Source organism: Xanthomonas sp. LF07-6 (assembly GCF_034105445.1).
GTDB classification, from domain to species: Bacteria; Pseudomonadota; Gammaproteobacteria; order Xanthomonadales; family Xanthomonadaceae; genus Xanthomonas_A; species Xanthomonas_A sontii.
On sequence record NZ_JAXGGI010000002.1, the window covers coordinates 626586 to 675642 of the forward strand.

At 69.8% G+C, this 49057-nt stretch carries 41 protein-coding genes and 1 tRNA gene (1 of these 42 running past the window's edge); 15 read left to right on the forward strand and 27 right to left on the reverse strand.

The window, feature by feature from the left end:
- From pqqE to SLW56_RS07220, 3 genes are all read left to right on the forward strand, one after another.
- A protein-coding gene (gene pqqE / locus SLW56_RS07210; protein WP_320694564.1) for a pyrroloquinoline quinone biosynthesis protein PqqE crosses the window boundary here: on the forward strand, positions 1 to 714 show its 3' portion. Its footprint begins 408 nt before the window's first position; only the last 714 of its 1122 coding nucleotides appear in the window; its start codon lies beyond the left edge, outside the window; the stop codon is at positions 712 to 714.
- Positions 715 to 810: 96 nt separating this feature from the next.
- Positions 811 to 1323 (forward strand): hypothetical protein, encoded by a 513-nt coding sequence (locus tag SLW56_RS07215; RefSeq protein ID WP_017912272.1) that lies wholly within the window; start codon positions 811 to 813, stop codon positions 1321 to 1323.
- An 11-nt stretch (positions 1324 to 1334) separates the two neighbouring features.
- Entirely contained in the window at positions 1335 to 3110 is a 1776-nt protein-coding gene (locus SLW56_RS07220; RefSeq protein ID WP_320694565.1) for a chloride channel protein, read from the forward strand.
- Positions 3111 to 3574: 464 nt separating this feature from the next.
- Here the strand turns inward: SLW56_RS07220 and hrpA are convergent, their stop codons facing one another.
- Positions 3575 to 7711 (reverse strand): ATP-dependent RNA helicase HrpA, encoded by a 4137-nt coding sequence (hrpA, locus tag SLW56_RS07225; RefSeq protein ID WP_320694566.1) that lies wholly within the window; start codon positions 7709 to 7711, stop codon positions 3575 to 3577.
- Between the two features lie 93 nt (positions 7712 to 7804).
- Here hrpA and SLW56_RS07230 point away from each other — a divergent pair, with 93 nt between their 5' ends.
- The 4 genes from SLW56_RS07230 (at position 7805) to SLW56_RS07245 (ending at position 12264) form a co-directional block, all read left to right on the forward strand.
- Entirely contained in the window at positions 7805 to 8371 is a 567-nt protein-coding gene (locus SLW56_RS07230) for a Dps family protein (protein ID WP_010344296.1), read from the forward strand.
- 250 nt (positions 8372 to 8621) lie between these two features.
- Positions 8622 to 10430, forward strand: a complete 1809-nt coding sequence (gene recQ / locus SLW56_RS07235) for a DNA helicase RecQ (RefSeq protein ID WP_043091807.1) — start codon at positions 8622 to 8624, stop codon at positions 10428 to 10430.
- A gap of 148 nt (positions 10431 to 10578) precedes the next feature.
- A complete protein-coding gene (locus SLW56_RS07240; protein ID WP_267101979.1) occupies positions 10579 to 11073 on the forward strand; it encodes a hypothetical protein in 495 nt (164 codons plus the stop codon).
- Positions 11074 to 11637: 564 nt separating this feature from the next.
- Positions 11638 to 12264 carry a TetR/AcrR family transcriptional regulator gene (locus tag SLW56_RS07245; RefSeq protein WP_017908754.1) on the forward strand — a complete coding sequence of 209 codons (627 nt, stop codon included), beginning with the start codon at positions 11638 to 11640 and terminating at the stop codon, positions 12262 to 12264.
- Between the two features lie 262 nt (positions 12265 to 12526).
- Here the strand turns inward: SLW56_RS07245 and SLW56_RS07250 are convergent, their stop codons facing one another.
- Positions 12527 to 13435 (reverse strand): LysR family transcriptional regulator ArgP, encoded by a 909-nt coding sequence (locus tag SLW56_RS07250; RefSeq protein WP_320694567.1) that lies wholly within the window; start codon positions 13433 to 13435, stop codon positions 12527 to 12529.
- 107 nt (positions 13436 to 13542) lie between these two features.
- Here SLW56_RS07250 and SLW56_RS07255 point away from each other — a divergent pair, with 107 nt between their 5' ends.
- On the forward strand, positions 13543 to 14160 hold the full coding sequence (locus SLW56_RS07255) for a LysE/ArgO family amino acid transporter (protein WP_295930367.1): 618 nt from the start codon (positions 13543 to 13545) through the stop codon (positions 14158 to 14160).
- 196 nt (positions 14161 to 14356) lie between these two features.
- Here SLW56_RS07255 and SLW56_RS07260 read toward each other — a convergent pair.
- From SLW56_RS07260 to SLW56_RS07330, 15 genes are all read right to left on the reverse strand, one after another.
- Positions 14357 to 14432 (reverse strand) — tRNA-Lys (locus SLW56_RS07260).
- A gap of 64 nt (positions 14433 to 14496) precedes the next feature.
- Complete coding sequence (gene queC / locus SLW56_RS07265) at positions 14497 to 15162, reverse strand: 7-cyano-7-deazaguanine synthase QueC (protein WP_295910351.1); 666 nt, start codon at positions 15160 to 15162, stop codon at positions 14497 to 14499.
- 189 nt (positions 15163 to 15351) lie between these two features.
- Complete coding sequence (gene queE, locus SLW56_RS07270) at positions 15352 to 16029, reverse strand: 7-carboxy-7-deazaguanine synthase QueE (protein WP_043091803.1); 678 nt, start codon at positions 16027 to 16029, stop codon at positions 15352 to 15354.
- Between the two features lie 46 nt (positions 16030 to 16075).
- Positions 16076 to 16903 carry a tol-pal system protein YbgF gene (gene ybgF / locus SLW56_RS07275; protein WP_209245944.1) on the reverse strand — a complete coding sequence of 276 codons (828 nt, stop codon included), beginning with the start codon at positions 16901 to 16903 and terminating at the stop codon, positions 16076 to 16078.
- Positions 16904 to 16909: 6 nt separating this feature from the next.
- Positions 16910 to 17428 carry a peptidoglycan-associated lipoprotein Pal gene (pal, locus tag SLW56_RS07280; protein WP_152244871.1) on the reverse strand — a complete coding sequence of 173 codons (519 nt, stop codon included), beginning with the start codon at positions 17426 to 17428 and terminating at the stop codon, positions 16910 to 16912.
- A 68-nt stretch (positions 17429 to 17496) separates the two neighbouring features.
- On the reverse strand, positions 17497 to 18816 hold the full coding sequence (tolB, locus tag SLW56_RS07285; RefSeq protein ID WP_010344310.1) for a Tol-Pal system beta propeller repeat protein TolB: 1320 nt from the start codon (positions 18814 to 18816) through the stop codon (positions 17497 to 17499).
- Between the two features lie 169 nt (positions 18817 to 18985).
- Positions 18986 to 19987, reverse strand: a complete 1002-nt coding sequence (tolA, locus tag SLW56_RS07290; protein WP_152244869.1) for a cell envelope integrity protein TolA — start codon at positions 19985 to 19987, stop codon at positions 18986 to 18988.
- A complete protein-coding gene (gene tolR, locus SLW56_RS07295) occupies positions 19977 to 20414 on the reverse strand; it encodes a protein TolR (protein ID WP_017907449.1) in 438 nt (145 codons plus the stop codon). Before tolR ends, tolA begins: the two co-directional genes overlap by 11 nt.
- A 37-nt stretch (positions 20415 to 20451) precedes the next feature.
- Positions 20452 to 21228, reverse strand: a complete 777-nt coding sequence (gene tolQ, locus SLW56_RS07300) for a protein TolQ (RefSeq protein WP_017907448.1) — start codon at positions 21226 to 21228, stop codon at positions 20452 to 20454.
- Positions 21225 to 21698 (reverse strand): tol-pal system-associated acyl-CoA thioesterase, encoded by a 474-nt coding sequence (gene ybgC / locus SLW56_RS07305; protein WP_267083685.1) that lies wholly within the window; start codon positions 21696 to 21698, stop codon positions 21225 to 21227. Before ybgC ends, tolQ begins: the two co-directional genes overlap by 4 nt.
- A gap of 39 nt (positions 21699 to 21737) precedes the next feature.
- A complete protein-coding gene (ruvB, locus tag SLW56_RS07310; protein WP_267122147.1) occupies positions 21738 to 22775 on the reverse strand; it encodes a Holliday junction branch migration DNA helicase RuvB in 1038 nt (345 codons plus the stop codon).
- A gap of 196 nt (positions 22776 to 22971) precedes the next feature.
- Positions 22972 to 24813 carry a potassium transporter Kup gene (locus SLW56_RS07315; RefSeq protein ID WP_225851637.1) on the reverse strand — a complete coding sequence of 614 codons (1842 nt, stop codon included), beginning with the start codon at positions 24811 to 24813 and terminating at the stop codon, positions 22972 to 22974.
- A 130-nt stretch (positions 24814 to 24943) separates the two neighbouring features.
- Positions 24944 to 25528 carry a Holliday junction branch migration protein RuvA gene (gene ruvA, locus SLW56_RS07320; RefSeq protein ID WP_010344317.1) on the reverse strand — a complete coding sequence of 195 codons (585 nt, stop codon included), beginning with the start codon at positions 25526 to 25528 and terminating at the stop codon, positions 24944 to 24946.
- 124 nt (positions 25529 to 25652) lie between these two features.
- A complete protein-coding gene (gene ruvC, locus SLW56_RS07325; RefSeq protein WP_081613235.1) occupies positions 25653 to 26165 on the reverse strand; it encodes a crossover junction endodeoxyribonuclease RuvC in 513 nt (170 codons plus the stop codon).
- 166 nt (positions 26166 to 26331) lie between these two features.
- Positions 26332 to 27066: a YebC/PmpR family DNA-binding transcriptional regulator gene (locus tag SLW56_RS07330; protein ID WP_010344319.1), complete on the reverse strand. Its 735-nt coding sequence runs from the start codon at positions 27064 to 27066 to the stop codon at positions 26332 to 26334.
- A 283-nt stretch (positions 27067 to 27349) separates the two neighbouring features.
- Between SLW56_RS07330 and SLW56_RS07335 the strand changes: the two genes are divergently transcribed.
- Positions 27350 to 28246, forward strand: a complete 897-nt coding sequence (locus SLW56_RS07335; protein WP_267117524.1) for a hypothetical protein — start codon at positions 27350 to 27352, stop codon at positions 28244 to 28246.
- Between the two features lie 100 nt (positions 28247 to 28346).
- On the opposite strand, the gene SLW56_RS07340 is transcribed toward SLW56_RS07335, so the two are convergent.
- The 5 genes from SLW56_RS07340 to aspS form a co-directional block, all read right to left on the reverse strand.
- Positions 28347 to 28973, reverse strand: coding sequence for an alpha/beta fold hydrolase (locus tag SLW56_RS07340; RefSeq protein WP_320694568.1), 627 nt, complete (start codon positions 28971 to 28973; stop codon positions 28347 to 28349).
- A gap of 7 nt (positions 28974 to 28980) precedes the next feature.
- Complete coding sequence (locus SLW56_RS07345; protein ID WP_223875595.1) at positions 28981 to 29292, reverse strand: I78 family peptidase inhibitor; 312 nt, start codon at positions 29290 to 29292, stop codon at positions 28981 to 28983.
- 97 nt (positions 29293 to 29389) lie between these two features.
- Entirely contained in the window at positions 29390 to 29908 is a 519-nt protein-coding gene (locus tag SLW56_RS07350) for a GNAT family N-acetyltransferase (protein WP_295920143.1), read from the reverse strand.
- 3 nt (positions 29909 to 29911) lie between these two features.
- A complete protein-coding gene (locus SLW56_RS07355) occupies positions 29912 to 30217 on the reverse strand; it encodes a DNA primase (RefSeq protein ID WP_152236023.1) in 306 nt (101 codons plus the stop codon).
- Positions 30218 to 30253: 36 nt separating this feature from the next.
- A complete protein-coding gene (gene aspS / locus SLW56_RS07360; protein WP_152239591.1) occupies positions 30254 to 32005 on the reverse strand; it encodes an aspartate--tRNA ligase in 1752 nt (583 codons plus the stop codon).
- 157 nt (positions 32006 to 32162) lie between these two features.
- Between aspS and SLW56_RS07365 the strand changes: the two genes are divergently transcribed.
- Entirely contained in the window at positions 32163 to 33116 is a 954-nt protein-coding gene (locus tag SLW56_RS07365; protein WP_148828960.1) for a DUF3011 domain-containing protein, read from the forward strand.
- A gap of 168 nt (positions 33117 to 33284) precedes the next feature.
- Here the strand turns inward: SLW56_RS07365 and SLW56_RS07370 are convergent, their stop codons facing one another.
- Both SLW56_RS07370 and SLW56_RS07375 read right to left on the reverse strand, forming a co-directional pair.
- On the reverse strand, positions 33285 to 33626 hold the full coding sequence (locus SLW56_RS07370; RefSeq protein WP_148828961.1) for a zinc ribbon domain-containing protein: 342 nt from the start codon (positions 33624 to 33626) through the stop codon (positions 33285 to 33287).
- Between the two features lie 74 nt (positions 33627 to 33700).
- A complete protein-coding gene (locus SLW56_RS07375) occupies positions 33701 to 34984 on the reverse strand; it encodes a cation:proton antiporter (protein ID WP_267122143.1) in 1284 nt (427 codons plus the stop codon).
- A gap of 315 nt (positions 34985 to 35299) precedes the next feature.
- Here SLW56_RS07375 and SLW56_RS07380 point away from each other — a divergent pair, with 315 nt between their 5' ends.
- On the forward strand, positions 35300 to 37456 hold the full coding sequence (locus SLW56_RS07380; protein ID WP_320694569.1) for a phospholipase C, phosphocholine-specific: 2157 nt from the start codon (positions 35300 to 35302) through the stop codon (positions 37454 to 37456).
- 130 nt (positions 37457 to 37586) lie between these two features.
- Here SLW56_RS07380 and SLW56_RS07385 read toward each other — a convergent pair whose 3' ends face one another.
- Complete coding sequence (locus SLW56_RS07385) at positions 37587 to 38510, reverse strand: alpha/beta hydrolase (RefSeq protein ID WP_320694592.1); 924 nt, start codon at positions 38508 to 38510, stop codon at positions 37587 to 37589.
- Between the two features lie 316 nt (positions 38511 to 38826).
- Positions 38827 to 39735 carry a class A beta-lactamase gene (bla, locus tag SLW56_RS07390; protein ID WP_320694570.1) on the reverse strand — a complete coding sequence of 303 codons (909 nt, stop codon included), beginning with the start codon at positions 39733 to 39735 and terminating at the stop codon, positions 38827 to 38829.
- A 98-nt stretch (positions 39736 to 39833) separates the two neighbouring features.
- On the opposite strand from bla, the gene ampR reads away from it, so the two are divergent.
- Positions 39834 to 40712: a LysR family transcriptional regulator AmpR gene (ampR, locus tag SLW56_RS07395; RefSeq protein WP_320694571.1), complete on the forward strand. Its 879-nt coding sequence runs from the start codon at positions 39834 to 39836 to the stop codon at positions 40710 to 40712.
- A gap of 206 nt (positions 40713 to 40918) precedes the next feature.
- The gene (locus SLW56_RS07400) at positions 40919 to 41209 is read left to right on the forward strand and encodes a hypothetical protein (RefSeq protein WP_320694572.1); all 291 of its coding nucleotides are present in this window, start codon (positions 40919 to 40921) and stop codon (positions 41207 to 41209) included.
- Between the two features lie 495 nt (positions 41210 to 41704).
- Here the strand turns inward: SLW56_RS07400 and SLW56_RS07405 are convergent, their stop codons facing one another.
- A complete protein-coding gene (locus tag SLW56_RS07405; RefSeq protein ID WP_320694573.1) occupies positions 41705 to 43564 on the reverse strand; it encodes an ABC-F family ATP-binding cassette domain-containing protein in 1860 nt (619 codons plus the stop codon).
- Positions 43565 to 43816: 252 nt separating this feature from the next.
- Between SLW56_RS07405 and SLW56_RS07410 the strand changes: the two genes are divergently transcribed.
- Positions 43817 to 46207 (forward strand): TonB-dependent receptor, encoded by a 2391-nt coding sequence (locus tag SLW56_RS07410; protein ID WP_320694574.1) that lies wholly within the window; start codon positions 43817 to 43819, stop codon positions 46205 to 46207.
- Positions 46208 to 46519: 312 nt separating this feature from the next.
- Positions 46520 to 48910 (forward strand): TonB-dependent receptor, encoded by a 2391-nt coding sequence (locus SLW56_RS07415; RefSeq protein ID WP_320694575.1) that lies wholly within the window; start codon positions 46520 to 46522, stop codon positions 48908 to 48910.
- Positions 48911 to 49057 lie beyond the last annotated feature (147 nt).

Here is a 49057-nt window from a genome sequence, read left to right on the forward strand (position 1 = left end):
CGCGCCTTCGCCGCGGCGGTGCGCGCGCTCGACCTGCCGCTGACGATCAACGCGGTGATCCACCGCCACAACGCCGAACGCGTCCCGGCAATGATCGAACTGGCGCTGGAACTCGGCGCCGAACGCCTGGAAGTGGCGCACACCCAATACTACGGCTGGGGCCTGCGTAATCGTGCCGCACTGATGCCCAGCCGCGCGCAGATCGACGCCACCGTGGCCGCGGTGGAGGCCGCCCGGCTGCGCCTGCAGGACCGCCTGCACATCGACTTCGTCACCCCCGACTACTACGCGCACCGGCCCAAGGCCTGCATGGGCGGCTGGGGCCAGCGCTTCGTCAACATCTCCCCGCGCGGCGACGTGCTGCCCTGCCACGCCGCCGAAACCCTGCCGGACATGCGCTTCGAGAACCTGCGCACGCGCCCGCTGGCGGCGATCTGGGAAGACGGCGAGGCCTTCGTGCGCTTCCGCGGCAGCGCCTGGATGCCCGAGGTATGCCAGGGCTGTCCCAAGCGCGAGATCGACTGGGGCGGCTGCCGCTGCCAGGCGCTGGCGCTGAGCGGCGATGCCGCGACCCTGGACCCGGTGTGCGAACGCGCCCCGGCGCACGCGGCGCTGCAGGCGCTGGCACAGCGCGAAGCCGCCGCGCCGGCGCCGGACTTCGTGTACCGGCGACCGCCGCGCAGGTCGGACGTGCCAGCCGCCGCCGAGGACTGAACCGGGCGCCGACGCGGTCCCGGCGCGCCCGGTATCCCGTGCGCAGTCACCGCTTGCGACTACACTACGGCGCATCCCACTGCCCGGATCCTCGCCATGTCCCTTGCGCGTCTCGCTCCCCTGGTCCTGTGCGCGGCGCTCGCCGTGTCCGCCGCCCCGGCGCTCGCCCAGCGCACCGTCTCCGGCGATCTTCAGACGCAGATGTCGCCGCAGGAGTTCAAGGCGGCCGGTCTGGACAAGCTGTCGCCACAGGAGCTGGCTGCGCTGAACGACTGGCTGCAGGGCAAGGTCGCCAAGGAAACCGCGGTGGCGCTGGAGAAGGCCAAGGAAGAGGGCCGCCGCGAGGTGATCACCAAGAACCGCGGCTTCTTCGACTTCGGCAGCGCCGAGCCGATCGAGAGCACCCTGGTGGGCGAGTTCTCCGGCTTCGCCAAAGGCCGCAAGTACGTGCTGGCCAACGGTCAGGAATGGGAGCAGACCGAGGCGGCGAGCCTGCCCAGCGTGCACCGCACCGCGCCCAAGGTGAAGATCACCCCCGGCATCATGGGCGTGTGGTACATGCAGATCGACAACTACAACACCCGCGCCAAGGTCCGTCGCATCAAATAGGATCGCGCGCCGTGAACCTGCGTCCGCGGCCGGGACTGGCCGACGCCTCGCACAGCCTCGCCGACGCGCTGCGCCGGCGCCTGCGCGCAAGCGATGTCTGGTTCATCGCCCTGGCCCTGCTGGTCGGCGTGATCGCCGGCCTGCTGACCCTGTTGCAGAGCAGCCTGGCACACGGCGCGCAGGCTCTGCTGTACGGCCTGGAGGCCGACGAGCGGCTCAGCGCCATGTCCGAACTGAGCGTGCACCAGTTGCTGGTGCTGCCGCTGGGCGGGCTGCTGGTCGGCCTGCTGGGCATGGCCGCGCGCGCGCGCAAGCGGCAACTGGTCGACGCCGTCGAAGCCAACGCGCTGTACGGCGGGCGCATGTCGATGCGCGACAACCTGATCGTCTCCGTGCAGACCCTGTTCTCCAACGGCGTCGGTGCCTCGGTCGGCCTGGAGGCGGCGTACACGCAGATGGGCGCCGGCAGCGGCTCGCACCTGGGCCGGGTGCTGCGCCTGCGCCGCGCCGACATCCGCACCCTGGTCGGCGCCGGCGCCGGCGCAGCCATCGCCGCCGCCTTCGGCGCGCCGCTGGCCGGCGCGTTCTATGCGTTCGAGATCGTGATCGGCGCCTACTCGCCATCGGCGCTGGCACCGGTGGCGGTGGCCTCGCTGGGCGCGGTGTTCGTGTCGCAGTTGGCCGGGGTGCAGCCGTACCTGCTGCCGGCCTCGGCGGCCTCGGCGCTGGAGGCGCGCGACTACATGCTGTACGCGCTGCTCGGCGTGCTCTGCGCGCTGCTGGCGGTGGCGGTGATGCGCCTGATCGGCGCGATCGAACAGGCGATCAACCGCAGCCCGCTGCCGCGCTGGGCACGCCCGGTCGCCGGCGGCCTGCTGCTGATCCCGCTGGCGTTGATCACCCCGCAGGTGCTGTCCTCCGGACACGGCGCGCTGCACCTGGACCTGACCAGCCCGACCTCGCTGCGCTGGCTGGGCATCCTGCTGCTGCTCAAGTGCCTGGGCTCGGCGATCTCGCTGGGCTTCGGCTTCCGCGGCGGCCTGTTCTTCGCCTCGTTGTTCATGGGGTCGCTGGTCGGCGGGCTGTTCGCCGGCGTGCTGAATCTCGGCAGCGGCATGGCCCTGGTCGACGGCACCGCCGCGTCGCTGGCCGGCATGGCGGCGATGGCCGCCGCGGTGATCGGCGCGCCGATGACGATGGCGATGCTGGTGCTCGAGGGCACCCACGATTTCGTGCTGGCCAGCGCAGTGATGGTGGCGGTGCTGGTCGCCAACACCATCGTCCGCCAGATCTTCGGCTACTCGTTCTCCACCTGGCGCCTGCACCTGCGCGGCGAGACCATCAAGAGCGCGCGCGACGTCGGCTGGGTCAAGCACCTCAGCGCCGGGCGGATGATGCAGAAGGACGTGCATCCGCTGGCCGCCACCACCAGCGTGGCCGAGTTCCGCCGCCGCTTCCCGCTCGGCTCGGGCACCCGCGTGGTGCTGGAAGACGAGAACGGTCACTACGCCGGTCTGGTCACCCTGGCCGCCGCCTACGCCGATGGCGTCAACGCCGACGCAGCCATCGTCGACTACGCCGGCAACCGCGACGTGGCCCTGCCCGCCGACACCGACGTGGTCACCGCCATGCGTCAGTTCGACCTGACCCAGAGCGACGAGTTGGCGGTGGTCGACGACCAGGGCAAGGTCCTGGGCGTGCTCAGCGAAAGCTTCGTGCGCAAGCGCTACGCCGAGGAACTGGACAAGCGCCAGCGCGAGCTGATGGGCGAGCGGGTGGATGATTGAGGGGCGGGGATTGGGGATTCGGGATTCGGGATTCGCAGGATTGCTGCCCCCCTGAGGGGTTGAGGGCCGTGATCGCATGTCGTAGGAGCAGCTGCTGTGGGAGGGGCTTCAGCCCCGACGCATGAACGCCAGAGCAGCGGGAATGCAGGGCACCTCCAATCGCCCTGGAGCGTACGCGCAGGAGCAGCTTCAGCCGCGACGCATGACGCCACGATGGGCGCGGCTGAAGCCGCTCCTGCGACACAACAAGACGCGACTGCGTTGGTGCGTGGCACCAACACCACGCGTCGTTGCAGAGCAGATCGCTTGACCGTCCAAGCGGCGCATCCCCGTTGTGGGAGGGGCTTCAGCCCCGACGCCTGCCACTGAACGCGTCGGGACTGAAGTCCCTCCCACAAGAATGCTGCTCACGCGGGTGGTACGGGAACAGCGGTGGAATCTCACACCGAATCCCCACTCCCCAATCACCGCAGCAGAGCCACCCGCTGCGCCAGCTTCTTGGCCGAGATGCCGGCGCGGGCGCCCAGTTCCTGGGCGAACAGCGACACCCGCAGTTCTTCCAGGTCCCAGCGCAGCGCTTGCCACTCCGGCGTGTCGCCACGTCCGGCCGCAGCCGCGTCGGCCAGTGCGTCGACGAACGGCTTCAGTTCCAGCATCCGCGCCTGGTCGCGCGCCGGATCGCGCTTGGCGCGTTCGGCGCGCAGGATCATCGCGCGCAGGTAGCGCGGGAACTGCGCCAGAGCGGTGGCCGGGGTCTCGCGCAGGAAGCCCGGATGCAGCAAGGCTGCCAGTTGCGCGCGAAGGTCATCGAGGTTGCCGCTGGCCCAGCCCATCAGCGGCGATTCCAGTTGCGGCTTCAGTTCCGCGGCCGCGCCCATGATCGCCTCGGCCAGTTTCAGCCGCTCCATCGCCTCGCCGAACAGCTGCCTGGCGGCGGCGTCGCGGCGCTGGGCAAAACTGTCCGCATCGCGGATCGCCTCCAGCCCCTGCTCCAGCAGCGCGTTCAAGGCCGCTTCCACCAGGTCGCCGCGCAGGCGTTCCTGCGATTCGATCGCCGCGTACAGCAGCCCGGTCTTGGGCGATACCGGCAACTGCTTGCGCGCCTGCTTGACCTTGTCGGCCAGGGCGATCTCCAGCAGCCGACGCACGCCGCGCGGATGCGCCGCCTCGGCCTGCGCACGGTCGGCGAAGATGCGCAGGGCGGCGCTGTCGCCCTCGTCCACCAGTGCCGGATACGCCGGCACGCCGGCTTCGCCCGGCACCTGCAGCGGGATCGGCGTGGCCGGGAACTCGCGCAGCCCGGTCGCGGCCATGGCGCGGCCGGCGCGCGCGGCGAAGGCCTGCCCGGCACGTTCGCCGAAGCGCGCGCGCAGCGCGTCCAGGTCGCGCGATTCGGCCAGCACCTTGCCCGCCTCGTCGCGCAGGCGCAGGTTCATGCGCAGATGCGGCTCCAGCGTGCTCTCGTCGAACTCCAGCGCACTCAGCGGCACGCCGGTGGCGCGCTGCAGGAACCGCGCCAGCTCGCCACGGATGTCGTCGGCGCTGGGCTGCGGGAACGCCTCGTAGAACGCACGCGCGAAGTCCGGCGCCGGCACGTAGTTGCGGCGCAGCGCCTTGGGCAGGCTGCGGATCAGCGCCGCCGCCTTGTCGGTGACGAAGCCCGGCGCCAGCCACGACAGCCGCGTCGGGTCCAGCGCGTTGAGCAGGTGCACGGGCACCTCCAGGGTCACGCCGTCGTCGGCCGCGCCGGGTTCGAACCGGTAATGCAGCGGCAGCCGCGCATCGCCCAGCGGGAAATACGTGGGATAGCGCTCGGCCGCGCTGCCCTCGCCCGGCAGCAGGTCGGCCAGCGACCAGTGCAGCGCGCGCCGTTGCTCCGGCGCCAGCGCCTTCCACCAGGCGTCCAGGCCGGAGGCGGAATGGATCTCGCCGGGAATCCGGTCCAGGTACCAGCGCGCCTGCCAGTCCTCGTCGGCGACGATGCCGGCGCGGCGCAGCTTGGCCTCCTCCTCGTGCGCCTGCGCCAGCACCTTCTGGTTGTCGGCGACGAAGCTGGCGCGGGTGTTGATCTCGCCCGGCACCAGGCCCTGGCGCACGAACAGCTCGTGCGCGCCGGGCGGATCGATGCGGCCGTAGTGCACCGGCTTCTTCGGCGCCAGCACCAGCCCGAACAGGCTGATCTGCTCGGAGGCCAGCACCTGCCCCTGCGCGCGCGACCAGTGCGGATCGAAATGCTTGCGCGCCAGCAGGTGCGGCAGCTCGGCGATCACCCAATCCGGCTCGATCGCGGCATTGGTCAGGCCCCATACCTTCTGCGTGTCCAGCAACGTCGCCGGCAGCACCCACGGCGGCGGCTTGCGGGCAAGCGCCGAGCCGGGGAACAACAGGAAGCGGCGCTGCCGCGGCGCCAGGAAATCGCCCTTCTCGGTGCGGTGGCCGACCTGGGTCGGCAGCCCGGCCAGCAAGGCGCGGTGCAGCGCCTGGTAGGCGGCGGCACGCTCGCGTTCGCTGGCACGCGGCGCCTCCCCTGCCTCGGCGGGCGCCGGTGGCGGGGGCGGAGCCGCAGGTGCGGGCGTGGCCGGCGTACCGGTGCCGCGGCCTTCGCGGGCCAGGCGCGCGGCGCGGTGCAACTGCCCGCGGGTCGCACGCGCCGCGGTCTCGGCATCGCGCGCCGGCGCGGGCGCGGAAGCGCCGGCCAGCAGCGGCCGCAGGGAGGCCTCCGCTGGCTCCTCGGTCCAGCCCAGTTCCGCGCACAGCAGATGCAGCTGGCGGTGCAGTTCGCGCCACTCGCGCATGCGCAGGAAGCCGAGGAAATGCCGGCCGCACCAGTCGCGCAGCTTGGACTGGGTCAGGTCCTCGTGCGCCTGCCGGTAGCCGTCCCACAGGCGCAGGATGCCGACGAATTCCGAGCGCGCATCGGCGAACTTGGCATGCGCGTTGTCGGCGGCCTCGCGCGCCTCCGGCGGGCGCTCGCGCGGATCCTGGATGCCCAGGAACGCCGCGATCACCAGCATCGGCCGCAGGCAGCCGTGCTGCTGCGCCGCCACCAGCATCCGCGCCAGTTTCACGTCCACCGGCAGCCGCGCCATCTTGCGGCCGATTTCGGTGAGCTTGCGCAGGCCATGGCGGTCCGGCTCGCCGACCGCCCCCAGCTCCACCAACTGCTGCCAGCCATCGGCCACCGCACGCTCGTCCGGCGGCTCCAGGAACGGGAAATCCTCGATCCGTCCCAGCCCCAGCTGCAGCATGCGCAGGATCACCCCGGCCAGGCTGGAGCGGCGGATCTCCGGATCGGTGAACTCCGGCCGCGCCGTAAAATCCGCCTCGGCGTACAGCCGGTAGCAGATGCCCTCGGCGATGCGGCCGCAGCGGCCCTTGCGCTGGTTGGCGCTAGCCTGCGAGATCGGTTCGATGTGCAGGCGATCGAGCTTCTGCCGCGGGCTGTAGCGCTTGACCCGCGCATAGCCGGGATCGACCACGTAGCGGATGCGCGGCACCGTCAGCGAGGTCTCGGCGACGTTGGTGGCCAGCACCAGGCGCCGCTTTGGGCCTGGGTTGAACACCCGGTCCTGGTCGGCGTTGGAGAGCCGCGCGTACAGCGGCAGCACCTCGGTCTCGCGGTACTTGCGCCGTTCCAGCGCATGGTGCGCATCGCGGATCTCGCGTTCGCCGGGCAGGAACACCAGCACGTCGCCGCGCGGATCCAGCCGGGTGATTTCGTCGATCGCCGCCACGATCGCCTGGTTGACCGTGCGGTCGCCGGCGTTGTCGCCACTCTCGGCGTCGGCCTCCTCGCCGCCCGCCTCCTCCAGCGGCCTGTAGCGCACCTCCACCGGATAGGTGCGGCCTTCCACGCTGATCACCGGCGCATCGTCGAAATGCGCGGCGAAGCGCGCGGTGTCGATCGTCGCCGAGGTCACGATGACCTTCAGGTCCGGGCGCTTGCGCAGCAACTGCTTCAGGTAGCCGAGCAGGAAATCGATGTTGAGGCTGCGCTCGTGCGCCTCGTCGACGATGATCGTGTCGTAGCCGGACAGCCAGCGGTCGCTGGCGATCTCGGCCAGCAGGATGCCGTCGGTCATGAACTTGATCCGGGTCTGCTCGCCGACGCGGTCGTTGAAGCGCACCTGGAAGCCCACCGTCTCGCCCACCGGCGTGCGCAGCTCCTCGGCCACGCGGCTGGCCACCGCGCGCGCGGCGATGCGCCGCGGCTGGGTGCAGCCGATCATGCCGGCGGCGCCGCGCCCGGCGGCCAGGCACAGCTTCGGCAACTGCGTGGTCTTGCCCGAACCGGTCTCGCCGGCGATCACCACCACCTGGTGCTCGCGGATCAGCGCGACGATGCGCTCGGCCTCGCGCGCGATCGGCAGCTGCGGATCCAGGGTGATCGCCGGCTGCTGCGCCGCGCGCGCGGCGCAACGCGCCTGCGACGCCTGCAGCGCCTGCTCGAACGCCGTCTCCAACGCAGCATTGCCGGGCGCGGCCTGCCAGCGCGACCATAGGCCCAGCAGGCGGCCACGGTCGCGGGTCAGCGCGCCGTCGATCGCGGCGCGGCGTTCGCGCAGGCGTGCCGGCACGGAAGGTTTTTCGATAGCGTTCATCAATCGGATGCCATTGAACGTTGAATCACAGCACATGCTTTAGTCTGTCTATTGTGACGCCATCTCGTCTGTAACCCCCAAAGAGGAACTCCCATGGCCAAGAACAAGACCCCCGGCAAGACCAAGAACGCCGCCAGCAAGGCCGTCGCCGGCCAGCCGCTGGCCGGCCTGGCGCCGTCAGCGCCCAACATCGATATCGGGATCGGCGGCGGCGATCGCAAGAAGATCGCCGACGGCCTGTCGCACTACATGGCCGACGCCTTCACCCTGTACCTGAAGACCCACAACTTCCACTGGAACGTGACCGGGTCGATGTTCAACTCGCTGCACCTGATGTTCGAGACCCAGTACACCGAGCAGTGGGCGGCGCTGGACGACGTCGCCGAGCGCATCCGCGCCCTGGGCTTCAACGCCCCGGGCTCCTACAAGGAATACGCCGCGCTGACCTCGATCCCGGAAGAGGAAGGCCTCAGCGACAGCGCCGACTGGCGCGAAATGGTGCGCCAGCTGGTGGTCGGCAACGAAGCGGTGTGCCGCACCGCGCGCAAGGTGCTCAAGACCGCCGACGACGCCGGCGACGACCCGTCGGTGGACCTGCTGACCCAGCGCCTGCAGACCCACGAGAAGTACGCCTGGATGCTGCGCTCGCTGCTGCAGTAAGGGATTCCGCCCTGCCTGCCTGGCAGGCAGGGCGCGCCGCCCGCGCGCGCCTTCGCGCGGAGCGAGACGTTGGCTGGGTGCACTGTGGGAGGGACTTCAGTCCCGACGCCTTTCGATCTCGGCCCCGGCAGGCTTCGTCTGCCGCGACCGCAAGACAGTCGCCACCTACAGACCAGCGCGCGTTCGCCTGACACGCGCTTGCGCACACCAGGAAGCCAACCGCCCTTGCGCGGCGCGGTATCCTACACAGATGTCTTCCCCCGCCCACGCCTTGCTCAGCCGCGTCTTCGGCTACGACCAGTTCCGCGGCCTGCAACAGGACATCGTCGAACACGTCGCCGCCGGCCACGACGCGCTGGTGCTGATGCCCACCGGCGGCGGCAAGTCGCTGTGCTACCAAATTCCCTCGCTGCTGCGCGACGGCACCGGCATCGTCATCTCGCCGCTGATCGCGCTGATGCAGGACCAGGTCGAGGCGCTGCGTCAGCTCGGCGTGCGCGCCGAATACCTCAATTCCACCCTGGACGGCGAGACCGCGCAGCGTGTCGAGCGCGACCTGCTGGCCGGCGAACTGGACCTGCTGTACGTCGCTCCCGAACGGCTGCTGACCCCGCGTTTCCTGTCGCTGATCGAGCGCAGCCGCATCGCCCTGTTCGCCATCGACGAGGCGCACTGCGTATCGCAATGGGGCCACGACTTCCGCCCCGAATACCGCCAGCTCACCGTGCTGCACGAGCGCTGGCCGCAGACCCCGCGCATCGCCCTCACCGCCACCGCCGACCCGCCGACCCAGCGCGAGATCGCCGAGCGCCTGGACCTGGCCCAGGCGCGCCATTTCGTCAGCTCCTTCGACCGCCCCAACATCCGCTACACGGTGGTGCAGAAGGACAATGCGCGGCGCCAGCTGCTGGACTTCCTGCGCGCGCACCGCGGCAGCGCCGGCATCGTCTACTGCATGTCGCGGCGCAAGGTCGAGGAGACCGCCGACTTCCTCGCCCGCGAGGGCCTGAACGCCCTGCCCTACCATGCCGGCTTGCCGGCCGAGGTGCGCGCCGACAACCAGCGCCGCTTCCTGCGCGAGGACGGCATCGTGATGTGCGCCACCATCGCCTTCGGCATGGGCATCGACAAGCCCGACGTGCGCTTCGTCGCCCACACCGACCTGCCCAAGTCGCTGGAGGGCTACTACCAGGAGACCGGCCGCGCCGGGCGCGACGGCGAGGCCGCCGAGGCCTGGCTGTGCTACGGCCTGGGCGACGTGGTGCTGCTCAAGCAGATGATCGAGCAGGGCGAGGCCGGCGAAGAACGCAAGCGCGTGGAACGGCGCAAGCTCGACCAGTTGCTGGGCTACTGCGAATCGATGCAATGCCGCCGCCAGGTGCTGCTGGCCGGCTTCGGCGAGACCTATCCGCAGCCCTGCGGCAACTGCGACAACTGCCTGCAGCCGGCCGACGCCTGGGACGCCACGGTCGCGGTGCAAAAAGCACTGAGCTGCGTGTACCGCAGCGGCCAGCGCTTCGGCGTCGGCCACCTGATCGACATCCTGCGCGGCAACGAAGGCGAGAAGATCAAGCAGTTCGGCCACGACCAGCTCAGCACCTACGGCATCGGCAAGGACCTGGACGCGCGCGCCTGGCGCGGCGTGTTCCGGCAACTGGTCGCCACCGGCCTGCTGGAAGTGGACAGCGACGCCTACGGCGGCCTGCGCCTCACCGACGCCAGCCGCCAGGTGCTCAAGGGCGAACGCAAGATCATGATGCGCCGCGAACTGCCCAGCCGCGGCCGCGAGCGCGGCGACCGCAGCGGCAGCCCGCGCACCGGCGTGCCGGTGCAGGCGCAGGACCTGCCCCTGTTCAACGCGCTGCGCGACCTCCGCGCCGGCCTGGCCAAGGAACAGAACGTGCCGGCCTTCGTGATCTTCCACGACAGCACCCTGCGCAACATCGCCGAGCAGCGTCCGAGCAGCCTGGACGAACTGGCGCGGGTCGGCGGCATCGGCGGCAGCAAGCTGGCCCGCTACGGCCAGCAACTGCTCGACGTTGTGCACGGGCAGGGCTGAAGCGCGGCACCGGCGCCTGCAGCATCGGCACGTCGCGGCGCGGCCCGCGGCGCCGACAGGCCGGGTTCAACGTGGTATTGATAGCGTCAGCGTCACGGCGGAGCGTCTGACAGGCTCCGCCGGGCCCCTCTCTTCTGGCGGATGCCCGATGAACCGCAGCCTCCTTCTCCTCGCCTGCGCCCTGCTTGCCGGCCCGGCCCTGGCCCAGACCGTCGATGCCACCAGCGACAGCGAGGCGGCCAAGCGCAAGCTCGACCTGAGCGTGCCGCAACAACCGATCACCTACGCCGATCCCGGCACCAAGGCCGATCCGCCGGGCACCTACTACGGCGATACCAGCGGCACCTCGGCCTCGGCGCAGAAGGCGGCGGCAGCGCAGGCGCGCGCCGAGGCCCTGCAGGCGCAGGCCGACCGCTGCAACGGCGACGTGCACGGCAGCGTCGCCACCGGCATCGGCTACTCCACGCATGGCGGCAACAGCAACTACCAGGCCGCCAATCTGAACCTGTGCAAGACCTCCTACACCGATGACGGCAAGCCGCGGCAGATGGGCATCAGCATCAGCGTCGGCCGCGGCGACGGCCCGGTGTTCGGCCGCGGCTATTATCCCGGCGCCTACGGCCCGCCGCCGTTCGGCTGGTAAGCACGGCGACACGAGGGCAGCGCCTAATCCGCTCCCGCCACGCTCGAATCGATGCACGTTGCGTCATCCCCCCACGGGGCGTTCCCGGTAATGCCCGTCGCGGCTGAAGCCGCTCCTACCGCGCACTTCCCGAAGTTGACAGCAGTGCCCGCCGGACTCCCAGGCTGGTCCGCACGCGGCCTGGAACTTTCCGACAGCGCGTGTCCCCCTGTTCACATCCGCAATCGCAGCATCCCGCGGTGCGCCGTGTCGTGTCGGCACCACTGAAACCGCCCGCTCCCACGCCCGCGCTCCAGCGCCCAGTCATGCAGCCATGCCCGCTGCGTCCATTGCGCGCGCGAAGCGCGCATCGACACCCCCACTCGAGAGTGCCGCCCGTCACGGTGGTGGCTACGGGATCGACCGACTTGTCGCCGCACGCGCGACCGCGACGCATCGCGTCTACAATCGCGCTGCCTTTGTCGGCATGCCGTCCGCGGCGGCGTCACGCATCGCGTGCGCGTCGCGGCCGGTCGCCCGGCATACCTCCCCTTCATGTGGCATCGCTTCCCCCGAGCTCACGCCATGTCCAACGTAGTCCGGCTGCACAGCGCCCGCGAACGCGAGCAGCGCCTGCACGATGACGTCCTCGATGCGGCCGAGCGCTGCATCGTCGAGAACGGCCTCGGCGCCACCACCTTCGAACTGATCGCCGGGACTGCCGACGTCTCCTGCAGCGCGGTACGTCGGCAGTTCGACGACAAGCGCAGCTTGGTCCAGGCGCTGATGGAACGCGGTTACGAGCGTGCGATCCGCACCATGTGGCTGCTGCAACCGCCGCCGCACCAGGACGCGACCACGTTCATCGCCGGGGCATTGGAAGACTGGCTGGTGGCCGATGCCAACCAGCGGCGGCGGCGCCTGGATCTGGAGATGGACCTGGCCGCCGCACGCGACCCCGAACTGGCGCAGTACGCGCGTCGGCTCAACGTGTCCCTGGTGCAGAACCTCGGCGACCTGCTGCGGCGCATGCTGCGCGACCACGGCTGGAGCGGCAGCGAAGCCGAATTCCAGGCCCGCGTCTACGCGGTCGCGGCGATGTGCGGCGGCCTGCACATGATGATGACCACCGGCGTGGAGCTCAACCGCATGCATCTGCAGTTGATCCTGAGCGAGAGCCTGGCCGGGATCTTCAGCACGGCGCAGGCCTGACGCCGTCGTCCGCCGCGCCCTTCGCCCTGACGCTCGTCCACCCCATCACCGAAGTGACCGGGACCCTGATGCGCCCTGCGGACACAGACGCCGGCGCTGCGCTCCTGCACGAGGCGGCATGAGGCCGAGCGGCGTCATCTGCGAAACGACGCTGACCTGATCCCCGGCAGCACTCGGCGTCGATGCACTGCTGCCGTCACAAGCAGGAGGTCGCCCTGGACGATGATCGGCGCCGGAGCAAGCGACCCACCGCGAGCGACGCTCAAGCAAGCGGCGCTGACGCGTGCATGCTCTCCGCTGCGGCACGCAGCGCCTGAGCGATGTGCTGCAGCGTCCTGGAACGGACCGCGACATGCTGCCAGTACAGCGGCACGTCGAGCCAGCGCTGCGGGTCGACGACCACGATCTGCCGCTGGCGCAACGCAGGTTCCAGCATCTGCTCCGGCGCCAGACACCAGCCCAGGCCGCGCGCGGCCGCCTCGACGAAGCCGATGGAGGTCGGCAGGTAATGGATCTGCGGGCTCAGCCGCGCGCGGGTGATGCGCCGCACGAAGCGCGCTTGCAGCGCGTCCTTGCGGTTGTAGACGATCATCGGGGCGCGGGCCAGCGCCGCCGCATCCAGGCCGTCGGCAAAATAGCGGGCGAAAAACGCCGGCGAGGCGATCGCACGGTAGCGCATCGCGCCCAGCGACAGCACATTGCAGCCCTGCAACGCCTTGCCGACGGAGGTGACGGCGCCGAGCACCGCGCCGCTGCGCACCAGCTCCAGCGTGTGGTCCTGGTCGTCCACCTGGATGTCGAACAGGTAGCCATGCGCGTCGTGCAGCGCCGCCAGCGCGTCCAGGAACCAGGTCTGCAGCGAGTCGTCATTGACGGCGATGGCGATGCTGCGTGCCACTGCACTGCTCGCAGGCGCGGGCAACAGGTCGGCCACCGCCTCGGCCTCCAGCACCTGCATCGGCCGCACGCTGCGCAGCAGGCGCTCCCCGGCGGGGGTCGGCCGGCATGGAGCCTGGCGCACGATCAGCACCTGGCCAAGCCGGTCTTCCAACGCCTTGATCCGCTGCGAGACGGCCGACGGCGTCAGCGCCAGGCGGCGCGCGGCGGCCTCGAAGCTGCCTTCTTCCAGGACGGCGGCGAAGGCGGACAGCTGGGGGTGGAGCAGATCCATGGCGGTTATGCGGATTAGAGATTCTTCAGAGCGTACAGAAAAACGAGTTTGGCTAATCACACCGACGCGTGCAGCATGCTCGCCCCATGTTCTAGAACCTCATCGCTATGTGGCTGCACGCACTGTTGGCCGGCCTCGTCGCCGGCGCCGGCCTGATCGTCGCCATCGGCGCGCAGAACGCCTTTGTGCTGCGCCAGGGACTGCAGCGTCGGCATGTCGGCCTGGTCGTGGCCGTGTGCGCCGCCAGCGACATCGCGCTGATCGTCCTCGGCGTGTCCGGCATCGGTGCCGTGGTGGACGCCTGGCCGGGCGTGCTGCAGGGATTGCGCTTCGGCGGTGCGGCCTTCCTCGGCGCCTACGCGCTACTTGCGGCACGACGCGCCTGGCGCGGCAGTGGAGGCCTGCTGGCGCACGGCGAGGATCAGCGGAGCTGGCAACGCGTCCTGCTGACCTGCCTGGCCTTCACCTTCCTCAATCCACATGTCTACCTGGACACCATGGTGCTGCTGGGCAGCCTCTCCACGCGCTACCCGGGACAACTGCGCTGGGCCTTCGCACTCGGCGCCTGCCTGGCCAGCGCGACCTGGTTCAGCAGCCTGGGCTACGGCGCGCGGCTGCTGCAACCCGTGTTCCGCAAGCCCGCTGCGTGGCGACTGCTGGATGCGGCAGTCGCGCTGTTCATGCTGGGCTTGTGCCTCGCTTTGCTCTTGCAGCCTTTGGGGTGAGCGATCGGGTACGGTGGCTGCCAACCAGTGCGATTGGCCACGCTTGCAGCTTTCGCGCAATGGTGGAAGTGAATGCAGCAAGCCGACGACCGCGCAATCCCGACAAGGAGGCAGCGCACCTCGCGTTGCATTCAGGAGTGATGTCCGAAGCTGGCGAAAAAACCGCCAAAGGCGACGCGCAACCCGCTGAGCGGAGTGGTGGGCCGTGATGGATTCGAACCATCGACCAAAAGATTAAAAGTCTTCTGCTCTACCGACTGAGCTAACGGCCCAAAACAAGACCCCGGCGTTGCACCGGGGCGCGTAGTCTACCCCAGCACGGGGCGTTTCGCGAAATCAGGCGTAGCGGGTCGGGTCGGCGACGCCGGCGTCGGCGAAGCCGGCCGCGCGCAGGCGGCAGGCATCGCAGTGGCCGCAGGCGCGGCCGGCGTCATCGGCGCGGTAGCAGGACACGGTCAGGCCGAAGTCCACGCCCAGGCGCACGCCTTCGCGCACGATGTCCGCCTTGCTCATGTGCTGCAACGGCGCATGCACGCGCAGCCCGGCACCCTCCACGCCGGCCTTGGTCGCCAGGTTGGCCAGGGCCTGGAACGCGTCGATGAACTCGGGGCGGCAATCGGGATAGCCGGAGTAGTCCACGGCGTTGACCCCACAGAAGATGTCGGCCGCGCCCAGCACCTCGGCCCAGCCCAGCGCCACCGACAGCATGATGGTGTTGCGCGCCGGCACATAGGTGACCGGGATGCCGTCGCCACCGGCGTCCGGCACCTCGATGTCGTCGGTCAGCGCCGAGCCGCCGATGCTGCGCAGGTCGACGTTGACGGTCTTGTGTGCCACCGCGCCCAGCGCCGAGGCGACGCGCGCGGCCGCATCCAGTTCGGAGGTATGGCGCTGGCCGTAGCGCACGCTCAAGGCATGCACCGCGAACCCCTGCGCACGGGCGATGGCGACGACGACGGCGGAGTCCATGCCACCGGAGAGAAGGACGACGGCGTTTTTCATCTGGGTGCCGGGAGTGGGGAGTGGGGAATGGGGAAACGGGAATGAGAAGAGCGTAGCAGTCAGGCTGGACCGGGAAGATCGAAGGTCTTCGAGAAGCGAAAGCGGATCAGGTAGAGCCACGCCTACCGCGCGGCGCTCTCCGATTCCCGTTTCCCCATTCCCGATTCCCAGCTGCGCGCCAGCGTGCAGCTACCGCCCCGGCTCGTCGTTCCACAGCAGCTTGTGCAACTGCATCTGGAACCGCACCGGCAGGCGATCGGCGACGATCCAGTCGGCCAGGTCGCGTGCGGTCAGTTCGCTCTTGCTCGGCGAGAACCAGACGGTGCAGCGCGTGTCCAGTCGGTGTTCGGCGACCACGGCGCGCGCCCATTCGTAGTCGGCGCGGCCGCACAGGACGAACTTGATCTGGTCGCGCGCGGTCAGCAGCGGCAGGTTCTCCCAGCGGTTGCGGTGCGCTTCCTGCGACGCCGGGGTCTTGATGTCGAGCACCCGCGACACCCGCGGGTCGACCTCGGCGATGTCCAGCGCGCCGGAGGTCTCCAGCGACACGTCGTAGCCGGCGTCGCACAGGCGCTGCAGCAGCTGCAGGCAGCGCTTCTGCGCCAGCGGTTCGCCGCCGGTGACGCAGACGTGGCGCACGCCGTGGCGCGCCACTTCTTCGAGAATCGCGTCGATGTCCCACCACTGCCCGCCATGGAAGGCGTAGGCGGTGTCGCAGTAGCTGCAGCGCAGCGGGCAGCCGGTCAGGCGCACGAACACGGTCGGCCAGCCGGCGCTCTCGGCTTCGCCCTGCAGCGACAGGAAGATCTCCGTCAGCTTCAGGCGGGGCAGCGGGCTTTGGACGATATCGCTGGGAACGGCGGCCATGGCGGGAGAAAAGTGCTCCCGCGACGGCGGCGGCAGCGTTAGGGGCTCAGCGCAGTTGCTGGCCGAGACGGATCGACTGCAGGCGGTCCTGCGCGGTCCGCGCGGCATCGGACCCAGGATACTTCGCGCCGACCTGCTGCAGGGTCTGCTCGGCATCCTGGACGCGGCCTTCGCCGTACTGGGACAGGCCCAGCTTGAGCAGCGCGCCCGGCGCCTTGTCGTGGGTCGGATAGCGGCCGATCAGGTCCTGGAACTGGGCCTCGGCCAACTGGAAGTTCTTGGTGGCGTAGTAGCTCTCGCCCAGCCAGTACAGCGCGTTCGGCGCATACACGCCGTTCGGGTAGGCCTGCAGGAAGTTCTGGAACAGGTTCGCCGAGTCGGCGTACTTGCCCGCCTTCAGGGCGTCGAAGGCGACGTTGTAGGCGGCCCGCTCGTCGCCGGCGGCAGCCAGGGTGCCGGCGTCGCCGTGCACCGACGGCGGCGGCTCGGCGACGGCGGATGGCTTGCCTGCGGGCGCGGCCGGCGCGACAGCCGGTGCGGCGCCATTGGCCGGCGGCAACGACGGCGTCGCCCCTGCCCCTGCACCATTCTCGAGCCGGCCCACGCGGCCATCCAGGTCCAGGTACTGGTCCTTGATTTGCTGCTTGAGCTGGTCGTTGCTGTGCTGCAGTTGTTCGATCGTGGCCTCCATCGACTGCATCTGAGTGCGCAGCTGGTTGAGCTGGTTCAGCATGTCGGTGTTGGCCTGGGTATTCATGGCCTGCTGCTCGAGCGCGGAAACGCGATCGGCCAGGCTTGCGCGCTGCGCATGAGCCGGCGCGGCGGCCACGAGGGCCGCCGCGACGATCATCGATGTAAGGACACCGATACGCATCTTTTCTTACTGCGCCGTGTAGACGATCTCGACGCGACGGTTCTGCGACCAGCAGGACTCGTTCGACTCGGTGCAGACCGGACGCTCTTCGCCGTAGCTGACCACGGTCAGCTGCGCAGCCGAGCCACCGTTGGCCTGCAGCGCCGAGGACACGGCGTTGGCACGACGCTCGCCCAGGCCCATGTTGTACTCGCGCGAACCGCGCTCGTCGGTGTTGCCCTGCAGGGTGATGCGCGAGGACGGACGGTCACGCAGGTACTTGGCGTGGCAGGCCATGATCGCCTGGAACTCCGGCTTCACGGTGTCCTTGTCCAGGTCGAAGTAGACCACGCGCTGACGCAGGCAGGAATCGGTGTCCAGGTCGCCCGGGCCGTACAGACCGGAGGTCGACGGGCCGGTCGGGACGGTGGTACCGGTGGTGCCGGTGGTGTCGGTCTGGGGCTGTTCCTTGACCTTCTTGGCGCAGCCGGCCAGAGCTGCAACGGACAACAGCGAAACAAGCAGAACGCGGGTGGTCTTGTTCATGGCGATACCTTGTGGCTCCTGGGCCGATGAGGGGTTCAACAGCGAAATATTAACACCAAACTTACATGTCAACGTGCGGTGCGATACGGCGACCAGGACGGTTCGCGCACGTCGCCATCGGCGAGCACCAGGCGCTGCCGCACGCGGGCATCGGCCGAGACCGCGTACAGCACGCCACGGCCGCCTTCACGCGCCGCATACAGCACCATGCTGGCGTTGGGGGCGAAGCTCGGCGACTCGTCCAGCGAACCGGTCGACAGCGTGCTCCAGCGCGGCGACCCCAGGCTGCGGTCCATCATCGCGATCTTGTAGGTGTTGCCGCTGCCCTGGGCCACGACCAGCTTGTTGCCGTCGAAGGACACGCTCGGGGTCGCGTTGTAGTTGCCCTGGAAGGTGATGCGGGTGGCGCTGCCGCCGGTGGCCGGCACCTGGTAGATCTGCGGGCGGCCGCTGCGGTCGGAGGTGAAGTAGATGCTGTTGCCGTCCGGCGCCCAGGTCGGCTCGGTGTCGATGCCGAAGTGGTTGGTCAGCTGGGTCAGCTGCTTGCTGCCCAGGTCCATCACGTAGATCTCCGGGTTGCCGCTGCGCGACAGCGCCAGCGCCAGCTTCTTGCCGTCCGGCGAGAACGACGGGGCGCCGTTGATGCCGCGGAAGCTGGACACCAGCTGGCGCGCACCGGTGGCGATGTCCTGGATGTAGATCGACGAGTTGCCGCGCTCGAAGCTCACGTAGGCCAGCTTCTTGCCGTCCGGGCTCCAGTTCGGCGACAGCAGCGGCTCGGCCGAGCGGACGATGGTCTGCGGGTTGTAGCCGTCGGAGTCGGCGACCATCAGCGCATAGCGCATCGCCCCGCCCTTGCCGCTGGCGGTGACGTAGGCGATGCGGGTCCAGAACGCGCCGCGCACGCCGGTGATCTTCTCGTAGATGGCGTCGGCCATCTGGTGGGCGACGTCGCGCATGGCGTTGGCGCGGGCGGTCATGGCCAGGCCGAGCATGCGCTCGCCCTTGCCCACGTCGAACAGTTCGTACTCGACGCGATAGGCGCCTTCGCCGGCGTCCATCACCCGGCCGACGACCAGGTAGCTCTGCTTCAGCGCACGCCAGGTGGCGAACTGCACCTCGCTGCCGCGGGTCGGGCGCTCCACGATCTGCGACTCGGGCAGGTTGCGGAACTGGCCGGAGCGATCCAGGTCGGCGCGAACCACCGCGGCGACGTCGGTGCTCGGCGGGGTCGCCGATCCCTGGTACGGCATCGGCACGACGGTGATCGGGGTCGCCGAGGCATTGCCGCCGACGATGTCGATTTCCAGGCCCTTGTCCTGCGCGGACGCGGCGAGAGGCAGCAACAGGGCGGTGAGAACGGCAAGCCAGCGCGGCAGTTTCTTCATGGGTCGCTCAGCAGGATCGGAAAGGCGCAAGAGATAGCAATGCGCGGGTGAACGTATTCGCAATCATGAACCATCGCCATGTGAAGCCGATGGCAGGACGCAGCACATTATCGCCCATCGCATGTCGGGTGGATGGCGGGGGCGCGCAACGCGGCGCCAGCCGCCGGGCTCATTGGTCCTGGGCGGTGAAGTTGAAGGTCAGGTTGCGCGCGAACACGGTCTCGAAGCCACGGTAGGGCAACGGCTGGGCGCGCAGCACCGCGGCTTCGATCGAGCGGCGACCGGCCTCGTCGTAGGGACAGTCGGGGCTGACCTTGGCCTGCATGACCTGGCCACCTGGGATCTGGGTGATCGAGATCTTGCACTTCTGCCCCAGCGGCACCGAGTCCGGGCGCACCCACTGGCTCAGCACCGCCTGCTGGATCGCGGCGGCGTACTTGGCCTGCAGGTCGGTATTGGTGCCGTTCTGGCCCGGCGCCTGCTGCGGCGTGGTGGCCGCGGCCGCCGACGCCTTCTTGGCGTTCAGGTCGGCGATCTGCTGCAGCTTCTGCTGCGCCAGTTGGGCCTCGCGCTCCAGCTTCTCGCGCTGCTTGCGGATGTCGGCGATCTTCTTCTGCCGCTCCTCTTCCTGCTGCGCGGCAAGGCGCTGCTTCTGCTCGGCCTCCTGCTGGCGCTTCTGCTCGGTCAGGTCGATCTGTTCCTGGCGGCGCTTGGCCTCCTGCTCCTGCTTCTCCTTTTCCTGGGAGATCGCGGTGCGGGTGGCGCGGTCCTGGTCGACCTTGTCGGGCACCGGGACGAAGTCCTGCGCCTTCTGCTGCTGCGGGGTCGGCGCCTGCTGCGGCTTGGGCGTGGGCAGCGGCTGCGGCGGCGGCACCGTGTCCTCTTCGGCGACGTCCTTGACCGGTTCGGGCAGCGGCTCGGGCAAGGGCTTGGGCGCGTCCTTCACCGCCTTCTGCGCCGAGCGCACGTCGGCGGCCGAGACCACCAGCGAGGCCTCGACCATGGGCGAACCGGCGGCCGGTTCGACCTGGCGCACCGGCGACCACCACCAGGCCAGGAAGAACAGCAGTGCGATCAGCACGTGCACCAGCAACGCCAGGGCGACCCCGAAGATCAGTCCCTTGTCGTCGCCGCGCTGCTGCGGCGGGCGGGAATCGGCTTCAGCGTGCATTGTTTCCGGGCTGACTCATCAAGCCGACCTTGGGCACCCCGGCCTGCTGCAGCATGACCATGGTGTCCATGACCAGTTGGTAGTTCGAGGTGCCGGGCGCGGCAACGAACACCGGCACGTCCTTGTTCTGGCCGACGAAGGCCTGGATCTTGGCCTTCAGCTCCGGCGCTGCGATCTTCTCCGGCTTGCCGTCCTGCAGGGTCAGCGTGTAACGGCCTTCGGCATCGACGGTGACGATCACCGGATCCTTCTTGCTCTCCACCGAGCGCGCGGTGGAATCGGGCAGGTCCACGTCCACGCTCAGGCTGAGCAAGGGCGCGGTGACCATGAAGATGATCAGCAGCACCAGCATCACGTCGATGTACGGCACGACGTTGATCTCGGACTTGAGCTTGCGGCGCTTGCGGCGGGAAATGGCGGCAGTCATGCGGGAATCCTGGGAGTCGTGGACAGGCGGGCGACGCTCAGTCGCCGCTGGCCTGGCGCTGCAGGATGGAGCTGAACTCTTCGGAGAAGGTCTCGAAGCGCACGGCCAGGCGCTCGACCCGGGTGGTGAAGCGGTTGTAGGCCCACACCGCCGGGATCGCCACGAACAGGCCGATGGCGGTGGCGAACAGCGCCTCGGAGATGCCCGGCGCGACCGCGGCGATGCCCGCCTGCTGGCCGCTGTTGATCATGTCGTGCATGGTCACCATGATGCCGAACACGGTGCCGACCAGGCCCACGTAGGGTGCGGTCGAGCCGATGTTGGCGAGCAGTTCCAGGTTGCGCTCCAGGCGGTCGACCTCGCGCGCGTAGGTGGCGCGCATCGCCCGCTGCGCGCCTTCCAGCTGGATGCGTGCGTCGAGCCGGCGCTTGTCGCGCAGGCGGGTGAATTCGCGGAACCCGGCCTCGAAGATCGCCTCCAGCCCGCCGACCACGCGGTTGCGGTCGGTGGCGCCGGCGTAGAGCTTGCTCAGGTCGGTGCCGGACCAGAAGCGGTTCTCGAAGTCGTCGGCCTCGCGGTTGGCGTCCTTGAACACCTTGCCCTTGCGGAAGATGATGACCCAGCTGATCAGCGAGCCGAGCAGCAGCAGCAGCACGATCACCTTGACCGGCAGGCTGGCCTTGACCATCAGGTCCAGGTAGTTGATGCCGCCATGGGCGGCGGTGCTGGCGACGGCCTGGGTGGCGGTCTGGGTCACGTCCTGCGGCAGCGCCTCCACCACCGTGTCCTGCAGGGCCAGGAGCAATGCGATCATCCGTCGTTCCTCAGTAATTCGGCTTCAGTGATTTCAAGAACTTTCAATGCATCGTGCAGCGCGTCGTCCATGCCGCGCGGGCGGAAGCTGTCGGCGCTGAGCGCGGCCACCCGCACCTGCGCGCGCAACAGCAGCTCCCCGTCGTCGCGGCGGATCGACTGCGCGAACACCAGGCTGGCGCGCTTGCATTGCGACAGCGCGACGCCGACCTGCAGGGAATCGTCCAGGCGTGCCGGGCGCAGGAAGTCGAGTTGCATCGCGCGCACCGCGAACACCAGATCGTGTTGCAGGCGCAGACGCTCCTGACCATACCCCAGCGCCCGCAACCACTCCGTGCGCGCCCGCTCCAGGAAGGCCACATAGCGCGCGTGGTAGACCACGCCACCGGCGTCGGTATCTTCCCAGTAGACGCGTGTCGGCCAACTGAATAGCCGGGAATCGGGAACGGGGAATGGGGAATCGGCAGTCAAGAGCGGCGCTCCTGTCGATAGCTAGGTAACCAGAACATCCTAGAACAGCGCCCCCGATTCCCCACTCCCGATTCCCAATTCCCGGCTCTTGGGCTGCAAGCCCAGGTGCAGATAGGCCTTGTTGGTGGCCATGCGGCCGCGGGCGGTGCGGATCAGGTAGCCCTGCTGGATCAGGTAGGGCTCGATCACGTCTTCCAGGGTCCCGCGCTCCTCGGACAGGGAGGCGGCCAGCGACTCGACGCCGACCGGGCCGCCGTCGAAGTACTCGATGATGGTGCGCAGCATGCGCCGGTCCAGCTCGTCGAAGCCCTCGGCGTCGACCTTGAGCATCTGCGTGGCGGCCTGCGCCACGGCCAGGTCGATCTGCCCGCCGGCGCGGACCTGGGCGAAGTCGCGGACCCGCCGCAGCAGGCGGTTGGCGATGCGCGGGGTGCCGCGCGCGCGGCGCGCGATCTCGGCGCAGCCGTCGGCGTTGCAGGCGATGCCGAGGATGCTGGCGGAGCGGCGCACGATCTGCGCCAGCTCGTCCGGGGTGTAGAAGGCCAGGCGCTGGACGATGCCGAAGCGGTCGCGCAAGGGCGCGGTCAGCAGGCCGGCACGGGTGGTGGCGCCGATCAGGGTGAACGGCGGCAGATCGATCTTGATCGAGCGCGCGGCCGGGCCCTCGCCGATCATGATGTCGATCTGGAAGTCTTCCATCGCCGGGTACAGCACTTCCTCGACCACCGGCGACAGGCGATGGATCTCGTCGATGAACAACACGTCGTGCGGCTGCAGGTTGGTCAGCAGCGCGGCCAGGTCGCCGGCCTTCTCGATCACCGGGCCGGAGGTGACCCGCAGATTGACCCCCAGCTCGTTGGCGATGACGTGGCTGAGCGTGGTCTTGCCCAGGCCCGGCGGCCCGAAGATCAGCACATGGTCCATCGCCTCCCCGCGCGCCTTGGCCGCCTCGATGTAGATCGACAGCTGCTCGCGCACCGGCTGCTGGCCGAGATAGTCGTCCAGCCGCTTGGGGCGGATGCTGGCCTCGGCCGCGTCATCCTCGCGGGTGGCGCTGCTGGCGATGATGCGGTCCATGGAAAGCCGGGATTGGGGAATCGGGAATGGGGAATCGAGCGGACAATAGTAGCGGTTGGCGGCACGGCTGGCGCTTACTTTGATGGTCGCCGCCTGGTTTCAGGCCAGACGCCGCGGCCGTTGCCTTTCCCTGTTCCCCATTCCCGCCTCCCCATTCCCGCCTCCCCATTCCCAAGGCCGCGACACCGTCGCGGCCTCAGATCTCCACCTGCGCGCCCAGTTCCACCAGGCGGTTGCCGGGGATGCGGAAGAAGCCGGTGGCGGGGGCGGCGTTGCGGTGCATGACCGCGAACAGCTTGTCGCGCCAGATCGGCATGCCGCGGTTGGCGCTGGCCACGATGGTCTCGCGGCTGGCGAAATAGGTGGTGTCCATGGGGTCGAAGTAGATCCCGCCCTGGTCGCAGGAGCGCATCAGCGCCAGCGGCACGTCCGGGGTCTCCATGAAGCCGAAGCGCACGTAGACGCGATAGAACTCGTCGCCGATCGCGTCGATCTTCAGCCGCTGCCCGGCCGCCGCGTACGGCACCTGCAGGGTTTCGACGGTCAGGAACACGTTGCGCTCGTGCAGCACCTTGTTGTGCTTGAGGTTGTGCATCAGCGCGTGCGGCACCACCATCGGGTCGGCGGTCAGGAACACCGCGGTGCCGGGCACGCGCACCGGCGGCGCCAGCATCAGCCCGGGCAGGAAGGTGTCGAGCTTGATGCCGTCCTTGCGGATCTCGTCGTGCAGCAGCTTGCGGCCGCGGCGCCAGGTGCGCATCAGGGTGAACAGGATCAGGCCCAGCAGCAGCGGGAACCAGGCGCCGTCCAGGAACTTGATGATGTTGGCGTAGAAGAACGCGCAGTCCACGGCCAGGAACACCAGCGCGAACAGCCACAGCAGCGGCGCCGGCACGCGCGGGTTGGCGCGCGCGTAGATGACCATCAGCACGGTGGTGATCAGCATGGTGCCGGTGACCGAGACGCCGTACGCGGTGGCCAGCGAGGTGGAGTCGCCGAAGCCGATCACCGCCACCACCACCAACGCCAGCAGGCACCAGTTCACCGCCGGCACGTAGATCTGGCCGATCGTGGAGTGCGAGGTGTGGCGGATGTGCATGCGCGGGATGTAGCCCAGCTGCATGGCCTGGCTGGCCACCGAGTAGGCGCCGGTGATCAGCGCCTGCGAGGCGATCACCGTGGCCGCGGTGGCCAGCACGATCATCGGGTACAGCGCCCACTCCGGCACCGCCTCGTAGAACGGGTTGCTGACTGCCGCAGGATCGCGCAGCACCAGCGCGCCCTGCCCCAGGTAGGTCAGGGTCAGCATCGGCAGCACCACGCACTGCCACGAGCGGCGGATCGCCTTGGCGCCGAAATGGCCCATGTCCGCGTACAGCGCCTCGCCGCCGGTCACCGCCAGCACCACCGCACCGAGCACGAACACCGCGTGCCAGTTGTGTTCGGCGAAGAAGCGCACGCCCCACCACGGGTTCAGCGCGTGCAGCACTTCCGGCGCGCGGGTCATGTTGTAGACGCCGATCGCGCCCAGGGCCACGAACCAGACCAGGGTGATCGGCCCGAACGCCTTGCCCACCCGCTCGGTGCCGTAGCGCTGGGCCATGAACAGCATGCCCAGCACCACCAGGGTGATCGGCACCACGAACGGCTCCAGCTTGGGCGCGGCCACCTCCAGGCCTTCCACCGCCGACAGCACCGAGATGGCCGGGGTGATCACGCCGTCGCCGAAGAACAGCGAGGCGCCGAAGATGCCGAGGATGCCGACCACGTACATCGAGCGCGAGCCGCCCGGCAGGGTCCGCTGGGCCAGCGCGGTCAGCGCCATGATGCCGCCCTCGCCATCGTTGTCGGCGCGCATGATCACGGTGACGTACTTGACCGTGACCACCAGCATCAGCGCCCAGAACACCAGCGACAGGATGCCCAGCACGGTGTCGTGGTCCGGGGTCAGCCCGTAGTGCGGCGAGAACGCTTCCTTGAGCGTGTACAGCGGACTGGTGCCGATGTCGCCGAAGACCACGCCGATGGCGGTCAGCATCACCCCAAAGCCCGTCTTGGCGTGCGGATCGTGGCTGCCCGGGCGGGCGGCGGAACTGGAGGAGCTGGACATGGTGGGAAGAGTAGCGCCAGAACGTGAAGAAAGAGCGGGGAGCCGAGCCGACCCGAGGTCAGCGCAGCGCCGCCTGCAGGGCCTTGCGGATCACCGTGGCGACCTCGTCGCCGTCGGCGGCGGCGTCGCGCGCCATCTTCGCCGCCTCGGCCGGCTTGTAGCCGAGCTGTTGCAGGGCCACCGTGGCCTCGGAGACCGCGTCGGTACCCAGTTGCCCGGTCACCGGCGCGCCGCCGCTGAAGTCGGCCGCGCGGTCGCGTAGTTCCACCACCATGCGCTCGGCGGTCTTCTTGCCGATACCGGGGATGCGGGTCAGCGCGGTGACGTCGGCGGCGGTGATCAGCCGCGCGAACTCGTCGACGCTGACCCCGGACAGCACCGCCAGCGCGATCTTCGCGCCGATCCCGCTGACCCGCTGCACATCCCGGAACAGCCGCCGCTCGCCCTCGCGCAGGAAGCCGTACAGCGACACGCTGTCCTCCTTCTGCGCATAGTGGGTGAACAGGATCACGTCGCGGCCGACATCGGGCAGGTCGTAGAAGGTGCTCATCGGCGCCTCCAGCTCATAGCCCACCCCGCCCACGTCGATCACCAGCCACGGCGGCTGCTTGTAGGCCAGGATCCCGCGCAGACGGCCGATCATTGGGCGCCTCCTTGGAGGCGCCGGGATTGGGGATTGGGGATTCGGGATTGGCAACAGCCGCGCGCATGCTCGCCGGCTCCGCTTTGGCGAATCCCCAATCCCGAATCCCGAATCCCAGCTCCACTCATTTTCTGCTCCAAGCCTGCTGCGTGCTGACGCCCAGGCGCTGCGCGGTGGCGCGCACGTGGGCATGGGTGATGGCGACGGCCAGCGCGTCGGCGGCGTCGGCCTGAAGTTTGCCGGTCAGGCTCAGCATGAGACCGACCATGTGTTGCACCTGCTGCTTCTCCGCCGCGCCCTTGCCGACCACGGCGAGCTTGATCTCTTTCGCCGCGTACTCGTGCACCGGCAGTTCGCGCAGCACCGCCGCGCAGATCGCCGCGCCGCGGGCATGGCCGAGCTTCAGTGCCGCGTCGGCGCTCTTGCCCATGAACACGCGTTCGATCGCCACTTCCTGCGGCCGGTACTCCTCGATCAGCGCGTCCAGCCCGTGCAGCAGGCGCTTGAGCCGCAGCGCGAAGTCGCCCTCGCCCAGCAGTACCAGCGGCGCGTGGTGCACGTGCCGGGTACGGCCGGCCGCGTCCACGTCGATGATGCCCACGCCGGTGCGCTGCGAGCCGGGGTCGATGCCGAGGATGCGGGTGGTGCCGGGACCCGGGACCCGGGACCCGGGACTCGTGGAAGCGTCGGTCGCCCGAGCGGCAATGCTCCGTGCGGCCACCGACGCCGGCAATGGTCCCGGCAGCGGCGAAGCGCCCTTTCGGGTCCCGGGTCCCGGGCCCCGGGCCCCGGCGGTCATGGTGTCAGCCTCCGTCACTCAGGGCGGCCTGGTCGACGTTGGAATAGACGTTCTGCACGTCGTCCAGGTCTTCCAGCATGTCCAGCAGCTTGCGCACCTGCACCGCGGTGTCGCCGTCCACGGCGATGTCGTTGTCGGCGCGGAAGGTGATTTCGGCGTGGTCGGCGGCCAGACCGGCCGCGTCCATGGCGTCCTTGACCGCCTGGAACGCCTCCGGCGCGGTCAGCACGTCGATCGCGCCGTCCTCGGGGTAGACCACGATGTCGTCGGCGCCGGCCTCGATCGCCGCCTCGGTGATCTTCTCCTCGTCAGCGCCGGCGGCGAAGCTGAGCACGCCCAGGCGCTTGAACATGAAGGCCACCGAGCCGTCGGTGCCCATGTTGCCGCCGCACTTGCTGAAGGCATGGCGCACGTCGGCCACGGTGCGCACGCGATTGTCGGTCAGGCAGTCCACGATCACCGCCACCCCGCCCGGGGCGTAGCCCTCGTAGCGCACTTCCTCGTACTCCACGCCTTCCAGTTCGCCGGTGGCCTTCTTGATCGCGCGCTCGATCACGTCCTTGGACATGTTCGAGGCCAGCCCCTTGTCCATCGCCACGCGCAGCCGCGGGTTGTTGGACGGATCGCCGCCGCCGGCGCGCGCGGCGACGCCGATCTCGCGGATGATCTTGGTGAAAATCTTGCCGCGCTTCGCATCGGATGCGTTCTTGCGGGCTTCGATCGAGGGGCCTCTACCCATGGGGCGTTCCGGACAGTTGTAAGGACAAGACGCGGATTTTACCTGATGCCGCGCACATCCCGCGGCCCGGCCGCGCCGACGACCGACCGCGCGTGCGACCGGCGCATGCCGCCCGTTCCCCGGCCGGCGCCCACTCCAGCGCGCGTCGGCCCGTGCTGCCGGTCGAACCTTGGCGGACTGTCTACCCATGCGCGCCACATCGCTGCCAGAACTGTCATGCCCCACCTGGAGGCTGAACGCGTAAGCCGCGCCCGCTTTCCATCGCACCGAAAGGAGATCCCTCATGTCCCGCACCACCCCCGCCCCGTTCCTGTCGCTGGCCCTGCGCTGCCTGGGCCTGCTCGCCCTTGCCGCCCCGGGCCTGGCCAGCGCCCAGACCGATGCCTTCCGGGGCCGCTACAACGCCGGCGTCACCACCTATGCGATCAGCGGCCAGGAACCCCGCGCGACGGGCAGGTACCCGGTCTACGTGCATATCGGCGGGACCGGCGAGAACTACCAGAGCAACTGGGCGATGGCCGCGGTGAATGCCGCCGCGGCCAAGGGCTTCGTGGCGGCCTCGGTGGAGTACGACAACGCCAGCTTCGGCAGCTGCGGCGTCATCGGCAACCGCGCCAAGGCCATCTTCGACGCGCAGAACATCAACAGCGCCATCGCCCAGCTCTGCGCCCGCGACAAGGCCGATTGCTCCAAGGGCGTGGTGACCGGCGGGCTCAGCCAGGGCTCGATCATCTCGGTGCTGGCGCACGACTACGATCCCCGGGTCGCCGCCTCGTTCGGCCAGGGCACCGGTACGACCTACACCGCCTACTACAACCTGGCCTCCTGCATCGCCGACGGCAACCACAGCCTGCCGTCCGATCGCCTGCGCATCATCAACGGCGAGCGCGACATGTTCGTCGGCGGCACCGAGAACGTCGCCCGCACCCAGGCGCAACTGGTCACCGGCCTGCGCTGCGACGGGCAGCAGTCGTGCTTCCGCAGCAACGGCAGCGGCTGGTACATCGTCAAGGACCGGGAGGTGCAGGACCTCTACGCCGACCACTGCTTCATGGGCTTCGGCGGCTATCCAGGCACCCAGTGCACGGGCGTGCTGGTCGACGGCAACTACCGCAGCGGCACCGCCGCCTGGGCGCTCAACCCCACGCTGGACTGGCTGAAGACCTTCGTGACGCCGTAAGCGGCGGCATCGCCTGTGCCGGCACCAAAGCGGTCGGGCGGATACCGCGACGCAGCGCCGGCCACCGCCGCCGCCGGACGCTCGATGTCTTGCGACCGGCTCAGGCGGCGAAGCGGCCGTCGCGCAGGAAGGCGGCGGTCTGCCGCGCGGCCTGCGCCGAGAACAGCAGGCCGCTGTGGCTGGCGCGGACCTGGCAGTGATCGCCCAGGCCGGGCACGCGGGTCTCGGCCAGGGCTACGCTGCCGTCGGACTCCGGCCCCAGCGCGACAAAGCGTGCGCCCAGCCCGCGCGCCACGGTGCCGGCGACCATGCCGACCTCGGCCGGCCCGTCCCAGCGCGCCACACCCTGCTGCAACAGCGCCGCGCTGCGGCCCAGCGCCAGTCCGAGCCGCCGTTGCGCCAGGGCGCGCGCGGCGGCACTGCCGGCCAGCGGGCTGCCCAGGCACACCACCCGGGTCACCGGCAGCGAGGGCACCTCCCGCAAGGCCTGCAAGGCGATCAGGCCGCCGAGGCTATGCCCGACCAGCGCCACCGGACCGGTGGCTGCCATACGTTCGATGCGGGCGTGCAGCCGTGGGAGCGCGGCCTCGGCGCCGCCGAACGCGGTCGAATAGCCGAAGCTGGCGACGCGCCAGCCCTCGCGGCGCAGGCGCAGCGCCAGCGGCAGCAGCCACGGCCGCGCGTTCCAGATGCCATGCAGCAACAGCACCTGGGGCGCGGCGGCCATCGGCGACTCAGCCGCAGGTGGTGCGAACGATGTGATTGCTGCCATCCAGGAACACGTTGAGCCGATCCAGGCGCAGGTCGCGGGTCACCGCCTGGCCCGGCGCGATCGGCCGCACCACGCCGGCTCCGCTCTCCTTCCAGACCCGGCTCATGGTCGCCTGGGTGGCCTCCTGGCCCACCGCCCAGGCCACGGCCTCGACGTTGCAGCGGCCATCGCCCTGCACCGTCGGCCCGGCACTGGCCGGCTGCAGCGACGCCGGTGGCGCGCACGCGGCCAGCAGCGGCACGACGGCGGCGATTCCCATCCACGGTCGGAACATGGCGTGCTCTCCTCAAGCTGGACAGGCCAGCACTGTAGCGCGCACTCGTTGCCGCTGTGTCGACGCGGCATGCCCGGACGACGTCCGGCGGCAGGCGTCAGGCCGCGCGCGGCGGCCGGCGCAGGATGAATTCGAGATCGCGCACCTGCCCTACCGGGAATTCGTAGGTGCCGACCTTCTCGAAGCCGTAGCGCGCGTAGAACCGCTGCGCGCCCAGGTTCTCCGACCACACGCCGAGCCACAGCGTGCGCGGGCCGTCGCGCTCCAGCCAGGCCAGGGCGGTGTCGAACAGCCGGGCACCCCAGCCGCCGTTCTGGTGCGCGCGCAGCAGGTACAGCCGCTTCAGTTCGCCATCGCCAGGCGTCACGTCGGGATGCGGCAGGCCGCAAGGGCCAGCGGCAGCGTGTCCCACCACCTCGCCGTCATGCTCGACCAGCCAGATCGCGTAGTCCGGATGCGCCAGCACCACCTGCGCGCGCTCGATCGAATAGGCTTCGTCGAGGAAGGCCTGCAGGTCCTGCGCAGGATACAGATGGCCGAAGGTTTCGCAGAAGGTGGCCGTGGCGATGCGGGTCACCTCCGCGGCATCGTCCGGCGTGGCGCGACGAATCAGCACGGCTCAGCGCGCCGGGTGCGCGGCATCGGCGTCGGCCTCTTCGCCGTCGCCCTCGTCTTCGTCGTCGCCTTCTTCTTCCTCGTCCTCTTCTTCCTCGTCGTCTTCCTCGTACTCGTAATCGTCCTCGCCGAAGTCCTCGCCGTCCCAACGGCCTTCCGGATCCGGCACGAACGCCAGCGGCGCGTTGGCGCCGCTGCCGGCGCGCACCAGCCAGCCGCCGAACACGCGCGCGCGCTGGGTGACGATGGCCTCCACTGCGCCCTCGTTGCCGAGGGTTTCCCACTCCAGATTGAATGCGGTCTCGCTCATGTGTCGGCCTGCGCTAGGGTTGTTGGAAGAAAGAAGTCACTGCGCCTGCGGGCGCACCTGCACGTGCACTTCGGCCAGCTGCGCGTCGGCGATCGGCGACGGCGCGTCGGTCATCAGGTCCTGCGCGCCGGTGGTCTTGGGGAACGGGATCACGTCGCGGATCGACTCGGTGCCGGCCATCAGCGCGGCGATGCGGTCGATGCCGAAGGCGATGCCGCCGTGCGGCGGCGCGCCGTAGTTCAGCGCATCCAGCAGGAAGCCGAACTTGGCGCGCGCTTCCTCGGCACCGATGCCGAGCAGCTCGAACACCGCGCTCTGCATGTCCGGACGGTGGATACGGATCGAACCGCCGCCGATCTCGTTGCCGTTGAGCACCATGTCGTAGCCGCGCGACACCGCGGTCTTGGCATGCGTGCGCAGCTCGGCGATATCGTCCACCGCCGGCGCGGTGAACGGATGATGCAGGGCCACGTAGCGCTGCGCCTCCTCGTCCCACTCGAACATCGGGAAATCGGTGACCCACAGCGGACGCCAGCCGTCGGCGACCAGATTGAAATCCTTGCCGGCCTTCAGGCGCAGCGCGCCCATGAAGTCGGAGACCTTGCCGTAGGCGCCGGCGCCGAAGAACACGATGTCGCCGTTGCCGGCACCGACGTGGGCGAGCAGCGCGGCGAACGCGGCTTCGCCGAAGAACTTCTGGATCGGCGAGCTGATCTCGCCGCTGTCGGCGATCTTGACGTAGGCCAGGCCCTTGGCGCCGTACTTGGCGGCGTGCGCGGCGTACTCGTCGATCTGCTTGCGCGACAGGCTGGCGCCGCCGGGAATGCGCAGCGCAGCGACGCGGCCGTCGGGATCGGCGGACGCGGCGCTGAACACCGCGAAGTCGCTGTCCTTGACCAGCTCGGCGACGTCGGTCAGTTCCAGGGCGATGCGCAGGTCCGGCTTGTCCGAGCCGTAGCGGCGCATGGCCTCGGCCCAGGTCATGCGCGGGAATTCGGCGGCCAGCTCGACGTCGACCACCTCCTTGAAGATGGCACGGACCATCGCCTCGACGAAGTCCTGCACGTCGCGCTCGCGCACGAAGGCGAACTCCATGTCGAGCTGGGTGAACTCGAGCTGGCGGTCGGCACGCAGCGCCTCGTCGCGGAAGCAGCGCGCGATCTGGTAGTAGCGGTCGAAGCCGGCCACCATCAGGATCTGCTTGAACAGCTGCGGCGACTGCGGCAGCGCGTAGAACTCGCCCGGATGCATGCGCGCCGGCACCAGGAAGTCGCGCGCGCCTTCCGGGGTGGCCTTGGTCAGAATCGGCGTCTCGATGTCCTGGAAGCCACGCTCGTCCAGGTAGCGGCGCAGCGCCTGTACCAGCTTGATGCGGGTGCGCTGCATGCGCTGCATCTCCGGGCGGCGCAGATCCAGATACCGGTACTTCAGGCGGGTTTCCTCGCCCGGGTTCTCGTGCGCGTGGAACGGCAGCGGCGCGGCCTTGTTGAGCACGGTGATGGCGGTGGCGATCACCTCGACCTTGCCGCTGCGCAGCTTGTCGTTGACCGCATGCCGCGCGCGCACCACACCCTCGACTTGCAGCACGTCCTCGTAGCCGAGGCTGGCGGCGACCTTGAACACCTCCGCGTTCTCGGGCTCCACCATCACCTGCACGATGCCTTCGTGGTCGCGCAGGTCGATGAAGCACACGCCGCCGAGGTTGCGGGCCACGTCGGTCCAGCCGGCCAGGGTGACGGTTTGGCCGATCAGGGTCTCGTCGACCAGGCCGCAGAAGTGGGTACGCATCGCTAGCTCCAAACAGGGGGCGCCCGGCGCAGAAGGCGCCGGCAAGCCCGGTATTCTGCGGCGGCGCGTCGGCCCGGGCAAATCGCGCATGACTCATCCTGGCTTAAGTTGGCCTGCGGCTATAGTCCGCGCACCATTCACGGGGAGGAGAGAACCCATGTTGAAGCACCTTGGTGGCTGGCTGGTGATCGCCGCGCTGGCCCTGGCCAGCGCCCCGGCCGCGGCCCAGAGCGCCCGCGCCTACGCGCCGCAGGACTTGCGGCAACTGTCGGTCCCCGGCCGGGTCCGGGTGATCGAGCGCGAGTACGCCGACCAGTCGCGCGGCCGGCAGATCCCCGACGACCAGCTCGAGTTCTACCTGGACCAGATCGACCGCGGCTGGGGCTTCGGCAACATCCAGCAGGACATCGCCACCTCGCTGCGCGGCAGCGGCGGCGGCTGGCGGCAGGAACCGGGCTTCGACGGCCGCACCGTCGCCTGCTCCAGCAACGACCGCCGGCGCCAGCAATGCGCCACGCCGTTTCGCGGGCCTGCGCGACTGGTCGGCACCCTGTCCGATTCGCCCTGCATCGAAGGCCGCACCTGGGGCTCGGCGCCCGGCGTGGTGTGGGTGGACCAGGGCTGCCGTGGTCGCTTCGTCGAAGGTCGCGGCAATTGGGGCGGCAACTGGGGCGACGGCGGCGGCAGTGGCGGCGTGGCCGGCACCGTCCGCTGCGAGAGCCAGGACCAGCGCCAGCGCATCTGCCCGACCGGCTGGCGCAACGCCATGCTGGTGCGGCAGCTGTCGGACACCCGCTGCATCGAGGGCCGCACCTGGGGCTCGCGCGATGGCGCGGTGTGGGTCGACGACGGTTGTCGCGGCGAGTTCGCCCAGGGCCGCGGCGGCGGTGGCTGGGGGCCGGGCCGGCCGCCGCTGGACAGCGGCTACACGGTGACCTGCAGCAGCGACGACAAGCGCCTGCGCACCTGCGCCTGGGACCGCCGTCAGGGCCGCCCGGAACTGATCGAACAGCTGTCCGGCACCACCTGCGCGGAAGGCCGCACCTGGGGCTACGAAGGCAATACGGTGTGGGTCAACGGCGGCTGCCGGGCACGCTTCGGGGCGCGCTGAGCCAAGGCAACGGGCCACGCGGCGTGCTGCGTGGCCGGATGCATGGCGTGACAGGTCGACTTCGGGAGCGGCTCTTGCTCTTTTGGATCGACCGCGACCGGGCAAGGCTCGGTCGCGGCTGAAGCCACTCCTACGAGAGGCCGCGGGCTTGGCGCGGCCTGGCGGGACTCAGGTCGCCGCAGGCTTGGCCGCGGCAGGCGCGGCGGCAGGCGTGGCCGCCGCAGCGGGCTTGGCCGGCGCGTCGGACGTCGTCGCGGCGGCCGCGGGCTTGCTGTCCCCGCTGCTGGCCGTACTCCCCGACTCGGCCAGGTTGCGTTTCTTGTCGCCGTCCTTCTTGAAGTCGGTCTCGTACCAGCCGCTGCCGGACAGGCGGAACGCCGGCGCGGTGAGCTGGCGCTTGACCGCAGGGGCGGCGCAGGACGGACAGGTCTCCGGATCGGGATCGGACAGTTTCTGCAGGCGGTCGAAGCTGTGACCGCATGCGGCACATTGGAAAGCGTAGATCGGCATGGCGGCAAAAACGCGAGAGCAACGGAGGCGGCCAGTATGGGGGCCGCACGCTGGCTTTCAAGCGTCCCCGCTCATCACGCCGGCCCGGGCTTGGGCCGCGGCGCCGTTTCCGGCGCGCCGGCAGGCGACGTCGGTGCGTCCGCCAACGGCGCCTCGGCCACCGGCTCGTCCGGCGCCGTCGGTGCCTGCGCCGACGCGGGATCGGTCGGCGCGGCCGGCGCCATCTCCAGCGGGCTGACGTCGAACGGCATGCGCAGCAGCAGCGCCGGCAGCAGCGTGGTCAGGGCCGCGTACAGCAGCAGCGCGCCGAACAGCGCGTCGGCGATGGCGAAGCGGTCGCGCAGGATGCCGGCCAGCACCAGGGTGAAGATCAGCGTCGGCGACAGCGCCAGCGACACCCGCAGGCTGCTGCGCGCGCCTTCGCCGAACAGCACCCGCCGCTGCAGCCACAGAATGCCGATGCGCAGCGGCAACACGCAGGCGGTCAGGGCCAGGCCCAGGCCCAGTGCATGCAGGCTCAGCGCCCCGCTCGGCACCTTGGTGCCGGCGTTGAAGAAGTAGAACGGCACGAAGAACGAGGCGAACAGGCGCACCGCCTGCAGGTTCTCGTCGGAGGCCAGCAGCGGCATGCGCTGGCGCAGCAGCCGCGCCACCAGCCCGGCGATGAACGCACCGACCAGGTAGTACACGCCCAGCGAATAGGTGATGTAGGCGGCAATCAGGCCGACCATCACCAGCAGCGAAAACTCCGACCCCGGCGCCTGCGGCGCCACCCAGCGCCCCAGGGCCACGAACAGCAGCGGCAGGCCGACCAGCATCGCCAGCAGCGCCAGGCTGGACAGGCCCATCTGCCAGGGATCGCCGGCCTGCAGGATCACGAACAGCGCCGCCAGCGCCAGCAGTTCGCCGGCGATGGCCTTGCTGGTGACCCAGAAGCGCTCTTCTTCGTCCAGCCCAAGCCGCCCCAGCGACTCGATGATGAAACCGGTGGAGGGGGTCAGCAGGGCCAGCGCCAGCAATCCGGCCGCCTGCCACGACAGCCCGGCGTAGCGCCAGGCCAGCCAGCCGACGCCGAACAGGGTGCCGCCACGCACCACCAGGTGCAGCAGCAGCGGCCACAAGCCGCGGCGCAGCGCCTTCGGGTCCACTTCCAGGCCGGCGAACAGGAACAGCGAGGAGATGCCGAGCGTCGCCAGCAGGGTCACCACCGGGTCGTGCGCGCGCGGCCCCATCGCCAGCATCGCGATGATGCCGAACAGCAGGCAGGTCAGCGGCGCCGGCATCTTGAAGCGTTGCAGCGCGCGCGGGATCACCAGCAGGGCGAAGATCAGCAGCAGGTAGATCAGTTCGTGGCTCATCGGGCAGGAGATTCCGGTGGGACCCGCCGGCGGCGGCAGCGGCGATGATGCCGGGTCGGCCGTGTGGTACGCCATCACGGAGCGCTGGCGTGCCAATCGCTCGCGCCGCGATCGCACAGACCGCGTGCGATCCCAGCCCCCCCCCGCACTGCACAGGCCATGTCGCAGCAAACGCGACACGCCGCTGAAGACAGCCAACAGCGCCAGCAGTGCGGCGTCGCACCGCCCTCATGGTCGACCTGTCACCTACGCCGTGGCAGTCTCGCGGCGGCGACCGATCCCGGCCGCCGCCGCTTTGCGTTCCCCGGGACCACCATGACCGACCTGACCCGCCGCCGGCTGCTCCGCGCCGGCCTCACCGCCAGCGCCGCCGCGCTGCTGCCGCCGAGCATCGCCCGCGCCGCCGCGATCGCCCCGGACGTGCGCAGCGGCACCCTCGACGACCTGCAGCACGTGGTGATCCTGATGCAGGAGAACCGCGCCTTCGACCATTACTTCGGCAGCCTTCCCGGCGTGCGCGGCTTCGGCGACCGTTTCCCGATCCCCGCACCGCCGCTGCCCGACACCGCACCGCGCACGGTCTGGCTGCAGCCCAGTACCGACGGCAGCCGCCAGCTCGCGCCGTTCCCGCTGCGCACCGCACGCGACTTCGCCACCATGCGCGTGCAGGGCACCCCGCATACCTGGCCGAACGCGCAGCAGGCCTGGGACCACGGCCGCATGGGCCAGTGGCCGGCAGCCAAACGCGACCACGCGCTGGCCCACTACGAACGCGACGACCTGCCGTTCCAGTTCGCCCTCGCCGACGCCTTCACCATCTGCGACGCCTACCACTGCGCGATCCAGGCCGGCACCAATCCCAACCGCGTGTTCCTGTGGACCGGGCAGAACGATCCGCATGCGCGCGCCGGCGGCCCGGCGATCGCCAACTCGCACGACAACTTCCCGGAACTGGGCGGCGATCCGGACGACTACCGCTGGCCCAGCTACGTCGAGGCGCTGCAGCAGGCCGGCGTGTCGTGGCAGATCTACCAGGACATGGCCGACAACTTCACCGACAACCCGCTGGCCGGCTTCGCGCCGTTCCGCGCGGCCTGGCGCGGCGCGCCCGGGCACGATCCGCAACTGCGCGCACGCGGCGTCTCCAGCCGCAGCCTGGCGCAGTTGCGCGAGGACGTGCTGGCCGCGCGGCTACCGTCGGTGAGCTTCATCATCGCCGACGCCGCCGGCAGCGAGCATCCCGATCCGTCCAGCCCGGCGCAGGGCGCGGCCTACACCGCGCGCGTGCTCGATGCGCTGACCGCCGATCCCAAGGTGTGGGCACGCACCGCGCTGCTGCTGATGTTCGATGAGAACGACGGCTTCTTCGATCACGTGCCGCCACCGGCCCCACCCTCGCCCGACCCGTCCGCGGCCGGCGGCTGGGCCGGCGCCTCCAGTGTCGCCACCGACGGCGAATACCACCTGCATCCTGCGCCGGGCGACGCCAAGGCCGATCCGCCGGAGCTGCGCGGGCGTCCCTACGGCCTCGGCCCGCGCGTACCGCTGTACGTGATCTCGCCGTGGAGCCGCGGCGGCTGGGTCGATTCGCAGGTCTACGACCACACCTCGGTGCTGCGCCTGCTGGAGCGCCGCTTTGGTGTCGCCGCCGCCGGCCTGACCCCGTGGCGCCGCGCGGTCTGCGGCGACCTGCTGAACGCCTTCGACTTCCGCCAGGCCGACACCCGTCCGTTCGTCGCCGACCTGCCGGACGTGCGCGAGGCGGCCGCGCGCGCCGCGGCGTTGCACGACCACGCAGTGCCACCGCTGCCGGCGCAGTTGCAGGCACCGCGACAGGCGTTTGGCGTGCGCCGTTCGCGCGCCCTGCCGTATCGGCCGACGGTGCAGTTGCAGTACGTGCTCGAGCGCGGCGAAGTGCAGTTGCGCATGGCCAACACCGGCGCAGCGGCGGTGCTGCACGTCTACGACCGCTACCTCCTGGAGTCGATCCCGCGCCGCTACACGGTGGGCGCCGGCGCAACCCTGGACGGCACCTGGACCACCTACGACGGCAGCTACGACCTGTGGCTACTCGGCCCCAACGGCTTCCACCGCCACTACCGCGGCGACCTCAGCGCCCCGCTGCTGCAGGCCGAGATCGTCCAGGAGCCGACCGACGCGCAGGCACTGTGCCTGGTCCTGCACAATCCGGGTGCCGCGCCACTCGAGGTGTCCCTGGAACCGGCCGCCTACGCCCAGGCACAACCGCGCCAACGGGTGACGCTGGCGCCCGGCGCCGAGCAGCGCATTCGCTGGAATGCCAAGCCGAGCGGCGGCTGGTACGACCTGTGGCTGATCCAGGACAACGCGCGCCAGCGTCTGGCCGGCCGCGTGGAAACCGGCAAGCCCGGCATCAGCGATCCGGCCATGGGCGGGGCGGCGCGGCTGTATCAGGAGAGCCCGCCCAACTATCAAGGCCCCGGACCCGTCTGAGGCGGGCGGGATTGGGGATTCGGGATTGGGGATTCGTGACAACGTCCGGGATTTGGGATTGGGGATTGGGGATTGGGGATTCGTGAAAGCGCAATCCGCGCACTAACACGCTCTTGCCAATCCCGAATCCCTAATCCCGGCTCTCAAGCACCCCGATCGTCCGCAGCCAGGTCTCCACCAGCTGCGGCCACTGCGCGATCGGCAGGTTCTTCGCGCGCAGGCCGAAGGCGTGGCCGCCCTGGGCGTAGATATGCATTTCCGTCGGCACGTCGGCGTGGTTGAGTGCGACGTAGTACGACAGCACCTGCGAGACGCCGTCCACGTGGTCGTCCTGGGCCTGCAACAGGAAGGTCGGCGGGGTGTCGGCGACGACGCGGATGTCCGAACGCAACGCCAGATCGGTGGGATTGCGGGTGTCGTCGTCCTCGTCCTCATGCACCCACAGATGGCCGGGATACACGGCGATGGCGAAATCCGGGCGGCAGCTCACGCGATCGGCGGCATCCACCAGCGGATAGGTGCGCTGGGCGAAATGCGTACTGGTCGCGGCGACCAGGTGGCCGCCGGCAGAAAAGCCCATCACCCCGATCTTGTGCGGGTCCACGCCCCAGGTGGCGGCCTGCTGGCGCACCAGGCCCAGCGTGCGCTGCGCGTCCTGCAGCGCGGTCTGCACCTTGGGGTAGTAACGCCGGTCGTTGACCCAGGTCGGCCCGGAGTTCGGCACGCGGTATTTCAACAGCACGCAGGTGATGCCGCGCGAGACCAGCCAGTCGCAGATCTCCGTGCCCTCCAGGTCCATCGCCAGCATCTGGTAGCCGCCGCCGGGAAATACCACCACCGCGGCGCCGGTGTTGTGGCCCTGCGCTGGGTACACGGTCATGGTCGGCCGGCTGACGTTGTCGATCCTGGCCCCGGGCCCAGCCGTTTCCGGCTTCGGATGCGGCAGCGCATCCGGCACCACGCCAGGCCAGATCGGCACCTGCACGTGGCCCGGTGCGGGTTCCCAGACCCGCGCCTGCGCGGCGTGGGCAGACAGACCGAGGGCAATGGCCAACGAACAGCACACGAATCGACGCATGGGACGCTCCGAACAGGGTTGGGAATGAAAGGGACCGCACGATCAGTGAGCACGGCCGCGGTGGCCGTGGCCGTTGGTACAACGCGGGCGATCGCGCGCGGCATCGACACGTGGCGTCGCCGATGATCGCGAGCAGCGTCTCGTACGCATGGCTGCGGCTCCCGCTCGTGGGATCAGCCGCGACGGACCTTCGCGATAAAACCTGTCGCGGCCGAAGCCGCGCCTACGGGAGATCGACCTGCATCCGGCGCGATTGCGGCGAACGCAGTCGATGCAACGCGCGCAACGCCGCCTAACCGGTACGCCGCGTCTGCGCAGGCAGCGAAGCCACGACCGCCTGCGCCACCGCTTTCAGCGTCGCATCGCGCGCGGCGCTGTCGACCGTGGCGCCGTTGAGATAGGCGGTGAGCAGCAGCGGCGTGGCCCGCCCCGGCGCCCAGACGATGGCGATGTCGTTGCGGGTATCGGTGCCGTTGCTGCCGGTCTTGTCGCCGATCTGCCAGCCCGCCGGCAGGCCGGCGCGCAGGCAGTCGTTGCCGGTACGGTTGTCGCGCATCCAAGCAATCAGGCGCTGCCGCGACACCGGCTGCAGCACCTCGCCGAGCAACAAGGCGCGCATCGTGGCCGCCATCGCCGCCGGCGTGGTGGTGTCGCGCGGATCGCCGGCGACGAACTCGTTCATGCCCGGCTCGTTGCGGTCCAGTTGGGTGGACGCATCGCCCAGCGCACGCAGGAAGCGGGTCACCCCGGGCGGGTCGCCGACCAGCGGCAGCAGCAGGTTGGCCGCGGTGTTGTCGCTGTAGATCATCGCCGCGCGGCACAGCTCGGCCACGCTGAGCGTGCCGCCGACATGACGCTCGGACACCGGCGCATTCGCCAGCAGATCCGCCTTGCGCACGGGCAAGCGCCGCTCCAGGGCCAGCTCGCCGCGGTCGACCCGCTGCAGCACCGCCCCCGCCAATACAAATTTGAAGGTACTGCACAGCGGGAAGCGCTCGTCCTGGCGCTGTCCGCCGAGCGTCGCGCCGCCGCCGTCGAGCAGGCTCACGCCGAGCCGGCCACCACTGCGCCGCTCGATCTCGGCCAGCCGCTGCTGTAGCGTCGGCGCCGGATTTTTCGCGGTTTTTGCCTGCGCACCAGCCACGACCAGCAGGCTCGCGCCCACTCCCACGCCCTGCAGGAACCGTCGTCTCGTCAGCATCGTCCACCTCCGTCGGGAGCCAGGATGATGGCCGCATTGACCCACCCCCACCAGCGAGGTTATTCAATCGCACCCATGAGCCGAATTGATACCTGGCGATGATTCGTCCGCATCTGCCGCTGAACGCCCTGCGTGCCTTCGAGGCCGCGGCGCGGCACCAGAATTTGACCCGTGCCGCCGCCGAGCTGTGCGTGACCCAGGCCGCGCTCAGCCATCAGATCAAACAGTTGGAGGCGCGCCTGGGCGTGGTGCTGTTCCAGCGCCTGCCGCGCGGCGTGGCCCTGACCGACGAAGGCCTGCGCCTGCATCCGGTGCTGACCGAGGCCTTCGACCGCATCGCCGGGACGCTGCAGCGCTTCGCCGGCGGTCGCTATCGCGAGACGCTGAGCGTGGGCGTGGTCGGCACCTTCGCGGCGGGCTGGCTGCTGCCGCGGCTGGACGCCTTCCACGCCGCACACCCGGACATCGAACTGCGCGTGTACACCCACAACAACCGCGTCGACCTGGCCGGCGAAGGCCTGGACCTGGCGATCCGCTTCGGCGATGGCGACTGGCAGGGCCAGCACGCCACGCCGATCCTGGACGCGCCGTTCGCGCCGGTGTGTGCGCCGGCGCTGGCGCCGCTGCTGCGCACGCCTGCGGACCTCGCCAGGACCACCCTGCTGCGCTCCTACCGGCTGGACGAATGGCCGCGCTGGCTGCAGGCCGCCGGCGCGCCCGAGGTGCTGGCCGGCGGTCCGATCTGCGATGCCTCGCTGACCCTGGCCAGCATCGCCGCGGCCGGCCACGGTGTGGCCTTGCTGCCGCTGCGGTTGTTCGCCCAGGACCTGGATGCCGGGCGGCTGGTCTGTCCGTTCACCACCCGCATCGACCTGGGCCGCTACTGGCTGACCCGGCTGCGCTCGCGCGTGGAAAGCGACGCCGCCCGGCGCTTGCGCGAGTGGTTGCTGGCCGAGCAGGCCGCACTGACCGGCTGAGAGACACCGCTGCCGCCGCATTGGGCGCCGGGAGGACTTGGGCACACGCCGGCACGCACCTTGCTTCGCCTACCAGCAAGGCCTGACAGTAATGTGAAGAATTTGTGCACTGCCGCTTGGCGGCCGGGCAGGCCCGAAATATGATCCTGGTCGCAGTCGCACTGTGCGCCGGGGATGGCGCTGACCGTTTCGGGGGAAACATGCTGATGAACCGTGCTGTCCTGACCGCCCGTCCGGGCCTGGTCTCGCGTGACGTCGTGCTGGCCGGCGTGCTGGCCTGTCTGTGTGTGCTGCATCTGGCCTATTTCCTGCGCGGCGGCGCCAGCGAATGGCATTGGGCGCTCAGCGCCGCTGGCCTGGCGCTGATGGCGCTCAAGGCCGGCTTGCGGCCGACGCCGACCGCCCGCCCCTCGCTGAAGAGCCTGCGCTCGCGCACGCCGCTGGACTGGGCGGCGATCGCCGGCGGCCTGCTGGTCGTGGCCAGCGCTGCCGCCTGAGCGGCACGGGCCGGCGCCGCGCGCGTCGGCGGATGCGATCGTCCTCATCCTGCACGGCATGTCCGGCGCGCGCGATTGCGCCGGGCACGGCCTGCCACTGTCGCCAGCAGCGTCCTCGTGGGGCAGGCGCGCGCGCAGCCCTGGGCGCTGGCGCAGGCGATGCAGGTGGGACTTGCCGTTGGCTGAGGCGATGCGGCGTCGGGGCTGAAGCCTCTCCCACACCGGGTACGCCGGCTCACGTTCCGGCCTCGCCTGGAGCGGCGTGAAGAAGCGATTGAAGCCCCTCTCCCACCGGGAGAGGGGTTGGGGTGAGGGTACGCCGGCACGCACGGCCGGCCACTCCGACTCCCCCGGCACCCGGACCCTCATCCGCCCCTTTGGGGCACCTTCCCCCGAAAAGGGGGCCATGGTCCCGCAGGGAGAAGGAACCGTCAGCTCGACGTGGATCGTCCGTGCTCGCCGGCACACACCGGCAATGGCGAGATCCACCGCGGCTCAGGCGCCGTCGATCAACTCCATCCATGCCTGCTCGGCCTGCGCCAGGTCGCGCGCGGTGGCCTCGCGGTCGCGGCCCAGCACCGCCATCTTCTCCGCATCGGCGTAGTGCTTGGGATCGGCGAGCTGGCGGTCGAGCTCGGCCAGGGTCGCTTCCAGTTCGCCCACGCGCTTCTCGGCGGCGGCCAGCTTGTGCGGGTTCGGCGGCTTCTTCGCCGGCAGCGGCTTGACCGGCGGCGGCGGGGTCGGCGCGGCCTCGGCCAGTTTCTGCTTGGTGCCCTGCGCGGCCGGGCGGGTGCGCAGCCAGGCGGCATAGGCGTCGAGGTCGCCGTCGAACGGCTCGACCACGCCGTCGGCCACGCGCCAGAAGGTGTCGCAGACCAGGCCGATCAGGTGGCGGTCGTGCGAGACCATCACGATCGCGCCCTCGAAATCGCTCAGCGCCTCGGCCAGCGCCTCGCGCATCTCCAGGTCGAGGTGGTTGGTCGGTTCGTCGAGCAGCAGCACATTGGGCTGTTGCCAGGCGATCAGCGCCAGCGCCAGGCGCGCGCGCTCGCCACCGGAGAACCCGTCGACCGGCTCGAACGCACGGTCGCCGGGGAAATTCCACTTGCCGAGGAAATCGCGGAACGCCTGGTTGCTGGCGTCCTTGTCGATCTCGCGCATGTGGTCCATCGGCGACTGGCCTTCGTGCAGCGACTCCACCGTGTGCTGGGCGAAGTAGCCGATACGCAGGTCCGGATGCGCCATGCGCTCGCCGGCGATCGGCGGCAGCTCGCCGACCAGGGTCTTGACCAGGGTGGTCTTGCCGGCGCCGTTGGGGCCGAGCAGGCCGATGCGCTGACCGGCCTCCAGGCCGAAGCCGACGTTGTGCAGGATCACCGCGTCGGCGCCGTAACCGGCCTCGGCGTGATTGAGGCGGATCAGCGAGAACGGCAGCTTGGCCGGCGGCGCCAGTTCGATGCGGAACTCACGTTCGGCGCGCACCGCCTCGGTGCCGGCCAGCTTCTCCAGGCGCTTCATCCGGCTCTGCGCCTGCGCCGCCTTGGAGGCCTTGGCCTTGAAGCGGTCGATGAAGCTCTGCAGGTGGGCGCGCTCGGCCTGTTCCTTCTCGTGCGCGATCTGCTGCTGGCGCAACTGCTCGGCGCGCTGGCGCTCGAAATCGGTGTAGCCGCCGGTGTACAGCTTGGCGCCGCCGTTGTGCAGATGCAGGGTGTGGGTGGCGACGTTGTCGAGGAACTCGCGGTCGTGCGAGATCAGCAGCAGCGTGCCCGGGTATTTCAGCAGCCACTGCTCCAGCCAGTACACCGCGTCCAGGTCGAGGTGGTTGGTCGGTTCGTCGAGCAACAGCAGGTCGCTGGGCATCATCAGCGCGCGCGCCAGGTTCAGGCGCACGCGCCAGCCGCCTGAGAACGAGGACACCGCGCGGTGGTGGGTCTCGGCCGGGAAGCCGAGGCCGTGCAGCAGCTTGCCGGCGCGCGCATCGGCGTCGTAGGCGCCCATCTCGGCCATCTTGGTGTGGGCGGCGGCGACCGCCTCCCAGTCCTCGCGCGCGGTCGCCTCGGCCTCTTCGGCCAGCACCGCGGCCACCGCGGTGTCGCCGCCGAGCACGAAGCTCAGCGCCGGGTCCGGCAGCGACGGGGTTTCCTGGGCCACGCTGGCGATACGCACCTTGCCGGGCAGGTCGACGTCGCCCTTGTCGGCCTCCAGTTCGCCCTTCACCGCCGCGAACAGGCTGGACTTGCCGGCCCCGTTGCGGCCGACCACGCCCACCCGGTAACCGGCATGCAGGGTGAGGTCGACATTGGACAGCAACAGCCGCTCGCCGCGGCGCAAGGCGAAATTACGTAGGGAAATCAAGGCAGGGCACTCGGCTAGCGAGGCGGAAGTGTAGCCGCTTCGCCAGCCCCGGCCCACCCGGGACGGCAATGCGGCACGGTCCGGGGCGGCGCGCGGGCCGCCGCGAAAACCCGACCCAGGTCCGTTTTTGTATACGCGCCCATGTGAAAAACGGATTTCAATCCGATGGCACACGCTGCACCGCAGCATCCACCCCGCCCCACCGGAAATCGCCAGACCCGCGCCAATCCCCCAGCCAGGAGTCTCCGCCCGATGACGCAACGCCGCCTCCCCCTCGTCCGTGCCGTCCTGCTCGTGCTCGCCTCCGGCAACAGCCTCGCCCAGTCCCAGCAGGCGCCGACGACGCTGGACAACATCATCGTCACCGGCACCCGCATCGCCGACCGCACGGTGGCCGAATCGCAATCGCCGATCGACATCATCGCGCCCGAGGCGCTGCAGGCCACCGGCGCCAGCGACCTCGCCAGCGCGCTCGGCAAGCTGCTGCCGTCGCTGAACTTCCCGCGCCCGGCGATCAACGACGGCAACGACGCGTTGCGCCCGGCGACCCTGCGCGGCCTGTCGCCGGATGCGGTGCTGGTGCTGCTGGACGGCAAGCGCTACCACACCACCTCGCTGGTCAACTACAACCCGTCGGTCGGGCGCGGCTCGGCGCCGGCCGACCTCAATTCGATTCCGATGTCGGCGATCGCGCGCATCGAAGTGCTGCGCGACGGCGCCTCCGCGCAATACGGTTCCGACGCCATCGCCGGCGTCATCAACATCGTGCTCAAGCACGGTGCCAAGGCCGGCAGCAACAGCGTCGCGGTCAGCGGCGGCATCATGGACAAGGGCGACGGCGCGCAGAACGGCATCGACGGCTCCTACGGCCTGGCCTTCGGCGGCGCGCCGGACGGCGAGGCGCCGGGCTGGGTGCGGGTGTCGTGGAACTACCTCAACGCGATGAACACCAACCGCGCCGAGAACACCGACAAGGCCACCACCCTGGCCGGGGCCGCCAACCCCAGCGGCGTTCCCTACGAGCGCTACGGCGATCCGGCGCTGAAGACCTATCAGGGGCTGGTCAACTTCGGCTACGTGCTCACCCCGCACGTCGACCTGTACGGCTACGCCAACGTCAGCCGCCGCGAGGTGCTGTCCAACGGCTACTACCGCGCCTGGGACAACAGCGACCGCAACGTGCCGGCGGTCTACCCCAACGGCTACCTGCCGCAGATCTACAACCCGTCCAACGACCGCGCCGCGGTGCTCGGCCTCAAGGGCAGCACCGACAGCGGCTGGACCTGGGACGTCTCCGCCGACTACGGCAAGAACGACGTCACCTTCGACCTGCGCAACACCATCAACACCAACCTGTACTGGAGCACCGGCGCCTCGCCGACGCGCTTCAACGCCGGCGGCTTCCGCAACGAGCAGAACGCGCTCAACGCCGACTTCAGCAAGTCCCTGGACTGGGGCCTGGCCTATCCGGTCAACCTCGCTTTCGGCGCCGAGTACCGGCAGGACAAGTACGCCGTGCTGGCCGGCTCGCCCACCTCGATCTACTTCGACCCGAACGCCATCAACCCGGACACCGGCGCACCGTATCCGGGCGGTTCGCAAGTGTTCCCCGGCCTGTCGCCGACCGTGGCGGGGCAGTTCCAGCGCCACAGCAAGGCGGTGTACGCCGACCTGGAAGCGGACCTGAGCGAGCGCCTGTCCGGCGGCGTGGCCGCACGCTACGAGGACTACAGCGATGCCGGCACCACCCGCTCGGGCAAGCTGTCGGCGCGCTACCAGCTCAACGACGCCTTCGCCATGCGCGGCACGATCTCCAATGGCTTCCGCGCGCCCTCGCTGGCGCAACAGAACTACGCCTCGGTGGTGACCCTGCCGGTGGACGGCGTGCTCAGCCAGATCGGCACCTACCGCACCTCCGATCCGGTGGCCATCGCGCTCGGCGCCAAGCCGCTGTCGCCGGAGAAATCCACCAACTACAGCGTCGGCGCGGTCTGGCAGCCCGGCGGCGGCTTCAATTCCACCCTGGACCTGTACCAGATCCGCATCTGGGACCAGATCCTGTACTCGGACCAGATCTCGCTGGCCGTGCCGATCGGCCAGGTCAGCGCCGCGCAGTTCTTCGTCAACGGCGCCACCACCCGCACCCGCGGCGTGGACTGGGTGAGCAACTACCTGCTCGACCTCGACCGCGCCGGCACGCTCAACCTCAGTTTCAGCGCCAACTACAACAAGATCGAGATCCTGGAGATCTCCGATCCGAACTTCGGCCGCGCCAGCCAGGGCCTGCTGACCGATGCCACGCCGCGCACCAAGTACGTGCTCAGCGGCGACTGGAGCCTGGCCGGTTGGACCCTGCATGGCGACGCCACCCGCTACGGCGCCATCACCCGCCGCGGCGACGAGGCCGACGGCAGCCAGGACCAGGGCTTCGCCGCGCGCTGGCTGCTCAACCTGTCCACCAGCTACGCCTGGCACGACCTGACCTTCACCGTCGGCGCCGACAACGTCACCAACCAGTACCCGACCCGGACCGCGCTGAACAACATCTACGACGACCGCCCCAACGGCCTGCAGTACTCGCCGCTGTCGCCGTTCGGCTTCAACGGGCGCTACTGGTACGGGCGAGTGAGCTACCGCTTCTGAGCGACCCTGGCGGGCGTCGCCGCGATGGGCGACGACGTCCGCCACGCGCGATTCGCGCGGCCGACAGGCCTATGCCGCAGCTGTCCCGGTGGGCGCGGACGCTACCGGGACGTTGTGCGTGCCTCCCCATTGCGGACGGCGGCGCGCGGCGTTCTGCCGCCCTTAGAACGCAATGGAATAAGAACATGCGCTTGCATCCTGCGACGCAGCACGCATGTTAAAAAATAATTAGACATCCCTGAGGACGCGGCCTGCCGGCCCTGCCGGTCGCCGCATGCCCCGCCTGCCGTTTCGGCACCTGCTGGAGTTTTTATGAACCGTCCGTTGTCGCTGCTGGCGAGCGCCGTGCTCGCCGCCCTCGCCGCCCCCTCCTTCGCCCAGACCGCGTCCGACGCGCCGAGCACGCCCAGCACATTGGATACAGTCATCGTCACCGGCACCCGCGTCAGCGACCGCACCGTCGCCGAGTCGCAATCGCCGATCGACATCATCACCCCGGAGGCACTGCAGGCCACCGGCACCTCGGAACTGGCGACCGCGCTGTCGCGCGCCCTGCCCTCGCTGAACTTCCCGCGCCCGGCGCTGACCGACGGCACCAGCGGCATCCGCCCGGCGCAGTTGCGCGGGCTCTCGCCCGACCAAGTGCTGGTGCTGGTCAACGGCAAGCGCCGCCACACCTCGGCGATGATCAACGTCAACGGCACCATCGGCCGCGGCGCCTCGGCGGTGGATCTCAACGCGATCCCGATCGCCGCGATCGAGCGGGTGGAAGTGCTGCGCGACGGCGCCTCGGCGCAGTACGGCTCCGACGCCATCGCCGGCGTGGTCAACATCGTGCTCAAGGGCACCGGCGAAGGCGGCAGCCTGGCCGTGGAGCACGGCAAGTACTCGGCCGGCGACGGCGCCAAGTCGCAGCTCTCCGGCGATACCGGGGTCGGCTTCGGCGACGGCCGCGGCAGCCTGCACGTGGCCGGGCAGATCAGCCAGCAGGACGCCACCAACCGCGCCGGCCCCTACCAGGGCACCGCGCCGAACACCGGCAACTATCCCGGCATCGGCCAGACCACCTTCGTCTACGGCGACCCCAAGGTCGACGCCACCGCGATCTCGGCCAACGGCGAGTTCCGCTTCAGCGACAACCTCACCGGCTACGCGACCGCGATCGCCAGTAACCGCGACATCACCTCGTTCGCGTTCTACCGCTCGCGCAACCACAACGGCCAGACCGCGCTGCTGGCGCAGGTCTATCCCGACGGCTACGTGCCGCAGATCGAGCAGTACTCCAAGGACCGCTCGCTGGTCGCCGGCCTGAAGGGCAGCACCGCCGGCGGCTTCGCCTGGGACGTCAGCTACAACTACGGCTACAACAAGGTCGACTTCCACACCGCCAACAGCATCAACTACAGCCTCGGCGCGGACAGCCCGAGTCGCTTCTACGACGGCGCGCTGGAGTACACCCAGAACGCGGTCAACGCCGACTTCACCCAGCCGCTGGAATGGGGCCTGGCCTATCCGGTGACGCTGTCCTTCGGCGCCGAGTACCGCCAGGAGAAGTGGAACCAGTCGCCCGGCGAGCCGGCCTCGTACACCGGCACCACCGGCGGCGCGCAGGGCTTCGCCGGCTTCGCGCCGCTCAACGCCGTGCATTCGGACCGCCACAACTACGCGGTGTACGCGGGGCTGGAAGCCGACCTCACCGACAAGTTCTCCGCCGGCCTCACCGGCCGCTACGAGGACTACTCGGATTTCGGCAGCAAGACCTCCGGCAAGCTGTCGGCGCGCTACGCGTTCACCGACAAGGTGGCGCTGCGCGGCACCGTCGCCAGCGGCTTCCGCGCGCCGTCGCTGGCGCAGCAGCAGTACCAGGCGGTAACCAGCAGCTACATCAACGGCAGCTTCTTCGAATCCGGCACCTTCCCGGTGAACAGCGCCGTGGCCCAGGCGCTGGGCGCCGCGCCGCTGAAGGCCGAGACCTCGCTGTCCTACAGCCTGGGCCTGGTGCTGCAGCCGGTCGAGCGCCTGTACCTGACCGTGGACGCGTACCAGATCGAGATCGACGACCGCATCCTGCTCTCGTCCAACCTCAACGATGCGGCGGTGCTGGGCAAACTGCGCCAGCTCGGCTACAGCAACGTCACCAGCGTGCGCTACTTCAGCAACGCCGCCGACACCCGCACCCGCGGCGTCGACGTGGTCGGCACCTACAGCATCCCGTTCGCGGCAAGCACGCTGGACCTCACCGCCAGCTACGGCTACAGCAAGACCGACATCACCCATGCGGTGACCCAGCCGCAGGCGCTGGCCGCCATCGGCTCGACCCAGACCACGCTGGGCCGCGACGAGATCGGCCGCCTGGAGGACAGCTACCCGAAGGACAAGCTGATCCTAAGCGGCACCTGGAAGCTGCCGAAGTGGGATCTGAGCCTGGCCGCCACCCGCTACGGCGAGTTCACCGTGCGCAACTCGGCCACCGCCGCCCGCGACCAGACCTACGGCGCGGACTGGGTGGTCGACGCCTCGGCCAGCTTCAAGCCGAGCACCAACTGGACGCTGACGCTGGGCGCGGACAACGTGTTCGACCAGTATCCGGACAAGACCGCCAACCTGATCAACTCCACCTACGGCATGCTCCCGTACAGCAACTACTCGCCGTACGGTTTCAACGGCGCCTACGTGTACGGGCGGATCAATTACCGCTGGTGATCGCACGCGCGGGCATCGATTGCGCCTGCGTTGAACGGCATAACGACGGCCCGGGTTTCCGGGCCGTCGTTGTTGTTGGGACGGGGATTGGAGATTGGAGATTGGAGATTCGCCAGCCTGCGACGTTTTCACCGGCCTGAACTTTCT

What these genes read in the sequence shown, in the direction of transcription:
- SLW56_RS07375 (WP_267122143.1), bottom strand. Translation starts at nt 34,984, where the DNA reads ATGAGCCACGAACTGATCTACCTGCTGCTGATCTTCGCCCTGCTGGTG.
- queC (WP_295910351.1), bottom strand. Translation starts at nt 15,162, where the DNA reads ATGAAAAACGCCGTCGTCCTTCTCTCCGGTGGCATGGACTCCGCCGTC.
- SLW56_RS07245 (WP_017908754.1), top strand. Translation starts at nt 11,638, where the DNA reads ATGTCCAACGTAGTCCGGCTGCACAGCGCCCGCGAACGCGAGCAGCGC.
- SLW56_RS07335 (WP_267117524.1), top strand. Translation starts at nt 27,350, where the DNA reads ATGTCCCGCACCACCCCCGCCCCGTTCCTGTCGCTGGCCCTGCGCTGC.
- tolA (WP_152244869.1), bottom strand. Translation starts at nt 19,987, where the DNA reads ATGCACGCTGAAGCCGATTCCCGCCCGCCGCAGCAGCGCGGCGACGAC.
- SLW56_RS07415 (WP_320694575.1), top strand. Translation starts at nt 46,520, where the DNA reads ATGAACCGTCCGTTGTCGCTGCTGGCGAGCGCCGTGCTCGCCGCCCTC.
- ruvA (WP_010344317.1), bottom strand. Translation starts at nt 25,528, where the DNA reads ATGATCGGCCGTCTGCGCGGGATCCTGGCCTACAAGCAGCCGCCGTGG.
- aspS (WP_152239591.1), bottom strand. Translation starts at nt 32,005, where the DNA reads ATGCGTACCCACTTCTGCGGCCTGGTCGACGAGACCCTGATCGGCCAA.
- SLW56_RS07410 (WP_320694574.1), top strand. Translation starts at nt 43,817, where the DNA reads ATGACGCAACGCCGCCTCCCCCTCGTCCGTGCCGTCCTGCTCGTGCTC.
- hrpA (WP_320694566.1), bottom strand. Translation starts at nt 7,711, where the DNA reads ATGAACGCTATCGAAAAACCTTCCGTGCCGGCACGCCTGCGCGAACGC.
- SLW56_RS07230 (WP_010344296.1), top strand. Translation starts at nt 7,805, where the DNA reads ATGGCCAAGAACAAGACCCCCGGCAAGACCAAGAACGCCGCCAGCAAG.
- SLW56_RS07355 (WP_152236023.1), bottom strand. Translation starts at nt 30,217, where the DNA reads ATGAGCGAGACCGCATTCAATCTGGAGTGGGAAACCCTCGGCAACGAG.
- SLW56_RS07400 (WP_320694572.1), top strand. Translation starts at nt 40,919, where the DNA reads ATGAACCGTGCTGTCCTGACCGCCCGTCCGGGCCTGGTCTCGCGTGAC.
- bla (WP_320694570.1), bottom strand. Translation starts at nt 39,735, where the DNA reads ATGCTGACGAGACGACGGTTCCTGCAGGGCGTGGGAGTGGGCGCGAGC.
- tolQ (WP_017907448.1), bottom strand. Translation starts at nt 21,228, where the DNA reads ATGATCGCATTGCTCCTGGCCCTGCAGGACACGGTGGTGGAGGCGCTG.
- SLW56_RS07345 (WP_223875595.1), bottom strand. Translation starts at nt 29,292, where the DNA reads ATGTTCCGACCGTGGATGGGAATCGCCGCCGTCGTGCCGCTGCTGGCC.
- tolB (WP_010344310.1), bottom strand. Translation starts at nt 18,816, where the DNA reads ATGAAGAAACTGCCGCGCTGGCTTGCCGTTCTCACCGCCCTGTTGCTG.
- SLW56_RS07380 (WP_320694569.1), top strand. Translation starts at nt 35,300, where the DNA reads ATGACCGACCTGACCCGCCGCCGGCTGCTCCGCGCCGGCCTCACCGCC.
- SLW56_RS07340 (WP_320694568.1), bottom strand. Translation starts at nt 28,973, where the DNA reads ATGGCCGCCGCGCCCCAGGTGCTGTTGCTGCATGGCATCTGGAACGCG.
- ybgF (WP_209245944.1), bottom strand. Translation starts at nt 16,903, where the DNA reads ATGCGTATCGGTGTCCTTACATCGATGATCGTCGCGGCGGCCCTCGTG.
- ruvB (WP_267122147.1), bottom strand. Translation starts at nt 22,775, where the DNA reads ATGGACCGCATCATCGCCAGCAGCGCCACCCGCGAGGATGACGCGGCC.
- SLW56_RS07250 (WP_320694567.1), bottom strand. Translation starts at nt 13,435, where the DNA reads ATGGATCTGCTCCACCCCCAGCTGTCCGCCTTCGCCGCCGTCCTGGAA.
- pal (WP_152244871.1), bottom strand. Translation starts at nt 17,428, where the DNA reads ATGAACAAGACCACCCGCGTTCTGCTTGTTTCGCTGTTGTCCGTTGCA.
- recQ (WP_043091807.1), top strand. Translation starts at nt 8,622, where the DNA reads ATGTCTTCCCCCGCCCACGCCTTGCTCAGCCGCGTCTTCGGCTACGAC.
- ampR (WP_320694571.1), top strand. Translation starts at nt 39,834, where the DNA reads ATGATTCGTCCGCATCTGCCGCTGAACGCCCTGCGTGCCTTCGAGGCC.
- queE (WP_043091803.1), bottom strand. Translation starts at nt 16,029, where the DNA reads ATGGCCGCCGTTCCCAGCGATATCGTCCAAAGCCCGCTGCCCCGCCTG.
- SLW56_RS07330 (WP_010344319.1), bottom strand. Translation starts at nt 27,066, where the DNA reads ATGGGTAGAGGCCCCTCGATCGAAGCCCGCAAGAACGCATCCGATGCG.
- SLW56_RS07315 (WP_225851637.1), bottom strand. Translation starts at nt 24,813, where the DNA reads ATGCTGACCGCCATCGGCGTGGTCTTCGGCGACATCGGCACCAGTCCG.
- SLW56_RS07370 (WP_148828961.1), bottom strand. Translation starts at nt 33,626, where the DNA reads ATGCCGATCTACGCTTTCCAATGTGCCGCATGCGGTCACAGCTTCGAC.
- SLW56_RS07255 (WP_295930367.1), top strand. Translation starts at nt 13,543, where the DNA reads ATGTGGCTGCACGCACTGTTGGCCGGCCTCGTCGCCGGCGCCGGCCTG.
- SLW56_RS07240 (WP_267101979.1), top strand. Translation starts at nt 10,579, where the DNA reads ATGAACCGCAGCCTCCTTCTCCTCGCCTGCGCCCTGCTTGCCGGCCCG.
- SLW56_RS07365 (WP_148828960.1), top strand. Translation starts at nt 32,163, where the DNA reads ATGTTGAAGCACCTTGGTGGCTGGCTGGTGATCGCCGCGCTGGCCCTG.
- SLW56_RS07215 (WP_017912272.1), top strand. Translation starts at nt 811, where the DNA reads ATGTCCCTTGCGCGTCTCGCTCCCCTGGTCCTGTGCGCGGCGCTCGCC.
- tolR (WP_017907449.1), bottom strand. Translation starts at nt 20,414, where the DNA reads ATGACTGCCGCCATTTCCCGCCGCAAGCGCCGCAAGCTCAAGTCCGAG.